The sequence below is a fragment of the Pedobacter sp. PF22-3 genome (genome assembly GCF_026239555.1).
Lineage (GTDB): Bacteria > Bacteroidota > Bacteroidia > Sphingobacteriales > Sphingobacteriaceae > Pedobacter.
In genome coordinates, this window is record NZ_JAPIVP010000005.1 from 230,561 (window position 1) to 288,231 (window position 57,671).

Here is a 57,671-nt window from a genome sequence, read left to right on the forward strand (position 1 = left end):
GCTTTTTCAAAACCTCCCCAATAATCATGTCGAAAACCTAGTAGTTTCATCACAGATGAAAACTCGATAAAATGGATGAAAAATATATCTTTGTAGCGAGCATAGTGCGCGGCGCATTGAGCATGGATTGCACCATGGCTCTAAGCTAATAACTCCCTGCTCTTTGCTTAATCATGGATAAAAAAGTTAGAGTAAGATTTGCCCCAAGCCCAACCGGAGGTTTGCATTTAGGTGGTGTGCGTACTGCGCTGTTCAATTATTTGTTTGCCAAAAAAAATAATGGAACTTTTGTACTTCGTGTAGAAGATACCGATCAAAACCGCTTTGTTGATGGCGCTGAACAATATATTGTAAACTGTTTAGACTGGTGCGGTATTACACCAGATGAAAGCCCGGATAACCCGGGGGTTTATGGGCCATATCGCCAAAGCGAACGCAAACCCAGCTACCGCAAATTTGCCGAACAGTTAATTAGCGATGGTTACGCTTATTATGCTTTCGATACCCCGGAAGATTTAGATGCCAAACGTAAAGAAATTCCAAATTTCCAATACGGGCAGGCCACGCGCATGCAAATGCGTAATTCTTTAACCCTTACCATTAGTGAGGTTGAAGAGTTGTTGGCAGCCAAAACACCACATGTAATCCGCATTAAGGTGCCAGGTGATGAAATTGTACATTTTAATGATTTAATCAGAGGCGATGTAAGTTTCGAAACGGCCTTGGTTGATGATAAAGTATTATTAAAGGCCGACGGAATGCCAACTTACCACTTAGCAGTTGTGGTTGATGATAAAGCAATGGAAATTAGTCATGCTTTTAGAGGGGAAGAATGGTTGCCTTCTGCACCGGTGCATATTTTACTTTGGAAGTATTTGGGTTGGGAAACGGATATGCCAGCTTGGGCACATTTACCTTTAATCTTAAAGCCAGATGGACATGGAAAATTAAGCAAACGCGATGGAGACCGGTTAGGTTTCCCGGTTTATCCCATGAACTGGACCGATCCTAAAACCGGAGATGTAACCAAAGGATTTAAAGAAATGGGCTTTATGCCCGAAGCTTTTATTAATATGCTGGCCCTTTTAGGCTGGAATGATGGTACCGACCAGGAGTTATTTTCTTTAAAAGAGCTGGAAGAAAAATTCTCGATAGAAAGAATCAGTAAAGCAGGCGCTAAATTCGATTTCGAAAAAGCCAAATGGTATAACCACGAGTGGATTAAAGCGGAGAGTGCAGAGCGCTTGGCACCAAGCGTAAAAGCGGAGCTCGAAAAGGCAGGTGTAGAAGTTAATGACGATGCTTTTTTAAATACCGTTATCGATCTGATTAAAGATCGCTGCCCTTTATTGCCTGATTTTGTGGCACAGAGCCGTTACTTTTTTGCCTCACCTGTAGAATATGATGTGAATTCGGTAAAACCAAAATGGACAGTTGAAAAGGCTGATTTCTTTAATAGTTTTGCCGCTGATTTAACATTAAGTGATGCCATTTCTGCTGAAGCAGCCTTTAAAGCCTTAGCTGAAGAAAAAGGCTTTAAACCGGGTGAATTAATGCTGCCATTCCGGATTATGCTGGTAGGCGGTAAATTTGGTCCGGGCGTTTTTGATATTGCGGTATTATTGGGTGCAGAAGAAACTAAAGCAAGAATAGCCAAAGCAATAGCTGTTTTTAACGCATAATATTGTTGAAGTATCTTCAAAGAAGTCAAACTTTTAAAAGTTTGACTTCTTTTTATATGCACAGTACGGTGTAGCTTTCCATTGCGCTATAGGTTAGGTAACGATATTGATGAGATAAAACCAGTATAGTATCTTGAACAGGAAATCTGGCTTCTTTTATAGTCACAACCTAAAAGAATAAATCAATAAAAATAATTTATACTTTAGTCTAACAATTCACGGGTAACTGAGGTTTATTCATAAAACTAAAATATAGATTATGCAATGGTTTGGAAAAGGCAGTAATAATGTGGAAGACGGTAGGAGTGGCGGTGGTGGAAAAACCATCCTTGGCGGAGGTGTGGGTATCATAATTGTGGTGCTCGGCCTAATTTTTGGCAAAGATTTAACTGGCTTGGTTGGTCAGGTTCCAGCTACCACGGGCACTGAAGAAGTTAAACAGGGTGTGCCGGCTAACGACCCACAGGCACAGTTTGTATCGGGTGTGCTAGAATCAACAGAACAGGTATGGGATAAGGAGTTTCAGGCAATGGGCAAGCAGTATGAATATCCTAAACTCAGGTTATTTAGGGAAGCTGTGCAAACAGCGTGTGGAAAAGCCAGCGCTAATGTGGGGCCATTTTATTGCCCGGGAGATCATAAAGTCTATATCGATTTATCATTTTATGATGATTTAAAAAATCGTTTTGGCGCTGCCGGAGATTTTGCACAAGCTTATGTAATTGCACATGAGGTTGGTCATCACGTTCAAAATTTATTGGGAATTTCAGAAAAACTGGATCGGGCACGTGACCAGGTTAGCGAAAAAGAATATAACCGCTTATCGGTGAAATTAGAATTGCAAGCCGATTTTTTTGCCGGACTTTGGGCGCACAATGCTCAAAATCTTAAGGATTTCAAATTGGATGAAGGCGATATAGAAGAAGCATTAACAGCGGCCAATGCCATTGGCGATGATAAATTACAAAAACAGGCTACTGGCGAAGTGCAGCCCGATTCTTTTACCCATGGTACTTCTGCACAGCGGATGTATTGGTTTAAAAAAGGTTTTGAAACAGGAGATATTAAACAGGGCGATACCTTCAATTCAAATAATTTATAAAAAATCAAAACATTTTTAAAACCAGGTTGTTTGTTTACAGTTAAAGAGATTCTATCTCCAAACCAAACATAATTATCCCGGCTTCTTATTTTTTTTAATCAAGATGATTCTTATAGTTGATGACAGGCCAGAAAACCTGATCTCGTTACAGAAAGTACTCCAGGCACACAATTTTGAGGTTGATACCGCATCATCTGGCGAAGAAGCGCTGAAAAAAGTTTTAAAAAATAATTATGTCCTGATTATTCTCGACGTGCAGATGCCGGATATGGATGGTTTTGAAGTAGCTGAAGCCATTTCAGGTTTCAGCAAGGCAAAAGATACAGCCATTATATTTCTCTCTGCTGTAAATACAGAATTAAAATTCATTACCAAAGGATACCTGAGCGGTGGATTGGATTATATCACCAAGCCAGTTGATATTAATGTATTACTGCTTAAAATAAAAACTTTTTATCGCATTTACGAGCAGAATAGAAAACTCAATGAGGTGCAGGAAAAACTGCTCGAAGAAATTGAATTTAGAAAGCAGGCCGAACATAAAAAAGACGAATTCATCAGTATTGCCAGCCATGAACTAAAAACGCCTTTAACCAGTGTAAAGGGGTATATTCAGCTGTTGCAACGGAGCATTAAAAGGGATGATAAAGCCATTGCCCAAAATCACCTCGAAAAGGCCAGTGTCCAACTCGAAAAACTGAACGAATTAATTGTTGATCTGCTTGATATCTCGAAAATTGAAAGCGGAAAGATGAAGTTTAATATGAAAACTTTTTGTGCTGATAACATGGTAAGTAATGCCATTGAGATGTTGCAGCAATCTAATCCCGATTTTAAAATCACGAAACTGGGCAAAACGCAAGAAATGATTTTTGGTGATGAAATGAGACTGGAACAAGTGGTTATCAATTTTATTACCAATGCCATTAAATATGCTCCAGGCACCAATCAGGTTAACGTAACCGTGAATATCAAGGATGAAAAACTTTATCTTGCCGTTAAAGATTTTGGTATCGGTATTTCAAAAGAACAGCAGCATAAAATTTTCGATAAATTTTATCGTGTAGAAGAAAGCAGTAACCGGTTTAACGGCCTGGGGATCGGTTTATACATCTGTTCTGAAATTATTAACCGTCATGGCGGTACCATCGGTGTAAACAGTGTTCCTGATGAAGGATCGGAGTTTTACTTTATCGTTCCTATTACCGAAGAAGAAATCCTTAAAAACCAGATCTAATTACCCTTAATCCATATAATGAAAACAACTCTTAAAAATAATTTACGTTTAGGCCTCGGCTTATCGCTAATTATTCTATTTATCAGTTCACTGGCCTCTTACGTAAGTATTGGTAACCTGATTAAAAGCACTGAACTGGTTAAACATAGCGATGAAGTAATTTTAACCACTGAAGGTGTAATTTCTACCTTGAAAGATGCGGAAACCGGGCAAAGGGGCTACCTGCTAACGGGAAATAAAACATTTCTGCAGCCTTATTATGGCTCTACCGACACGGCAATGGAAGCTTTAAAAAGGATAGAGGCACAAACGAAAGACAATGTTATTCAGCAGAAAAATGTTGCTGAATTAAGAAATATCCTGGCCCGTAGGCTCAATATCATTTCTTCTACAATAGAAATCAAATCGCTGGGTGGGCAGATCGATCCAACAGCACTTTTAGAAGGAAAAATCTATATGGACCAGGCTCGTAATGTTGTTAGCCGCATGGTGAAAGAAGAACGCAGGTTACTCGAAACCCGTACGGTAGAACTGAACAAACTGACTTCTTATACGCCGATTTTGATTTTAATAGCTGCGGTTCTTGCTATACTCATTACCCTGTTCTTTTATCGAAAAGTATCTATCGATTTTGATGAACGTGTTAAACTTCAAAAAGAAATTGAGGATAAAAAATACGAGATGGAGAAACGTATTGCGGCCATTAAAGAAATCGCAGTTCAGATCTCTAATGGTAATTATGGCGTAAAACTCGATAGCCAAAGCCGGGATGATATTGGCGAACTTTCCGAATCGTTAAATACCATGTCGGCATCACTAAAAAAATCTTTTGATATTTTAGAAGAGAATGAATGGTTGCAGACCGGAGTAGCTAACCTGAACGTGAAAATGGTTGGCGAAAAAGACGTTTTCCACCTGGCAGAAGATATTATAGAATTTTTGGCTAATTATACCAAAAGCCAGATCGGTGCCATTTATTTATTTAAAGATGATGGTTACCTGCATTTAAAAGGTCAATATGCTTTAAAAGGTCAGAATTTAACCGAAACGCTGGAAATTGGTCAGGGTTTGATTGGTCAGGTGGTTAAAACAGGTAAACCTATTTTGTTGGAGGATGTGCCTCAAAACGAATTGTCTATTACGCATGCCACCGGGAATATTAAACCAGCACAACTAATTGTGCTACCAATAATTAGAAATGAAATTTCGATAGGTGGATTAGAATTAGGTACGATTGGTAAATACAGCGATCTGCAATTACACTTTTTAAAACTGGTTTTATCTGATGTGGGTACCGCATTGCTGGGTGCGCAGAACAGGCTAAAACTGCAGCAATTGTTAGAAGAAACGCAGGCACAATCAGAAGAATTACAGGTTCAGCATAGCGAATTAGAAGGTTTAAATGCAGAACTTGAAGCGCAGGCACAGAAACTTCAGGCCAGTGAAGAAGAATTAAGGGTGCAACAGGAAGAATTGCTGCAGAGTAACCAGGAACTTGAAGAAAGAAGTAGCTTACTAGAAGAAAAAAACGAACTGATTGAAGAACGGAATATTGAGATTCAACAAAAGGCAGAAGCTTTAGAACTTAGCACAAGGTATAAATCAGAATTTTTGGCCAATATGTCGCACGAGTTAAGAACCCCGCTCAACTCAATATTGCTATTATCAAGATTAATGGCCGAAAATGAAGCCATGGATCCTGAACACCAGGAATACGCAGCGGTTATTCAAAGCTCTGGTCAAGGGCTTTTAAGTTTAATCGACGAAATTTTAGACCTTTCTAAAATTGAAGCAGGCAAAATGGAACTCGACCGGACAAATGTTAAGGTTGACGAGATTGTTTCCAGTATGCGTTCTTTATTTAACCCCTTAGCTAAGGATAAAAATCTAAATTTCACGATTGAAAAATCGGCAGAAGTCCCTGAATTTTTTCATACTGATAAAATGCGGCTGGAGCAGATTATTAAAAACCTGTTATCAAACGCCATTAAATTTACTACGGTAGGTTCCGTAACCCTAAATATCCATACCAATGAAAAATTAGGCGCACTGATATTTAAAGTTACCGATACTGGTGTGGGTATTGCACCAGAAAAACAAGGTATGATATTCGAAGCTTTTCAGCAGGCCGATGGCTCTACGCGCCGCAAGTTCGGTGGTACAGGCCTTGGGCTTTCAATTAGTAGAGAGCTGGCTAAACTATTGGGTGGATACATCGATTTAAAAAGTGCAGACGGTGAAGGAAGTGTTTTTACACTTACCCTGCCCATTGATAAAATTAAAGGCTTTGAAAGTGTAGTACCCCAAACAGAGAAACCTTTAACGGCTTTCGAAACCCCGGTAAAAAGAGTAAGCCACTTAACCGTAGGAAATATTCCGCAAGAGATTGAGGATGATCGTGATCATATTGAGCCTGATGATAAGGTGATTTTAATTGTTGAAGATGATACCCCTTTTGCTAAAACACTTTTAGATTTTACCCGGAAGAGAAACTATAAAGGTTTGGTTGCCGTTCGTGGCGACGTGGGGATTGAAATGGCGAAAACTTTTAAACCGCTTGCCATTTTACTTGATATCCAACTCCCTGTTAAAGATGGCTGGCAGGTAATGGAAGAGCTGAAATCGGATCCCGCTACACGCCCGATACCAGTACACATTATGTCTTCTTTGCAGGTGAAGAAAGAAAGTTTGCTTAAAGGTGCAGTAGATTTTATCAATAAACCCTTTGCCTTTGAGCACATGCAAGAGATCTTTTCAAAATTGGAGCATGCCTTAAGCCGTCATCCTAAAAAAGTACTTATTGTAGAAGAAAATGAGCAGCATGCCAAGGCGTTAAGTTATTTTCTAAGCAATTTTAATATCCAGACAGAAATTGTTAACCAGGTAAACGAAGGCGTTTCTGCCCTGCATAAGCCAGAGGTTAACTGTGTGATTTTGGATATGGGCATCCCGGATAAACATGCTTATGAAACACTTGAAGTGGTGAAGAAAACACCTGGCCTAGAAAATTTACCAATCATCATTTTTACGGGTAAAAACCTATCAAAAGGTGAAGAAAACCGGATTAAACAATATGCTGATTCAATCGTGGTTAAAACAGCGCATTCATATCAGCGTATTCTGGATGAAGCAGGGCTATTTCTTCACCTCGTAGAAGAAAAAAGCAAGGAGAAAACCAAAACACCTAAAAAGTTTTCCGAGCTGCAGGATGTATTGATCGGTAAAACGGTTCTCATTGCAGATGATGATGTGCGCAATATTTTCTCTTTAACCAAAATGTTAGAGCAGCACCAGATGAAAGTGATAGCCGCCATAGATGGGAAGGAAGCCCTTAAGCTACTAAATGAAAACCCCGAAATTGATGTGGTTTTAATGGATATGATGATGCCGGAACTAGATGGCTACGAAACTACAACAGCCATTAGGCAGGATATCAAATACCGCAACCTGCCAATTTTGGCCGTTACGGCCAAGGCGATGATGGGCGATCGTGAAAAATGTATTGCTGCGGGTGCCTCAGATTATATCAGCAAACCCGTAGATATGGATCAGCTGATATCGTTATTAAGGGTTTGGTTATACGAAAATCATCATACATCATAAAACATTTTATTTTATGCCTCAAAAATTAATTCTCATCATTGATGATGATAACCGAAACATTTTTGCTTTAAAAGCTGTTTTAAAGGCCAAAGGTTTTGATTGTTTATCTGCTATAAGTGCACACGATGGTTTTTCTATTTTAGAAAAGCACGATAATGTTGCCGTTGTTTTAATGGATATGATGATGCCGGATATGGACGGTTATCAGGCCATAGCGGCAATGAAAAAATCAGATAAAATGCAGAATATACCTGTATTGGCAGTTACGGCGCAGGCCATGGTTGGTGATAAGGAGCGCTGCCTGAGTGCAGGCGCATCGGGTTATGTTTCAAAACCCATAAATGTTGATGAATTATTAAAGCAAATAGAAAATTTTACAAAATAAAAGGTGATAAGTGATGTGATAGATAACGAACAGGTAGAGATCCTGTTGAATGATGTTTTAGAAAATCATGGTTATGATTTTCTGGAATACTCTCCTGCATCGATAAAAAGAAGAATTATACGCCTTTACGGACTGGATAATTTTGTAAGTTTTGCCGAGTTTCGTTATACGGTTAAGACAGATAAGCAATACTTTAAGCGCTTTTTAGAGGAAATTACGGTTAATGTTACCGAAATGTTCCGAGATCCTTCGTTTTACAAATCATTACGCAATGATGTCCTGCCTGTGCTGGGTACCTATCCATTTATCCGGATATGGGTGGCTGGGTGCTCTACCGGAGAAGAAGCTTATTCCCTTGCCATTGTTTTAAAAGAGCTCAATTTATTGCATAAATCACTCATTTACGCTACAGATATTAATCCATCGGTTTTAGAAAAGGCAAAAAAGGGTATGTTTCCTTTAACTTATTTAAAACAGTATTCTGAAAATTACCTGCAATCAGGTGGGTTAAAGGATTTCTCTGCTTATTATACTGCGAACTACTCTTTGGCAAAATTTGATGAAAGCTTAAACAGTAAGATGATCTTTTCTACGCATAACCTCGTATCAGACCATTCTTTTAACGAGTTTCAACTGATTTTATGTAGAAATGTATTAATTTATTTTGATAAAGGGCTACAGCATAAAGTTTTCAACCTGTTTGATAGTAGCATCGAGAAATTGGGCTATCTTGCACTGGGAAGTAAAGAAAGTTTGGAGTTTTGGCCAAAGGCGAGAGAATATAAAAGGGTTAAAATGGAGAAAATATGGCGCAAACTATAGGTTCTACATCTTGTGAGGCATTAATTATTGGTGGCTCAGCCGGAAGCTTAGATGTTTTGTTAGAAATTTTTCCGGCTTTAAGGAGTGATATCCGTTTTCCTATTGTAATAGTGGTTCACCGGAAGCCCAGTAACGAATCTCTTTTAACCGATTTATTAAAATCGCGCACAACATTGGCCGTTGGCGAAGCAGATGAAAAGGAGTTTTTAATACCGGGTAAAGTTTTTATTGTCCCTGCAGATTACCATATGCTGATAGAGGAAGACCGAAGTATATCTTTAGATTATTCTGAAAAAGTAAATTATTCCCGACCTTCGATCGATGTTACCTTTCAATCTGCAGCTGAAGTTTTTAAAGATAAGTTAGTCTGTATTTTACTTTCAGGCTCTAATTCAGATGGGGTAGAAGGATTAAAATGCGTAAACAGATTAGGGGGAAGGGCAGTTATACAGAATCCAAATACGGCTATAATGCCATATATGCCGCAGCAGGCGGTTATTAATGTTAAGCCGCATGTAATATTGGATAGCCACGATATGGCTCAATATATAAATAAATTAAATGATTAATTGCTTTTCGGAGATTAATATGATAGTTACGAAAAAAGTATTTGTTTTTGATGATAATAGGGATATCCTTGATCTCTGTACATTTATTTTGGAAGATGCCGGGTATGAGATAAAAACATCCGAAAGTGCCAATAACATAGAAGAACAGGTTGCGGCCTATATGCCTGATCTAATTTTTATGGATAACTGGTTACCTGACCTGGGTGGGATACAAGCGACCAGAGCTTTAAAAAGCAACCCTGATTTAAAACATATTCCGGTAATTTATTTCTCGGCCAACAATGATATATCTTCATTGGCTGATGAAGCAGGGGCAGATAGTTACCTATCGAAACCTTTTGATATTGCTGCGCTTGAAGAAATTGTAAAAAAGCATTTGAGTTAGTGCCATCTTATCACATGAACTCGATAATTGTTTAAGCAAACAACTGTTTTAAAAATGCCTACTAGACCATTTCGTCATGCTGAATTCATTTCAGCATCTTTTTAGTCATGAAAGACCCTGAAATAAATTCAGGGTGACGGTCGCTTAAATTAAAAAGCTGATAAAAGGTAATATTGCTATCGAACTTAGAATTATAATATCCAACCCCCAAAAAATGGCTATATAGGTTTTAACACCCCTTAGCGTCCTCTGCATAAAAAACTCAGCGGTCTTTGCGGTTAAACCAAATTTAAGCCTTACCCCAAATCCTTGTATTCAGATCCAGCTCATTAACAATATCATACATAAATTTTATAGTGGTAATATCATCATTCAGGACTTCGGTATTAATTAAAGATTTAAATACCGGGGCTTCAAAATAATTCCGTTTCAAGGGGAAAGCGATATACATCCTCGATTCGATAAAGGATAAACTGATATTATACTTGCTTTGATGATTGAGGTTTAGTATCCGTTCCATCAGAGCGGGTGTAAGGATATACCTGGATTCGACCTGGTCTGAACCATAAGTTACAAAGGTCTTATCAAATTCTACATTCTCCAATTGGATAACGTCATTGTTGCCAAAAGAAAACAGGTTTTTTGAAAACCATGCACCAAAAGCTGCTCCGAAGTCTTTTGGCCTGACGATGGTTACGCCATTAAATTTCTTATTAAAATCGGCTGCGAAGAGGATCCCTCTAAAAATGTCGTGCCACTCTGTTCGGGTTCCGTCTTTTGTTTGGGTTACTGTTTTATATTCAGCATGTACTTCAGCGAAGTAAAACCGGGTTTTACCAGCACATCCCATTACTAAATCTTCTGTTTTGTAACGATCAGGCTCATTGTTAAACAACTGTGTGTACATAAACTCCGAAGTTTCAATTCCCTGATAGGGATTAATCGATAAACTTTCGTCTAAAAATTTAAGGGCAGCACCAATTACATTCGTTTTATAGGCATTTTGGTAAGCTATTAAAGAATCGTTGATTTTGAAAAGCAAAACACCACCATAAATTATAGGTATTAGGCCAGCGATTACAGCAGGAATAGGAAAACCCAAAACGAAGCCTAAAATGCCAAGCAAAATACCTGTAGCAATAAAAATATAGCCTTTAGTTTGAGTACCGGCAATTCTTTTGCGTTCTACCTCCATTGTAGCCAAAACTTGCTGTAAGGCTACATTATTTGCAATATCGAACAACATTAGTTATTGAAAAGTTCTTTTGCGCTGATGTTTTTACGTTCTTCTGCTGCGGTTTCTAAAACGGCTATCGGCTGAAAGTTCAGCATCCCGGCAAATAAACTGCCTGGAAACATCATAATCGAATTGTTGTAATCGGTTACCGAAGCATTGTAGGTTCTTCTGGCAGCGGCAATCTGTTCTTCACTTTCCGTCCAGGTGGTTTGTAGGTTAATAAAATTGGTATTGGCTTTTAAATCTGGGTAATTTTCAATGTTAACCATTAAACCCCTCACATTGCTGCTCAATTGTGCATCTAAATCTGCTTTTTCTGCATTGCTGATATTCGGTAAACCTGCTTTTGACCTCAGTTCAACTATTTTGGTTAAGGTTCCCTGCTCATAAGTAGTGTACTGTTTTACTACTTCAACCAGGTTTGGAATAAGGTCGAACCGTTTTTTAAGCATTACATCAATGGCCGAGAAAGCATTTGTTACCTGGTTTTTCTTCCCGATAAGCGAGTTGTAAAAGAAAATCCCTATAAGAAAGATGAATCCGATAATAACGAGGGCAATAATCATAAATTTTAGTTTAAGGTTTAGATAATAAAGATAAGAAAAGGTTACAACATGTTATCGCTTTTCATTTTGCTCATGTTCCCGTTTTATCCGGCGTTCTAACCGTTTTTGTTTCCTTTTTAAATGATTAGCGCGCATCGACTTAAAATTTGCAATATGTTCACGTACTTCATTCTGCTTTTCTTCGGTAATTCCGATGCTATATTTTATCCCGGTAAAAAGGCCCTTCCAGATCATGTTAAAGAATGATGTGTTTGAAGGCCTACTGTAATTTACATTTACAGGTACCAGCTTACCGTCAGCACCGGGGTTTTCAGATTTGATGATCAATGCATTGGCTAAAAAAGAAAGAAAACCGCGTGTAACCAGGTGATCCTTTTCTGGATCGTTTTTCATCAGCGCAACAGACAGGTCGTAGTAGGAGAATGCAACCGTTCCTTTTGTGCCCAAATCATTTGCTTTGAAATTGAACTTTAATTTATCTACACTGCCGCGGTTAATGCGCACCAGGCCAAGGGGCTTAGTAATTTGGTTTAAAACCCGCGCATTGAAATTTTGTAAAACGCCGTGATAAGAAAATGAACCATCTTTAGCGGTAAGATTGAACATAAAGTTCACATCAAGCTTTCCCTGACCAAATAAGTATGTATTTAAATTAACCTCCATCGTTGGGTTAATGGCCTTAATATTATCAAGATTAGTAGCATTTTTTATTATTCCCGAGGTGTTTTCAAAACTGATCCGCCCTCTTTGATTACTTTCGCTATTAAAAACAGAATAGTTGATGTTTACATCTTTCAGCTGGATTTTCTGCACCAGAATAGGTGCCTGAACAAGTTGCAAAAGCTGATGGGGAAATTTACCGATCTTATTTTCCTGTGGTTTATTGGGGAGCCCGTTTTGGTTAAAAACAGATACAGAACCATTCGCAATGGCCATTTCTTTTGCCCAAAGTTCCTGTTTACTAATATAAAGTGGCAAGTCTATACCGTTGAGCATAATATCGCGCATGCTGATGTCAAAACGTTCTCTGGCATAACCTGCAACCTTGCCGAATTTCATTTCATCATATAATGGAACCAATGCAAAGCTATTTATCCTGAGTTTGCCCGTAGTAGCCCTAAAATCAAGTTGATCCAACTTAATGTCATACATTTTATCAGGCGTGCGGTACACATAGTTATTCAGGTTGATTACGATATCTTTTAGCAGGTAAAACCGGCTCGGGTCATCTGCAGAGGTAGAATCAACCAGCAAATCGGTTAACGTAATGTTAAGGTCGTCAATATTGAATGGGACTGAATGGGGTACATTTTTATTCACATATTTGAAGCTTACATCTTTAAATCGGATGGTTTTGATGCTAAACTCTTTCAGGTTTTTAGAGATGATATCGTAAGGCGATTTAAAGGGCTTGGGCGCACGTCCATCATTAAAAGCAAATTGTTGATTAACCATGGTTACTTCAGGTTTATCAAATATGATTTCCTCTAACTGCAGTTTTTTTTCGCGGTATAAGGTTAACGGATGGAAGCGCTTCACCACCAGTTTTTTTAAAGAAACCGTATATAAATTGTTTGGCGCTCTTTTTAAGGCGATAAGTTGCCTGAACCGATTGGTATCTGGCGTTATTTTTACGTTCTGTAAAGTGGCATTGCCCGTAAACACATTCGTGGATACCTTAGTAAAGCTGATGGTATATAAACTATCTGTTGATTTATAGAGCAGTGTTTTAATCCTATCCGTTAGAATAGGGCGAGACTTTACATTTAACAACCAGGCAATGCCTGCAAGTACGATAAAAACACTGAGTAATGTACACGCAATCCATTTAAAAACTTTATAACGGTATCTTCTGGTATCAGGCATTAAAAAATGAAAGGCTGTGGTTTTATTAGCAATATACGGTTATAAACATATATTTGAAAAATGTAGGTTAGTTTTTTTCTCTCCTGGCTTTTCTTGCTGCCTTTCTATCTGCCCTTTTTTGTTCTCTTATTTTTTTTGCAATTACTTTTTGCTGTTTTACCGGATCCTTTTCAGGTACGATCCCAACGCCTACAATATCTTTGATGCCCACAAAAACGGTTTTCCACATCAGGTTAAAAAAAGAGGCAGAGTTAATCCTGGTATTCGTCATACTTGCCGTTCTCGGTGCTTCGCCTTTTATCGGATTTTCATCTTTAACTAAAATGGTATTGGCCAGAAAAGATAATAAACCTTTTTCCTTTGTTCCCTCGCCATCAATATTGTCTGAGAGGAGTTTTACTTTCAGGTTGGTGTACAGCATATTCATCTTGCCTGTTGCAGATCTTAAATTTCCGTTGGCCTTAAAATCAATATGTTGTATGTTGCCGCTTTCTATTTCAACCAGCCCAAGCGCTTTGGATAATGGATTTAGGTTTTTCATATCAAATTTGCCCAAACTTCCGCTATAGGTAAAAGCACCATTTTTATCGGTCAGGTTAAAATCGATATTTACATTCAGCTTTCCGGTGCCCATTAAAAGTGTGTTTAAATCTGCCAGGGCATGGTTCTTTTTAAGCAATTGTAAGCTATCATTGGTTACATTTAAAATATTTCCTGTTAATGCTTTAAAATCAACCGATCCAGCTTTTTTACTTGCCGGGTTAAACTCTGCATATTTAACATTAACGTTTCTTATTTTTACCGTATCAATCAGGATGGGCATGTTTAACCTTTTCAATGCCATATGGGGATAGTTTTGGCCTTTATCAAAACCCGGCTGAGGTGGCGATTCGCGGCTCATAAAAACATCTACATTTGCCGGACCAATCTTTAATGATTTTGCGTGTAGTTTCTCGTCGGTATTTAAACCAATAAAATCCACGCCATTAAATTCTATTTTATCAAAGCTTAAATTGTACCTGTCTTTCTGGATCTTGTATTTTCTTGTAAAAGTAAGTTCATCGTACAATGGCGTAAGTTTAAAGCCCTTAACCGTTATCTTTTTTGATGAGGTGGAACCTTTAATCGTATCCACTTTCATGGTGTACATTTTGTCTTTCGTTACCGATTTATAACCTGCAATCTGAAATGTTACGTCTTTTGTATAATAAAACCGAGTGGTATCACTGCCTGAAAGCGAATCCAGTAAAAAATCATTAATGTTGATATCGAGGTGTTTGATTGAGTTTTTGATTTTTTTGGCTGCGGTTTTATTGATGTAATCGAAATCTGCATCCACAATTTTGATGCTTTTAACATGTACCGATTTAAAGGTTTTGGAAATCTGCTCATAAAGCGATTTTTCATCTTTTATGCTATCGGTTTTCTTGGTTACTTTGTTAAAATACATGTTAATAGATGGCTTTTGTAAGAGGATTTCATTTACCTCTATCTGCTTTTTAAAGTAGGCCGTTAATATTCCAACACGGCTAATCTGCAGTTTCTTTAATTTTAGTTCGAAAATATGGGCGGGTGCCAGTTGTTTTTTCTTCAAGCTATCAAAAACAGCCGTATCGGGAGTCAAGGTAACATCACGCAAGGCCATGCTGCCTGTAATTACATTTAAGTTAATGCTTTTAAAATCTATCCGATATAAATGATGCGATCCATTATAAACACCAGCTTTGATTTTTTCGGTCAATATGGGCTTCCATCGGGCACTTAAGAACATCGCACCAAATGCTAAAATTAAAATCAATATGCCGAATATGCTTCCTATCCAGACCCAAATTTTGTTTTTATTCTGCGGTGTCATTTATTATGGCTTATCCTTACGTAACAGATGGGAGCAAGAAAGGTTTTTTAGGGGCAAGGCAAAAGACTAAAGGAGCAATACCAAAGCAGAAAGAACAAAGTAGAAAGACTAAAGCGGAAAGACCAAAGCGTTACTATTGGGGTTGATTGTTAAAATTATTTTCAGGAGCGCAAGGACAGGGTAGGTAACATCGTTTGTTCCTTTGCTTCGCTTGTACGCTTCGGCCGTCGTGCCTCCTGGCCTGCAGGGTACCACTTTGCCAAGCGCTAGGTGTTTACGGCAGTGGCATGGAAACCCCTCATAATAGCAAGAACAGATGTAATCTAAACCCGACCTTAGCGGGATGCCACAATTTTTTCAATTGGGGCAGAAGTGGGGGCGGGGCTGCATCGCCCTATTGGCACCGAAGCCTACGTTTCCAAAAACATCTGACTCATTTTATAATTAGCAACTATTAATTTGGACCGCAAGTGCAATACAAGTAACAGTGTTTGATCCTTTGCTTCGCTTGTACGCTTCGGCCGTCGTACCTCCTGCCTGCAGGGTACCGCTTCGCCAAGGGCTAAGTTGGTTAGGCCTGTAGCATGGACCCCCCCCCTCATAGTAGCAGGAACAGATGTAATCTAAACCCGACCTTAGCGGGATGCCACAATTTTTTCAATTGGGGCAGAAGTGGGGGCGGGGCTGCATCGCCCTATTGGCACCGAAGCCTACGTTTCCAAAAACATCTGACTCATTTTATAATTAGCAACTATTAATTTAGAGCGCAAGTGCAGTACAAGCAACAGTGTTTGATCCTTTGCTTCGCTTGTACGCTTCGGCCGTCGTACCTCTGGGCCTGCAGGGTACCGCTTCGCCAAGGGCTAATTGGTTAGGGCAGTGGCATGGAAAACCCCTCATATTAGCAAGAACAGATGTAATCTAAACCCGACCTAAGCGGGATGCCACAATTTTTTCAATTGGGGCAGAAGCGGTGGCGGGGCTGCATCGCCCCATTGGCACCGAAGCCTACGTTTCCAAAAACATCTGACTCATTTTATAATTAGCAACTATTAATTTGGAGCGCAAATGCAGTACAAGTAACCGTTTTTGTTCCTTTGCTTCGCTTGTACGCTTCGGCCGTCGTACCTCCTGCCTGTAGGGTACCGCTTCGCCAAGGGCTAGGTGGTTAGGGCAGTGGCATGGAAACCCCTCATACTAGGAGGAACACATTCCGCCACAGGCACCGAACTATACATTTTCAAAAATTTTTATTCAATTATATAAAATATGGATTAATTGGGGTTGCTAACTGTCTTATCATAATCTTACTGTAAACCTTTAAACAAAATCTGTCAAATTGTCACTTTTAATTTTATTTATGTATTTTTGCAATCCCAAAAATGTTTTTAAATAATGATTGATTTACAAGTACAGGATAAGACACACGATGAAGCCAGGCAAGGTGAAGCTTTAATTTTAGATACACCAGTTAAAGCCGATGCCCGTAAATTATATATCGAAAGTTACGGTTGTGCCATGAATTTTGCTGATAGTGAAATTGTTGCCTCTATTTTATCTGAAACTGGATTTGAAACGACAGGGGATTATCACCAGGCTGATGTCATCTTCATTAATACCTGCTCCATCCGCGAAAATGCGGAAACCAGGGTTAGAAACCGACTATCACAATTCGGTGTTGAAAAACGCCGTAACCCAAAATTAATTGTTGGGGTTTTGGGCTGTATGGCAGAACGTTTAAAGTCTAAATTTTTGGAAGAAGAACGTTTAGTTGATGTAGTGGTTGGGCCAGATGCTTATCGCGATCTGCCTAACTTAATTGAGCAGGTAGAAAGTGGACATAAAGCCGTAAATGTTTTATTATCTCGCGAAGAAACCTATGCTGATATTAGTCCGGTTCGTTTAAACAGCAATGGAATAACCGCTTTTATCTCCATTACCCGTGGTTGTAATAACATGTGTTCTTTCTGTGTGGTTCCTTTTACCCGTGGCCGCGAAAGAAGCCGCGATGCACATTCCATTATAGAAGAAGCAAAAGCCTTGTTTGAAGCGGGTTACCGCGAAGTTACACTTTTAGGCCAAAACGTAGATTCATACACCTGGACATCGGAAGATGGTACAGAAACGGTTAATTTTGCGCAGCTTTTGGAGCAAACAGCACTGGTTAGTTCAGATTTAAGGGTACGTTTCTCTACTTCGCATCCAAAAGATATTACCGATGAGGTTTTACGTACCATTGCTAAATACGATAATATCTGTAATTATATCCACTTACCTGTCCAATCGGGAAATACCCGCATATTGGAGTTAATGAACAGGACTTATACCCGCGAATGGTATATCAATCGTATTGACGCCATCCGTAACATTATTCCGGGGTGTGCAATTTCTACCGATATCATTGCTGGTTTCTGTACAGAAACAGAAGAAGAACACGAAGAAACCCTGAGCATGATGGATTATGTGCAATATGATTTTGCTTATAATTTCACTTACTCTGAAAGACCAGGGACATTAGCCGCCCGTAAACTGGAAGATGATATTCCGGAAGAAGTGAAAAAACGCCGTCTGGCTGAAATTTTAGCCAAACAACAGGCACATTCATTAATGCGTTTGCAAGAATGGGTAGGGAAAACTGTTCGGGTTCTGATTGAAGGCACTTCTAAAAAGTCTGATCTTGATTATTGCGGAAGAGGCGACAGCGGAGCAATGGCCATTTTCCCTGCTATTGAAGGCGTAAAACCAGGTCAGTATGCAAATGTGTATATCGAGAAATGTACATCCGCTACGTTAATCGGTAAAATAGTATCATAAAATCCCGTCATGCTGAACCTGTTTCAGCATCTTAACCAGAAAGACGCTGAAATAAATTCAGCGTGACGAACTTTAGAAAGAATAAATGGATACACAAAATATTAAACAACGTTTCGGTATTATTGGCAATTCGCCTTTACTTAACCGTGCCATAGATATTGCCAGCCAGGTAGCACCAACAGATATGTCGGTATTGATTACAGGCGAAAGTGGCAGTGGTAAAGAAGTGTTCTCGCAGATTATCCATCAAATGAGTGCCCGTAAACACGGTGCTTTTATTGCGGTAAACTGTGGTGCCATCCCCGAAGGAACCATAGATTCTGAGCTTTTTGGTCACGAAAAAGGATCATTTACTGGTGCGCATGAGGCCCGTAAGGGATATTTTGAGGTGGCAAATGGCGGTACCATCTTTTTAGATGAGGTTGCTGAGTTACCTTTAGGCACACAGGCTCGTTTACTGCGTATTTTGGAAAGTGGCGAATATTTACGCGTAGGGTCTTCTAAAGTACAAAAAACAGATGTCCGTATTATTGCAGCCACTAACGTAGATGTATATAACCGTGTTAAAAACGGAAAATTCCGCGAAGATTTATATTATAGGTTAAATACTGTTCCATTGCGCATACCTGCTTTGAAAGAACGTAAAGAAGATATTTATTTATTATTCAGAAAATTTGCGGCTGATTTTAGCGATAAATACCGTAGTCCGGCATTACATCTGGAGCCGGATGCCATTCAGGTCTTAACCAATTACAGCTGGCCAGGTAATGTTCGTCAGTTAAAAAACATAGCTGAGCAGATCTGTGTATTAGAAAAAGATCGAAATGTGAGCGGTCAGGCCATTTTAAATTATATCCCGAACGAAGCTGGAAGTAACTTGCCAATGGCGATCAACGCTCAATCGAAAGAAGATTTTACAGAAAGAGATATTTTGTATAAGGTTCTTTTTGATATGAAAAAGGATATGGTTGAGCTTAAAAAACTAGTGGCTGAAATTATTCAGCACGGTGGAAATACCGCTACAGTATTGGCAGATAACCCGCAGTATATCAATCAGCTATACCGTGATGTAGAGTTGCCTGCCGGACAGGAACATGCCTTTACCATTCAGCATCCTGCACCAGGCAATAATAACATTAACAATAATAATAATGCTGATTATTTTGCGCACGAGGCTGAAGAAGTAGAAGAGTCATTGTCGTTGGTGGATAAAGAATCAGACCTGATTAAAAAGGCATTAAAAAAACACAAGGGTAAACGTAAGTTTGCAGCACAGGAATTGGGTATTTCAGAACGGACCTTGTATAGGAAGATTAAGGAATTAAACCTATAAATTTAATTGCTTATATTAAATTCCCTGTAAAGCACGTTTCTCAAAAATTAGACTACATTTTCGATAATGATGAAAATTAAAATATTTGCCTTAATTCTGCTTACTTCGGTATTTAGCGCTTGCTCTTATAAATTCAGTGGAGCATCAACAACGGGATTAAAAACGGTGGTTGTTCGGGTATTTGAAAATAATGCGCCTCTAGTGGTGCCAACATTAAGTAACCAGATTACTGAATCGTTAAAAAGCCGTATCCGTAACCAAACTAAATTGATTATTTCTCCAACAGGCGAGGGAGATGCATCATTTGAGGGTAGAATAACAGGTTATGATATTAAACCGGTTGCGCTTCAGAATAGTGCTACACCAACCGCAGGAGCAAACAGATTAACCATTACGGTTTCGGTAAAATATAAGAATAATATAAAAGAGCACGAAAAAGAAAGTTTTGAAGAGAGCTTTACCAAATATTTTGATTTTCCGATTAATGGGGCGCCCATTCAAACGTTATTGCCTGGAGCTATAGAAAATATCAACAAACAGTTATCGGAAGATATTTTTAACCGTGCATTTGCACAGTGGTAAATAAAACAGTACGCTAAAAAGACAAAATTTTCAAAACCCGTTTACATTTTTTTAACTTAGCGGCAAACCTCGATAATGGATAACAAAAAGCTACTGGCAGATTTACTTGCGCAACCTGGAAAGGTTAGGCCAGAGCATGCATTCATGTTGCAGGAAATGGTTAAGCAATTTCCATACGCACAGCCCATCCATTTACTTTTGGCCAAAGCCAATGCCTCATTTATTCCAAAAGCTGCATTATATGGTCAGGGGCATGTATTGTTCCATGTACTCAATATGGTTCCGGTTGAGGTGGCAGAGCAGGAAGAGGAAGCTGATATTAATGAAGTTGTTGCAGAAAATATACAGCATGAGCCAGAAGTTTTAGCGCAAACAAGTGAATTTACTGATGATAGTCCATCTTTTACGGATCAGGTGTTAGATGCAGAAATAACTAACCACCTGCCCGGCAGCAATAACCATTTTATGGACTTGCCTGTAGATGATGATTCTTTTATCGAAAGTGTAGCCGCTACAGACTTCTTTGCCTTTGAGCAGAAATTAAGTACCGATGTGGTTAACGCTGCACCAGAAATCGAAACTGTTGTGCCAGACGAGCCAGAAAGGAATTTTGTTTCGCAATATAACGATGATAAGCTTCCATACACATTTTTATGGTGGTTAGCTAAAACACGTAAAGAGCATGAGCAGATTTTTCAGCCTTATGCGCATCCTAATGCTAATAGTAATAAACCACAGCCACAAAATAAGCAACAGCAGGAAAGCGCTGAGTTTCAGCAACAGTACGTTGAGCATATTTTTCACATACAAACCCCTTTTGAGGTAGCCGATCACTTAGCCGAATATCCTGCTGCCGAAATTAAAGATGCCAAGGGTGCAGAAATTATCGAGAAATTCTTAAAAGAAGATCCAACAATTAAGCCGCCTAAACCAGAACAGATCGATAATGAAAATAAGGCCAAGAAAAGTGCGGAAGACAATTACGACCTGGTTTCGGAGACTTTAGCTAAAATTTATATCGAGCAAATGCTTTATCACAAAGCCATAGATACTTATAAAAAATTAAGTTTGAAATATCCGGAAAAAAGCCGTTACTTTGCCGACCTTATCCAATCTATAGAAAAGAAATTTTAAAATATAATATTACCATGGTAACCTTTTTAATCATTTTATTAATTATTGCGTGTGTAGCCTTAGGCTTGTTTGTTTTAATACAAAACCCTAAAGGCGGTGGTTTAGCTACAGGCGGTGGCACTAGTAACATGTTTGGTGTACAACGTACCGGCGATGTTTTAGAAAAAGGATCTTGGGTATTGCTAACACTAATAGTGGTGTTAACGCTTGCCGTTACTACAATTGCTAAAACAAGCGGTGGTAGCGCTGCAGTTGGAAACTCAGCTATTCAGGAGCGTTTAAACAAAACACCGTCACCATCTCCAATCGGTGGCAATTTAAACAGCACTAAACCGGCAACCTCAACTCCGGCCAAAACCGATTCAACAAAGAAATAAGTAATACTTACCCATATTTATAAAGCTTTCCTCAAAAGGGAAAGCTTTTTTGTTTTTAGCATTTATTCGCATGAATGAATAGCCATTATCTCTTAACACACATTTAACATAAAAAGCTTTAAATTGCAGCATGAAATTAAGTGTGCTGGTTTTATTTACTGCTCTCGCCGTTGGTATTTCCATCGGGATGGTTAATTTTTATTTTCAGCATAGTCTGTATTACATGGCCATTTCTTTTGGCGTATCGTTTCTATGCAGTTTTTTGGTTTTTTATTACCTGCTGGAGAAATATATCTACACCAAAATCAAACTCATCTACAAGCTGATCCATAACCTTAAATTGGGTAAGGATTTAAAAGATGCGCTTGGTGAGTATGTGAGTTCCGATCCGATTAATGATGTAGAGCAAGAAGTAAAGGAATGGGCAGGCGCAAAAAAAAAGGAAATCGATTTATTAAAAAAACAGGAACAGTTTAGGAGAGAGTTTCTTTCAAATGTTTCGCATGAATTTAAAACCCCGCTTTTTGCCATTCAAGGTTATATCGAGACTTTACAGGATTGCCTGGTAGATGACCCCGATCAAGCCGTTCTATTTCTAAAGAAAGCAGAAAACAATGTAGAGCGGTTGAGTTATTTGATTAAGGATTTAGACGTTATTTCAAAATTAGAAACAGGAGAATCGCCAATTAACTATCAAAAATTCGATTTTGTACAACTGGCAAAAGAGGTAATGGAAAACCTCGAAGACCGCGCCAAAGCAAAAAACATTAAACTCTTTTTTAAAGATAAGTACACTGCCATGACCCTGGTTTCTGCCGATCGCGAAAAGATTAGGCAGGTGCTAATCAACTTGATGGTAAACAGCATTAAGTACGGTATTGATGGAGGCGAAACCGCCATTAAAATTTTCGAACTGCATGATCAGGTTTTGATCGAAGTTACCGACAACGGTATTGGTATAGAAGAAAAACATCTCGCACGGCTGTTCGAGCGTTTTTACCGCATTGATACCCACAGGGCAAGAGAAGTTGGAGGCACGGGTTTAGGTTTAGCTATTGTAAAACACATTTTAGAAGCACACCAGCAAACTATTTCGGTAAGGAGCACACCTGGTATAGGAACTACCTTTGCCTTTACCCTACAAAAAGGTGGGTAATTTATATCTTATTAAGTACATCAGCTTATCGTCTTTTGCAGCCCACAGGCACGTAAATCATACACAAAGTAGTTGTGCCCGCACCTATGCCATTTTATTATTCATGGTTTGCTGCCTAAAGCTATAGAAATAAGGCACAACCAAGGTTTTAGAAAAAATAAATTAGTTAATATAATTCATAAATTAACATTAACTTAACATTGGGCTTGTAGCTTTGCAACATATTAAAAATTAACATGAACAATATTTTTAAGTTCTTTACACCTCAAGACAAAAAGTTTCATCCGCTTTTCGAACAAGCTGGTAGCAATGCATTAAAAATTGCTGAAACCCTTTTAGAAATGGTGAGTACGGGTGATGCTGAAAGCAGAAAAACAATTTTTAAAGAAATTGAGCGCTTAGAGCATGTAGGTGATGATATTACCCATTCGATATTTCTTGAACTGAGCAGGAACTTTATTACACCATTTGATAGAGAAGACATTCATGCATTGGCTACGGCTGTTGATGATGTTGCCGATTATATTTATGGTACTGCAAACCGCATGCAGATGTATAACATGAACACCATTAACGAGCCGATTGTTAAAATTGCCGAACTTTTGGTAGAAATGTGTACCGATATTGATAAAGCAATTAAAGAGTTGCGCAGCTTTAAAAACATCCGGGTAATTGCTGATGCGTGTATTCGTATTAACAGTGGCGAAAACCAGGCTGATTATGTATTTACGTTAGCGGTAGCCCGTTTATTTGAATATGAAACCAATGCGATTGAATTAATTAAACAAAAAGAGGTTTTACAAACGATAGAAAAAGCAACCGATAAGTGTGAGGATGTGGCAAATGTGCTTGAAACTATCTTGGTTAAAAACGCTTAATAAAAAACAAACATGGTAACTACCTTATTGGTTGTTGTTGTAATTCTGGCTATTGCTTTCGATTACATTAACGGCTTTCACGATGCCGCTAACTCGATTGCAACAGTTGTTTCTACAAAAGTTCTTACGCCTTTTCAGGCGGTTTTATGGGCTGCGTTATTCAATTTCGCTGCCTACTTTTATTTTACCGACCACAAAGTGGCCAATACTGTTGCTAAAACGGTAATCGAAAATTATATCACTTTAGAAGTTATTCTGGCAGGTTTAGTTGCTGCAATTATCTGGAACCTTTTAACCTGGTGGTATGGTATTCCTTCAAGTTCATCACACACTTTAATCGGTGGTTTTGCTGGTGCAGGTATGACACATGCTTTACTTACTGGCGCTAGTCCGCTTGATGCTGTAAACATGGGTTATGTAATAAAAATTGTTTCTTTCATTGTATTGGCACCAATAATCGGTATGGTGATATCAGTTGTATTAACACTAATTATTATCAATATCTGTCGTTATGCGAAGCCGGCAACTGCTGAGAAATGGTTTAAACGCCTGCAATTGCTTTCTTCTGCTGCATTAAGTTTCTTCCACGGAGGTAATGATGCTCAAAAGGTAATGGGTATTATTGCAACGGCATTAATTGCATCGAAAGTAATTCCAAACTTCGAATCGATGCCCGCTTGGGTGCCTATCTGCTGTTATTCAGCAATCTCTTTAGGTACGATGAGTGGCGGTTGGAAAATTGTTAAAACAATGGGGTCTAAAATCACCAAGGTAACCGCACTTGAAGGTGTTGCTGCTGAAGGTGCTGGAGCGATAACATTGGGTATTACGGAGCATTTCGGTATTCCGGTTTCTACTACACACACCATTACAGGTTCTATTGTAGGTGTAGGTGTGGTAAAAAGTGTTTCGGCTGTACGTTGGGGGGTAACCATCAACTTAATTTGGGCATGGATTTTAACCATTCCGGTTTCGGCCACATTGGCTGCCATTATTTATGCCGTGATTTATTACTTAAAATAAAAACAAAATCCTTTAATATTTTCAGAAGACCAAGGCATTAGCTTTGGTCTTTTTTTTGGGTCTTTTTTTACCGCAAAGAACGCTAAATTTTCGCAAAGCGATGTTTTGTTTTACCACAGAGGGAATTGAGTTTGCACGGAGCAACACGGAGAAAAGCTATCATATAGGCTACTATTAACATGATACCAACAAAACGGTCGTGCTCGATTGAAGCGTGCAACGGAGATATTTTCTTTCTGTGAAAGACCCTGAAACAAGTTCAGGGTGACGATTTGCCGGAGAGATTTACTTGCATAGATTTTCCACTGTGCTATACCTCGCTTTTTCTGTGTTTTTTCTTGGTAAAACCGGTGGTTAAAGCATGCGTATGCCTACAAATTTTTCTTCATTTCCTTCGCTACTTCTTTTGCAAGCGGATCTTCACTTTTTTCCAGGTTCGCTATAATACTTTCCTGATTTTTTGTTGAATGGTTCTGGCTCATTTTAAAAACATGGTCGATCTGCTGGACCATAACTTCGAATCCTGTAATTGCTTTTAAATGCTTCTGGATATATGCTTCATCCATTTTATTAAATGCAGCAGGACTTGTTTCAGGGCGCTCATACTGATCTGTCAGTTCTTTGATCACCTGGTAAGTTTCTTCCGAATCCATAAGTCGGATCGTGCCTTTTGCCTGAACCGTTTTATAATTCCAGGTAGATACTGAAGCTGGTTTTTCGTAAACTGAAGCACTGATATAAGCATGCGCACCAGTAAAAAGAGCCATTACGTTTGGATTTTGCTCAAAGGCCCTACAATGATCGGTTTTCGTCATAATGTGGCCGGTAAGTTTGATCAAATCACCATTGGTGATGGTTTGAACCGGTACCTGCGTAACAACCGGATACTCGCCATCAAAACCAATTAATGTGATAAAGTTATTTTGTTGCATAAATTCAAGAATTTCATCTTGATTGCCTGCTTTAGAATAGGATGTTTTGTACATGAGTTGTGCTCTCTACCACAGAGGCTATTGAGTTCAATATATATAAAATGAGGGTTTTAACAGTACTTTTACTCCTATCTACATGACCTCCGTGTATTTTTTGTGTACCCGGTGGTTGAAGGGACTTAAAATTTAACGCTGATTTCTACCGAATCTGTTCCGTTTTTAGGTAATACCCAATCCGGACCTTCTTGAATCAACCGCTTTGCTTCTGCATCTGCTTTTTTGTTCAGCGATTTGATAACGGCGATGTTGGTAGGCCGCCCGTTGCTTTTAACTTTGAAACTTAAAATTACAAATTGTTCTGGTCCTTTAGGGTTATAAAGCCTATTGTTATGCGCTAAGTACTGGCTATAATTAATGGTAGAAACCGGAATAGGCTTCGTAATTTCAGTAACTGATTTGCCATCAAGGTTTTGCTCTGCACGCAGCGTAATTTTTGGTGCAGCAATATTTTCCTTTTTTTGCCCGTTTGAACCTGTAATTAAAGCAATTTCGTTTATTGATTTATTGCCGCTTAATGCATTTTTAATCGCATTAGGGTCTTGCAAACCAGCTACAGGTAATTCTTTAAAGCCAATCGCATTAATTAATAAGTCTTTATCTTTTGCATTACTATCGGCAGGTAAATAGAAATAACCCTTGGCATCGGTCGCGGTTACATTTTTAGAACCAGCTAACTTTACCACTGCTCCCTGAACGGGCTGACCATTACTTTGATCTACCACATTGCCACTAAATGCAATTTTACTTGAGCCTATTGCAGGTTCTGCTGTATCAACAGCCTCACTTAATGTAGCTTGGCTTGATTTATAATCGTTAAGGCCTACACGGCTCATTGCTTTTGCTCGATTATTATCCGATGCAATTTTTGCCGCTTTTACTTCAGCCATTTGCTGTTTGGCAGGTGCAACAATAGTGCTTGTTTTAGTGTTTTTTGCCAGATCTCCTGTTTTTGAGGCCGTTATTGCGTTATCAATCAGGGTTGCTCGAGTCGAGTTTTGCGTAACGATTTCTTCCTTAGCTTTTGTCTGTGCTGAAGCGATACTCGTTGAACTGTCTAATCGAACCAATACACCTTCCTTTTTGTGTGCAGCAATTTCTGCATTCCTGCGGTTGGTTTCGCGCATAAAGAATAAAATGCTTACCGCAATAAAAGCCACAGTTGCGGTTGCTGCAATACTTAATCTTTGGGTGGTAATGCCCCATAGTTTGCGCTTTACAGGCTTTTCTGATACACGATCATACAGTTGTTTTTGTAAAATAGATAGCGTTTGCTTGCGTTTGGGCGATTGCTTCAGTCCTTCCAAAGCTTCGGCAACGAAAGGATCTTCCAAAGCTTGTCTTTCTACAAAATGCATAGCCTTAGCATCAAGTTTACCATCCAGGTAATCTTCCAGTACATCAATATCTAACCAATCGTTATTCACTACTGTTTTTCTCTATACAAATCTTTAAATTCCGCTTACCATTTTGGATGTAACTCTTCACTTTAAGCATATCGTAACCCGTAATATCGGCTACTTCTTTATAGCATTTTTCTTGTAAATAAAATAAATCTACGCTTTTTCGCTGTTCTTCAGGCAAAGTTTCCATACACTTTTCCATAATGGTAAGCTGCGTTTCTTTTGTGTTGTCTATATCCAGATGCACAAACTCGCTGTTTTCCACAAAAGTATCGTCTATAGAGACATTATTTTGCTTCGCCGATTTCCGTAATGCCATTAAACAATGGTTCCGCGTTAAAACATGAAGCCAGCTCTTAAAGTTCTGTACCTCATGTATTTTTAACTTCGTCACCAGTTCTTCAAAAATCTGCATCACCGCATCCTTGCTTTGCTCTTCATCTTTGAAGTAGTTTAAGCAAACCCCGAATACTAAATGCATGTATTTGTTGTAAAGCGTACCCAACGCGTCTAAATCGCCCGTATTTTTATACCCGGCAATTAATTTGGCGTCGTCTTGCTGGGTGTTTCCAGCTGTGTTTTTTATAAACCTCAAAAAATGGTCGCTATTTCGAATTATCTTTCAAGTATAAAAAATATTTCTCACTGATGTGACATAAACTAATTTTTTAGGAAGAAAGGTTCAAAATATTTACGTTAATGACGATCTTTTTGAGTCATTTATATTGCTGTCCTATACAAAGACTTATCTTTGAATATAAAATATGGCCGTTGTTTTGCTAAGCATGATTAAACACACAATATGAAAAAGATTAATATTTTATTGGTATCACTAACCATGATGGTATTTTCCAACCTAAATGTTAGTGCCCAGATTAAACTGAGCGATATATTTAAAAAGGTAACCGAGAAGCAGGGTTCTACCACAGCCATTGCAGGCACACCTTCCACTTTTGAAATAGGACAGGGAATTAAAGAAGCGCTACAAATCGGTGTTTCTGCTGGTGCAGACAGGCTTTCGGTTAAAGACGGCTTTTTAGGCAATTTAGCTGTTAAAATCCTGATGCCCCCTGAAGCACAAAAAGTTGAAAAAACATTACGTAGTATAGGTTTGAACAAGCTTTGTGATAATGTAATTGTTAGTTTAAACCGCGCCGCTGAGGATGCTGCCACCGAAGCAAAGCCTATTTTTATATCGGCCATTAAACAGATGACCTTAACCGATGCGACCAATATCCTGATGGGAAGCAAAGATGCAGCTACAGCATATTTTAAAAGGGTAACCACGGCACAATTGATGCAGAAATTTAGCCCAATTGTAACCACAAGCTTAAATAAAGTTAATGCCACCAAATATTACAGCGATTTAACTACACAGTACAACCGTTTGCCTTTGGTAAGGCCTGTAAACACCAATTTAACCGAATACGTTACTCAAAAAGCAATTGATGGTTTATTTGTTGAAATAGCAAAAGAAGAGCTTAAAATTAGGGGTAACTTGAGTTCAAGAAGCACAACGCTACTTCAAAAAGTATTTGGTTACGCGGATAGAAAAAAGATTTAAATCTGGTGTGATTCGTGGAGACACGAACCACGGCGGAAGAGATTTAATCTGTTTTAATTTGATTGCCTCGGTCTTTGTCCTCACAGACCGAAATTAGATTAACTGTAGGTGTTGATTGCTGCTCGTGAGGAGACGAACCACGGCAAATTGACCAACATAAAGTATGTTTTAAGTAAAATAGAGCTTCCTGATCCCACTCAGCAACGGCATACACAAAAACTATTTGTAAAATTGTACATGACGAAAATCAGCACCACGATACTTTCTATTTTAATTCCCTCTGTAGCACTAATTGCTTCCTGCAGCAACAATAAATCTGAGGCAGAAAATACAAAAGCCATTTTAGATACGGTTTCTTTAAGCAGTAAAAACTTCGCATTAGCCTATCAGGATGGAGATAAAATTGTAGCTACGAGTATCGATACCATGAAGCAGATTTCGTTTGGTGGTGCAACTGATCCGGCTATTTCTCCTGACGGGAATAAATTGGCATATACGCTTAGCGATTCTGCCGGGAACCGATCAATATGGGTTGCCGATATGGAAAACAAAAGCCAGGGTAAATTACAGGTAAATAGTAATAATTATTATCAAGCCATGTGGTCTGCTGATGGAAGTACGATTGCATTTAATATTTTTAACAGCAAACACCTGTGGAAAATAGGTGTTATTAAAACCGATAATTCGGGATATGTGATGCTTGATAGCGCATCTAAAATAAATATTTATGCCCCAACCTGGAAAAATGAAAAGAAAATCATCGGGCACGATCTTACCAGGCTTTATACCTTTGATCTTACCGGAAAGTTAATCGATACCAAACTGATATCCGATTTGATCGGGAAAGAATTTTCCATTGCAAGCAGTAACCGTTTCTTTTTTACAAAAGACGGTACGAAATTAATTTTTAATGCAGGGAATGCCGATGCTTTAGATGGATTGAATGGTCCAAACGAAGCGGTTTATATTTTAGATTTGGCCAGTAAGAAAATACAGCGGATTTCGCCAAAAGGTGTACATGTTGCTTATGTTTTTCTTACGGCTGATGACCGGATTTTTTACAGCGGAGCTGAAAAGCCTTTTACGCACAGCAAATTTATGTGGCAGATTTAAATGGAAATATTAAAACTGTAGTGGATAAAGGCACTAACCCAACTGGTGCGCTAAAGTAGGAGAAACTTATTGAGTTACAAGAAGCTAAGTTGGTTCCTGTGTTCCGCTTATACGCTGCCCCCTATACTCGGGATGCAGGGTATCGCTTCACCCGCCCGCCTGAAACGGGCAGGGGGGTTGGTTGCCAAAGCTTCAGTTCATTTTAGCGGTTGTAATGTGCACCTACTTTGTGCCTAAACCCGATTGTAATGTAAAGCCCGTAAGCGAAGAATGAGTGCGGACTTGAAATGAAAAGCGGGACTGCAGCCTGCCAAGAACATTCACTTTTCATTTCTAAAAAACAATTAAAATCTAATCTATGCTGCGCATGTTGGTCTAAATCTTAAGGTTAAAAAAAAATAACGAAATTTAAAGTAATATTGATTCTCATCCGTTTACTGGGTTATTAAGCAAAATTTAGTGCCAACAAACGAACCACAAAATATCATTTCAACGGTTGCCAATTATGGTAAACGCTTATTTAGTTTCATCCGCGGCCGGGTGAATACGGATGAGGATGCAGAAGATATCTTGCAGGATGTTTGGTTTCAACTCAGCAATCAACCAGAAGCAGGTGCCATTGAGCAGATTAGCGGCTGGCTATATCGGGTAGCGAGAAACAAGATTACCGATAAATACCGCAAGCAAAAGGAAGAATCGTTAGAAGATTTCACTTTTGAAGGCGAAGAAGGTGAAATCAATTTTAAAGAAATTTTACTTGCAGAAGCCTACTCGCCAGAAGAAGAAAGTTTAAAGAAACTATTCTGGGATCAACTGTTTTTGGCGCTGGAAGAATTGCCAGAAAATCAACGTTATGTATTTGTTCAGAACGAATTGGAAGAACGTACTTTTCAGGAACTGGCCGATGAAAGCGGAGAAAATATTAAAACATTAATATCAAGAAAGGGTTATGCGGTAAAACACCTGCGTAACCGTTTACAAAATTTATATCAGGAATTTATTAACTATTAAATTTGCAGACATGATGAATAGAAATTTTAATCGGCGCAAGAAATTTATTTTCTTTTTACCCGTAGCGGTGCTTATTGCAGCGGTATTGGGTTATGTGGTTATGTTTTTATGGAATTGGATTTTACCTGAGGTGGCACATGCAGGCAAACTTAATTATTGGCAAGCGCTCGGTTTACTTGTGCTGTGCAGGTTGCTTTTTGGGAACTTTAATAAAGGTGGGGGGCATAATGGTTTTCGTGAACGTGCCCGCGGAATGCGTGCCAAATGGGATTCGATGAACGAGGAGGAGCGTGCAAAATTTAAGGAAGAATACAAGCGGAGATGTGGCGGATGGGGCCACCACCGCAATAAGGAATAATTTGGAAGCCTCGATTAATTCGGGGCTTTTTTGTTTTACTATCATTCTGAATGAGGTATCGTCATCTCGACCACAGCAACGCGGAGAGATCTATCAAGACAGATTTCTCCATTTCGCTGCACTTCAGGAAATGACGGTCGATTTTTTAAACCGTCATGCTAATAACGACTTTTCTACTTATTCTACCCGTTGATGTCTCACCGACCGAATGGTAACTACTAAAAGATCCTTCGACTCCGCTCAGGATGACATAACTAGGGATAACTCTTAGTAAATAAAAAAATCAAAATAATTTAAAGTAAAAATAAACTTGCTGCGTCTTCCTATATAAATAACAAAAACAACAGGTGTGCTCGCAAATTACTAACAGTGAGTCGCTTACCGTCAATTAAAATATATAGAAGATGAAAAAAATATTAAAAACAATAGGATTCGGGATGTTGCTTGGAGCAGTTGCTTTCTTCATACCATTTGTATTCAAATTTATATTGGCCATTATGCTGATCGGTTTAATGTTCAGGGTTTTTACCGGTAGGCGCCGCCATTACTTCCATAATCGCTTTAACGGTTTCGAGAATCATTACAGTCCGATTGTACCAATCGATAACCAATGGTATAGGCCAAATGTACAAGACAACGGAACAGTTAACCTTATTAACGTAAATGATTAACCGCCATGAGAACATTTAGAATATTATTGGCATTAGCCGTTGCTGCAGGAACTTTTTACAGCTTAAATGTACTGGCCGTTCAGCACGGATACCCTGATCGGTTGGATTTTAAAAACAGGCATTATCATGATGATTGTGATCACGAGCAATATAAAAACCATGGTTTCAGTCATCATCGTACGCAGCAGGCCGATACCATTATCCCAACAGACAGTATGAACAAAGTAAATAGATAGCCTTATGTCAAAAGTACTTTTTTTAAGCGATCCATATCAGGCCGATGTTAGTCCGATTTTGAGTATGGCAAATGAAATGATTACCCGGGGAGAGCAAGTTACTTTCTTTAGCTCGGATGAATTTAAGGCTCCGATAGAACAAATTGGCGCAGACTTTAAAGCCTATAACCAGGAGTTGAATATTTTTCAAGGAGAAAAGGCTGTTGAAGAAGAAGAAAAGCCTAAATCGGGATTGATCAGCGCATTGCTGGAGCCCATGAAATTTATTGATGATATTTTGGTTCAGTTAAGGGGTTTGAAATTTGATTATGCCGTTTTATCACCGTCATATCCCTATGCAAATATCATTACACAGCTGTTAGATATCCCTAAAACGGAACAAGCGGTTTACCATTGATATTGGCTTGGCCTTTGAATTAACAACATAAAATAACAATTAAAATTAAATAAAATGTATAATGAACATAGATGCCATTCGGGCAAGATGCATGGCCACTTCGGCACAGGAGCAGGAAAATTTAGCAGGCACTTTGGCGGTCCGTTTGCTCATCACAAACACGCCATGTTTAACCATGGCTTTAGAAAGGTGCCTGCTAATATAGAAGAAACTGAAAGTAACTTTGTTATTGAGCTTTTTGCGCCAGCTTTGCTTAAAGAAAACTTAAAGGTAGTGACCAAAGATGACGTATTAACCATTTCTTACCAACCAAAAGAAGAAGCCGATGCAGGTAAAAAGTATAGCCGTAGAGAATACAGCAACGGCACTTTCGAAAGAGCTTTTAATTTAAACGGAAAAGTTTTAGTCGAAAATATTTCGGCCAGATACGCCGATGGAATTTTGAAGGTTACACTCCCTAAAAACCCTGAAACGAATACACCAGAGAAGGATATTCTGGTAGACTAAGTTTCGTCTATTATAATTTCCAAGCCCTAATTGTTTAAAGCAGTTGGGGCTATTTTGTTTGTTTTGAGAGAAAAATAATCACCTGATAATGCTTTACGGTAATTAAGAAAGCAGAAATTAAATGTGGGTTTGTTATTCGCGGTATTTTAAGGTACTTTTGCTAAAAGACATAAACACAATAGCTTGAATTTTAACGACTTTAATTTTAACCCCGATTTATACGAAGGTTTAATGGCCATGGGGTATAAAAGCGCTACTCCAATACAAGAACAAGCCATCCCGGTAATTTTAGCTCATCATGATCTGATTGCCTGCGCTCAAACTGGTACAGGAAAAACGGCCAGCTACCTTTTACCCGTAATGGATAAAATTAGCAAAGCTGCCAATAGGCACAACAATACCTTAATTTTGGCGCCAACACGAGAGCTTGCGCAACAGATTGATTTACAGGTAGAAGCTTTGGCTTATTTTACCAATATCAGTTCATTAGCGGTTTACGGTGGGGGAGATGGTATTGCTTACGAACAGCAAAAACGCTCCATGCGCGATGGTGTAGATATCATTATTGCTACTCCGGGCAGGTTGATGGCGCATTTATCTTCAGGTGTATTAAAACTGGAACATTTACAGCATTTGATTTTAGATGAAGCAGATAGAATGTTGGATATGGGCTTTTACGACGACATTATCCGCATTATTAGCTATCTGCCAAAGAAAAGGCAAACGCTTTTGTTCTCCGCTACGATGGCGCCGAAAATAAGAACCATGGCGGGCAAGATCTTACACGAACCGAAACAGATTACCATTTCAATTGCTAAACCTGCTGAAGGAATTGATCAACAAGCTTATAACATTCACGATCAGCAAAAACAAGCTTTGTTAACGGAAATTTTCAAAAGCGACCAATATAAAAGCAGTATCATTTTTGCCTCTACAAAAGAAAAGGTAAAGGCATTATATAAAGCTTTTAAAGGTTTGGGCATTAAAGCCGAAGCTTTCCACTCTGATTTGGGGCAAAAAGAACGCGAGGATATTTTATTGGCCTTCAAAAACCGAAGGTTACCAATTTTAATCGGAACGGATGTATTATCTCGTGGAATTGATGTAGAGGGAATCGATTTGGTAATCAATTATGATGTTCCTGGCGATCCGGCCGATTATGTGCACCGCATTGGGCGTACGGCAAGGGCTGCAACTAAGGGTACAGCCATTACCCTGGTTAACGGAAGGGATAAACGCAAGTTTGATAACATCGAAAAGTTAATTGAGAAACCGGTTCCGCGTATGCCACTCCCAGAAACCATAGCTGCAATGGAAATTACGCATGTAGAAGAAAAGAAAGCACCGCATAAAGGAAATAAAAAGGTTTGGCATAAAAAGAAAAAACCAAAACCTTCAGCTTAAAAAAATCTGAAACGCCATAAGAATGTGCTTATTGGCGTTTTTCTTTTATAGATTATCTTTGCGCTATTTGATGGCAAATTTCATTCTTATCGGTTTATGCATTTTGGCTGGCATTCTTTTCAGAAAGAGTAAGTCGTTGCCCAAAGATGCACATAAGGGCATTAATGCATGGATTATCTATATTGCACTGCCTGCTGTGTCGTTTAAGTATCTGCCACATATTACCTGGAGTAAAGATTTATTGTTTCCGGCATTTGCGCCAATTGGTGTCTGGCTATTGGGTTGGCTATTTATTGCCCTCTATAGCCGTACCCAGAATATCAGCAAAGCTACTGCTGGCGGATTAAAACTAACCAGTTCGCTAAGTAATACTTCATTTGTGGGTTTCCCGCTAATTCTGGCTTATTTTAGCGAAAAGGAACTGGCAATTGCTATTATCTGTGATCAGGTAACTTTTATGCTGCTGTCTACCATTGGTGTTATTGTGGCCATCCGTTCTTCGCAGGATCAAAAGTTAAGCCCAAAATTAGTGCTGAAAAAAGTATTGACCTTTCCACCGCTTATTGGTTGTGTTTTAGCACTGATTCTGCCACATTTTATTAATCTTTCTTCACTTGATCCACTATTCGAAAAGCTGGCGGGCACAGTTGGTCCATTGGCGCTATTTTCGATAGGTTTACAACTAAAATTTGGGGGATGGTTTAGCGAATTGAAACACATCGGGTTTGCTTTATTGTACAAACTGATCCTGGCGCCATTTGCTGTGTTGATTGTGGCAATTCTCTTAAATGCAAATGGAATGATTATCAAAATCAGCATTTTCGAAATGGCTATGCCTACATTAGTAAGCGCTGGTGTAGTAGCCGATCAATATAACCTTAACCCTAAGCTTTCTAATCTGGTGGTGGGGATTGGGATATTGCTTTCATTTATTACTACGGGTTTATGGTGGTTGGTGCTGAATTATTCAGGGGTGGTTTAATTTTACTTTTTTACCACAGAGACTGAAGAGAAAAGGCACGAAGATCACAGAGATTTGTATATTTTAACAACAGATAGAAAGGATGGGCACAGATAGAAACTCTAATTTATTATAAACGTCAAAGTGAGAGAAGTAGGCTAGTTCACAGGGTTTCTCAGTGTTCCTCTGTGTAAAACTCGGTGAGCTCTGTGGTTAACAAAAAAAGCCGCAAAATTTCTTCTGCGGCTCCTTAAATGATTTTGATTGAATTACAAAGCTAATTTCTTAGCAATTGCAGATGGGATACCTGCTTTGTTTAATAAAATTGCAGTTGTTTTATATTTTACATAGTTTTTAGTTACGTATAAATATCCTTTGTAATCGTTGCTTGCTCCCCAGGAGTTTTTAACGATATAATATTCTTTACCGTTCTGATCTTTGGCTAAACCAACAATGTGCATACCATGATCATCAGTGGTTTGATAGTTGTCGAAAGCAAGCTGACGGTTTTCCTGTGTAATTTCCATCTCTGGCTGTGGACCGTTAAACATTTCTGCTTTTTGTTTCGCAGTCATATCAGCGAAAGGCGTTTGCGGCACAAAGGCTACACCATTTTTCCAGCTGAAGTTTTTTTCGCTAACATCTGTAGCCCATGCCACTGTATAACCACCTTTTAAGGCATTATCAATAATATCTGTTAGCTCGTTCACTTTTACATTATAAACCTGATCGAAAGACCAGTTATCTGGTACCAATAAAGTAAATTTGCTATAGAAAGGGTGATCGTTGAATGAAGAAAGTTCCACATAGTTATCTGGATTTAAACCTACCACTTCCTGAGCGAAAGTTTTAGGGGTATATTTTTTACCATTATAGGTGAAGTTTTCTGGTACGGCACCCAAATAAGCGTCGATTACACTTGTATAAGCTTTTAACCAGTTAGGTGTTAACTCGCCATTTGCATTTTTTACAACAGCTTCTAAAACACCTTTTTCAATATCGCCAAGTTCTGCAGTTTTATTGATTTTAGTGCCGTAGTTTAGTCCGGTGTATACCTCTTGTGGAACTGCGCCATATTTTCTGTACATGTTGATTACGTCGTGCAAAGCGCCACCATCGCCTAATGAAACTGCCCCATGCATGCGCACGTAATTTTTACCTTTTTCTACATAAGCATTACGGGCTGAGAAAAGCGGAGATAAAGCTACAGGCTGTTTGCCAGCTTTAATCATTTCTGATTCTAAAAATGAGTTGGTAGAATAGCTCCAGCAGGTACCTGAAGATCCCTGGTTCTGAACCGGGGTATTGGCAAGATTAATTACTTCCGTAAATTTAAAAGAAGCTGCACTGTTTTCGCTTTGGTTGTTTTTTAAAGAATTAACGAGATTGTCTTGTGCATAAGTCGCTGATATAGATAACGACAATGCCAAACCAATCACACTGATTTTGGTGTAGTTGATCATTTTATGAATAATTAATAAAGTCAGCGAATGTAAAAATACTTGTTGATTTGACCTCAAAAATTTTGTAATAAATCAATAACATCGGTCATTTTATTGCAACAATGTTGAATTAACATTCTGGTAAACTGATCGGAATGTTGGTTGCTAATCCGCCGTCAGATGTTTCTTTGTATTTGGCATTCATGTCGAGTGCAGTTTCCCACATGGTATTTACCACCGCATCTAAACTTACTTTTGCCTTATCAGGATTACTTTGTAATGCCAATTGGCTCGCGGTAATGGCTTTAATGGCACCCATGGTGTTTCTTTCGATGCAAGGAATCTGTACCAGGCCGCCAATCGGATCGCAGGTTAAACCCAGGTGATGTTCCATGGCAATTTCTGCTGCCATTAAAACCTGCCGCTGCGAACCACCTAAACACTCGGTTAAGGCTGCTGCAGCCATGGCCGAGGAAACGCCGATTTCGGCCTGACATCCACCCATAGCGGCTGAAATTGTTGCTCCTTTTTTGAAAATACTGCCAATTTCTGATGCACAGGCAACAAACTGGATGATTTTTTCTTCGCTATAACCATCACAAAAGGTGATAAAATATTGCAATACGGCAGGGATTACGCCTGCGGCACCATTGGTAGGGGCGGTTACCACACGACCAAACGATGCATTTTCTTCATTAACAGCTAATGCAAAACAGCTTACCCAGTCTAAAATATAGTTAAAGCCGTTTCCGCCTTTTCTGATCGCTGTTACCCAGCCAGTATAATCTGAATATTCGGTTTTGCCAATTAATCGTTTATTTAATGGAAATGCTCTCCGCGCTACATTTAAGCCTCCAGGTAAAAAACCTGTGGTATGGCAGCCACGATAAATACAATCGCGCATCACGGCGAAATGCTGCAAAATCCCTTTTTTGGTCTCTGCTTCAGTACGCCAGGCCAGTTCATTCTCCATTACGATTTCGCTTACCTTTAAACCGGTAGATAAACACCAGTGTAAAAGATCTTTGGCTTTCTCTACAGGAAAGGGAAGGTCTACCTGGGCTTTTTTGCTATTGTCTTCGCCCTCTTTTACCACAAAACCGCCACCAATGGAATAGTAGGTTTCTGAAAAAGCTTTTCCATCTTTTAAAAATGCCTGAAAGGTAACAGCATTGGGGTGGAATGGTAAACTTTCAGCGAAAAGGAAAAGCAGGTCGTTATCATAATCAAAATCAATAATTAATTGATCGGCAAGATTTAATTTTTTATCTCTTTGGATGCTTTCGAATGTAGGGGTAACTGCATCTACATCAAAAGTTACCGGATCTGCACCTGTTAAGCCCAGCAGAATGGCTACATCAGTTCCATGTCCTTTGCCTGTTTTGGCAAGAGAGCCATACAGTAATATCTTGATACCTTCAACATTGTTAATCAGGTTATGCTGTGTAAGGGAAGCCGTAAATTGCTGGGCAGCCCGCCACGGACCTAATGTATGCGAACTGGATGGGCCAATACCTATTTTAAAAATATCGAAAACCGAAATTTGTTCCTTAATCATTATGAAAGTTAGTTATACAAAGCTATAATTGTTTTATGATTTTGGATAAATTAATTTTGTGTGAATACCGAAATATTTTATTTTAGAAAAATCTAATCCAAACGCTCCAAAAATGGACTTTAACAATCATTATCAAGAAATTGACTTAAGCTACTGCCGTGCCAGCTCGGGCAAAAGACTTGCAAATTATATCATCGACTTAATTGTTTTTTACGTCATTCTTTTTGGCGTTTACATTTGTGTCGGCATTTTATTTTCTGGACTTTTAGACGGCATCACTGACCTTGTAGACCGGTTAATCGCTATGGTTTGTTATGGCTTTATCATGTGTTTAATAGAAGCTGTTTCACGTGGAAAATCAATCGGAAAACTGATCACCGGAACGAAAGCTGTAAACCTGGATGGTAGTGAGATCAATTTCGCAAAAGCATTTACTCGGAATATGATCCGTGTAATTCCTTTTAATGCCATTAGCGGCCTCAGCAGTCCCTGTGATCCCTGGCATGATCGCTTGTCGGACACGATGGTAGTTGACGAGAAAAAACTGTCCTTACAAACGCAAAGAGTTGATCTGTTTGATGCGGTTAAAAATCAAACTCAATAATATCTTCATCTTTCAGCATCCGCTCTACAAACTTCTGGTGATTTTGTGGCGTACCGGTAGCCGTCCAGTTTCCGGTAATGATATTGTTTACCAGCTGATGCTTGCCACGTTGGGGTTTCAGTTTACTTTCCCTGAAAACTTCTTCGTAACTTTCTAAATCGCCATGTGTATGTTGTTTTTTAACAATGCGATAGATGCGCTTGGTAAAACGGCGGTCGCCGATTTCTTCTAAAAATGGGAAGATGATTAAAGCCAACATCACCACAATGGTAACGCCAACGGCCTGTTCGTAATAGCCAGAACCTACTGCCATGCCAATGGCTGCCACAATCCAGATGATGCAAGCTGTGGTTAACCCTTTAACGCGGTTTTCTTCTTTGAAAATTACTCCAGCCCCTAAAAAGCCAATGCCGGTAACAATGTTAGACGCAATCCGATCCTGACTGGTGGGGCCTATATTAATCGATAGGATGGTAAATAAGGTAGCGCCCAGACCAATCATCATCATGGTTTTTAATCCGGCAGATTTACTTCTGTACTCGCGTTCGGCTCCGATTATACCGCAAAGTAGTGTAGCCAATAAAAATTTATTGATTTCGCTTTGTGTTATAAAATGGTTTTGCTCTATAATTTCGTTCATCGCCTTTAATTGTCAACGGCAAATTAATAAAAATCATAACATCTTAGTCCATTTGCACGGCCACCATTTGAACTATTTGGAAAATATTTTTCATAACCTAGGCCAATTTCGGATGTTCCGCCTGTATTGCTGTAGTTAATTTTAGAAGTTGTAGCATCGTGACTAATTCCCAATCTGAATTTTTCACCATTGGTTTTGCGGTTAAAAATATCGAAGATTACTGAAAATACAATCGCATCATTTCCATTCGAATTGCCATCGTTACGATACCATATCCCGGCATTTATGCTTGCATACTTATACTGCAGGCCTGCGCTGAATGATTTTACATTGCCTTGTTTGTAGGCAACTATGGATGGGATGAGGTAATTTCCGTCACGATCGTACTCATCTGGCACCAAAGTTAACTTATAACTTAAATTACCCGAGATGCGCATTGGTAATTTGGCCTGAAAACCTGATAAGGATTCATTCGGACGGTTAAGGTGATGTGCTGCCAAGCCCATCATGAATTTTCCTACTACGAGGTTGGCGCCAGCATTTGAGTCAAAATAATATCGGCTATCTACACTTGGTCTCTCGGCACCCGAAATACTTCCCGGGATATAACCTACGATATCGATCTGATCGCCAAACACTAGTTTATCCCAATTTAGCTTTTGGTTAGTAATGCCTCCTTGTAAACCAAATGATAAAGCAAAATTATCTCCACCAATGATATAAGAATAGCTTAAGGCAATGTTGTTCTTGAGCAGATAGGCAGTACCCTCACTGCTGCGGTTAAAAATAATTCCAACGCCGCTGTTTATTCTGGATAGATTAAGATCTCCTGAAGCCATCATGTACGAGTAATCGCTGGCCAAACCTGTCCATTGATTACGGTAGAGTGCGTTAAACCTGATGTCGCCTTCAAATTGCCCGGTAAGTGCGGGATTTAAATAAATTGGTGCATTGTAAAACTGTGAGTAAATGTGGTCTTGCGCCAAAGCAACCATTGGCAGCAAGCAAAACAAAAATATGATTACCCTTCTACCCATTATCTATCTGATTAAATATATTACGCCGGTTTTTCGGGCAGGGGATGAATCGTAAGTCATTCCTTTCCACTCGCTTCCATTAATAAACTTGACGTCTACTTTCCAGTAATAAACACCCTGTGGCTGTTCCTGGCCTTTATAAGTACCATCCCAACCTTCTAAAGGTGCGCCATCATCCAATTTGGTTGTTTCCCAAAGTAACTCTCCCCATTTGTTGAAAACAGACATGTTCCATTCTTTTATACCCCGACCTTTTGCTTTAAAGATTTTAATTTCATTTTTCGCGCTTGCTGGCATAAAGGAGTTGGGAATGTTTAAATTGCCCGGTACACTAATAATTTTCACGAATTGGAAGGTAGTAGAAGAACAACCTTCTTTGTTCAATACTTTCAGGGTTACATTATAAGTGCCTTCGTTGGCATATGTATGGTTAGGATTTTGTAAAGTCGATTTCGCACCATCGCCAAAAGACCACTCCCAGCTAACCGAGCCTGCGCTTATATCTGTAAAGCCAAAAGTATAATTTGGAACAGATATTTCGTTCCCGGGGCTAACCGTGAATGTGGCCACTGGTGGTGCAACAATACGGATAAAATCTGTTTTTGTTACGGCTTGGGAACAATCCAATGCATTGATTGCGGTTAAGGTTACGGAGTAATTTATATCCGATCCAGTGTAGGTATGCTGTGGTTCAAATTCATTTGAGATCGGGGAACCATCACCAAAATCCCATGTATAACCGATAGCGCCAACACTTGTGTTTTTAAATTTAACAACCAGGTTAGTACAACCAATAGTTTTATCGGCACTGAAACTTACTGTAGGTTGGGCAAGTACGGTTACTGTTTCAGTAGCTGAATTTTTTGAACAATCATTTTCAGCATCTAACCTGATGGTGTATTGGCCTGCTTTAAGAAAAGTATATGGAAAAACGCCCGTATTGGTGGTCGGGATGACAACTGGTGCCTCTCCAGAATCCTCATTGGTAATGGTGTAAACGTAGCGACTGGCTCCGCTGGTGTTATTTAAAAAGTTTACAGTCCAGGGTGCGCAACCTTTTTTCTCGTTACCATTTACTACTAAGGCAGGCGTAATATCATTTGGCGAAACCCTGATCACAACTGGGGTAGCATTTGTTTCACCACAGCTATTCTTAGCCGTCATGTTAACAATAAAGTCTCTTACTACAAGCGTTTTAAAGGTATGGCTTATTGTGTTTCTATCCGTAATAGGCCCTGATGAAGTGCCGTCGCCAAAATCGTAAGTGTAGGTTGTACCCGCACTTTCCGGACTCGTGTTGATGAAGTTCACAAGAAGATCAGCACATCCTGTTGTTTTATCAGGCGAAAATATGGCAACAGGTTTGGCATGTACAATAACCGTTGCAGTTGTTATAACGGGAACGCCACAGGGTAAGGTTGTTGTTAGCGTAATGTTATAGGTTTTATCTTTCCCGGTTGGATCAGCCTGAAAAGTTATTGCTGCAGGCTGTGCGAGGGTGGAAGTTTGACCATTGCCGAAATCCCATACATAAGTTGCGCTGTTAAGCGGATTAGTAGTGTTGGTGAAAGTAACACTAAGCGGGCCACAACCCTCTGTTGCACTTTGTGTAAACGATGGTGTAACACTAGGGAAAGTACTAAATACTTCACTTTTTTCGTCCTGATTACAACCCAGGCTACTGGTAACAACAAGTTTTATGGTTACGCTTTCGTTGCCATTCGTGATGGTATAGCCAGGAAAGGTTGCTCCTACTCCAATTTGTACATTATTGGCAAACCAGGTATAAACACTATTTCTATCGGGGTATAATGTTGCGGCAATATTGGAAGCATCGAGTTTAAAAGGGGCACATCCGGTGTTGGTGTTGTAAGTTATTTCGGCTTTTGCATTCGGGTTTACTGTTATCTTAATCTGGTTGCTTAAACTATTATCGCAAACCCCACTGGCAACTGATCGGCGGTAATAAATGCTTGCAGTTGGTGTTGGCGGTGTAAAGTTTAAACTGTTTGCCCCCAACACATCGCTCCAATCCGTCCCATTTAAGCTTGATTGCCATTGATAGGTGTATGATCCGCTACCGCCACTAGGTGTAGTGCCTGTTAAAGCTGCAGCAGCTGTGCCGATACATATGTTTTGATCGGCAGAAATGGTGTTGTTGGTTAGCGCTGGTAAAACAGTAATTTGTACCGAATTACTGAACGAGGGACAAGAGGTACTGTTTACTACCCGCCTGAAATAACTAGAAGCAGTAGCTGTTATAGTTAAATCTCTATTAATGGCCGAAGGAATATTTGCCCATGTATTGCCATCGGCACTGCTTTGCCACTGGTAGGCATAAGTGCCTGTTCCTCCTGTAGGTACATCACCGTTAATGGTAATATTCTGTCCTGAGCAAGTGGGTGCAGCCGATGCGCTAATGTTATTGGTAACTAGTGGATAATAAGTAATGGTTATATCATCAGTAGAAGGGGGGCAAGCGCCAAAACCGGTAATAGTCCACTTGAAAGTGTAAGTTTCCCCTGGTACTAAACCGGTAACCGTAGTATTGTATAGGTTAGGATCGGTAATAACAACGCCTGTTTGAGCCGATACGATGGTCCAGGCACCACTGTTCGGTGCTGGATTGTTTCCATTGAGGTTAATGCTGCTCCCGGTGCATAAATTTTGGTCTGGTCCTGCGTTTGCTACAACAGTTCCGGGGTTTACCGTGATGGTGGTTACGGTAGAAAAAGCTTCTGCACAACTACCGCTTTGCACTACTGCACGGTATTGTGTGGTAATGGTGAGGTTAGTAAATACATATGGATTTGCAGTTGAAGTGATGGTAGACCAGTTAATCCCATTATCAATAGATCTTTCCCAACGGACAATATTGCCAACCTGCCCTGCTAAATTGATGTTCCCTCCATTTGAACCTGCACAAACACTCGCATCCCCAGTTGTGGTACCACCAATACTGAGCGGGTTAACCGTGATTTGAACATCATCACTGGATGTAGAACAGTTAGTGTCGCTTATTGTCCATCTAAAGGTATAAGTATTTCCTGCCTGTAAACCTGTGATGGTTGTATTGCCCTGCGTGTCATCAGCAAACGTTACAGCTGTTGGCGCAGTAACAGTTGTCCATTTGCCGGTACCAACTATTGGATCATTTCCTTTTAAAGTGTAAGTGCCGGTATTGCAGATCGCTTCATCTATGCCAGCACTTGCTGGTGTTGCGCTGGGTAAAACTGTAATGGTAATATTGATAGGAGTACCTGGACAGCCATTCGTAGATACGGGTGTAATGGTATAGGTTACACTGCCGCTGGTGGTGCCTGAATTGGTTAAGATATCGCTTATCTGTGTTTCTGCTGATGCAACACTTCGATTGCTATTTCCGGTGATGCTTCCGGTTACTGCGCTACTATAAGTGTAATTTACTCCTGCAAAATTGCCCGATAGGTTAATGGCCGATGATGTTTTATTACAGATGGTTGAACTGGCCGATGTAGCAGCAACGATAGGATTAGGCTTTACCGTAACCAACAAATTAAAAGGCGTTCCATTGCAGCCATCGAAATTGGGCGTGATGGTATATGTTACGCTGGCATCTGCATTAATATCGGTATTGGTAAGTACATCGTTAATATCTCCAGTCCCATTAACTGTATATCCGGCTACAGACGGTGTACCGGTAGCTGTCCAGGTATAGGTTACGCCTGCTACGGCTGATGTTGGAGTATATGCTACACTATTGCCCGTACAAATGGTTTTGGTAGCTGCGCTTGTTAAGCTGATGTCTGGTTTAATTTTTAAGATAATTTCATCATCAATCTGGTTACATGGAGCAGCCAATGAGGTAGTAACCCTTAATGTTAATGTAACTATACCGGCTCTCTTTTCAGTTAATGTTGGGGTATAAACGGCATTTAAATCATTTCGGTTAGGTGTAAATGTACCTTGCCCCCCAACCCAGGTTTGTGTGGTTGTGGTTCCGGTTACCATGCCATTTAAAGTAAAACTCTGATCGTTAAAGCAGATGCTTTGATCGGGGCCTGCGTTAACCACAGGAGCAGTACTGAAAGTAATTACCTGTGTATCTTCTGCTGTGCCACAATTATTTTTATGAACAACCTTTATGGTATAAGTATCGTAGCTATCAAATTTTATAGATGGATATTTAGAATTTGCCGTTGTGCCGTTAGTAAAGCTATAAGTTCCTGTTCCCGATGGAACAACAGTCCAGGTATAAGTGTCTGGTAAATCTTTTATGGTACCTGTTATTAATGTTTTGGTCGGTCCTGTTGTGGTATTGTTAAAATCGTAGACCGCAAGGTTACACAATATAATATCAGGTGAAAGTGTAGCTTTTGGACTTTCATTTACCACAACAGTTTGTGGTTGGCTGGTAATTAGGCCGCATGACGGTGTGCTAATGCTTAAGGTGATGGTGTATGTACCCGCAGTAGGGAAACTGAATACGGGCTCTTTGCTTGCTGCATTGGTGCCTCCTACAAAACTGACTGTTGGACTAACTGACCATGAATAGTTATTCGCTGCACCGCAGATATTATCTAAAACAGAAAGATCAGTTGCTTTTAGTGTTGATCCGGCACAGATTGTACTTGATGGTAAACTAAAATCTGGCTTCGGTGGATCCTGGATGCAGATTTTCATTTCTACCGGATCAGCGTTACATGCGCCGGAAGTGTTTGATTCTAACCGGATAACATGCTCACCACGTGTTGTAAATTTATGTACCAGATTATATGATCTGGGTTGATTTGCTTTTACTGGCACACCATCTACATACCAGTTATAAGTTACTTCATTTGGCGCACAGCCTATGGTATTGGTGTTTGGATTTTCGCCAAGTGTAGAAGTGTTTACAAAAGTAATGTCGGCATTGGTACAGCCAGGGCTATTGAAAGCAAAAGAATTTTCCGGTTTAACCACTACTTTGGCCGAAGAAGAAACCGGTGTGCCAATGATGCCGCAAAACGTGTTCGATACATTGATGGATACATCAAATGCATTAAAAATGGTGCCTGCACTAGAGGTTGAAACACTTCCGCAAGATGATTTAATGTAGGAGTGGGTTACAGTACCACCATTATTGATAATATCGCAGAGTGTATAAGTGGTTGTAGATTGGTCGCCCCAATTAATGGTGTAAATATTGCCTGGGAAGTTATTTTGAATCCCCGAAGCTGAAGTAACATCAACACTAAATGTTAAGGCTCCTAATGGTAAACATACCACAGTGTTGCCCGTATTGGCAAAGGCAGTAATGGTTTTATTATTAATCAACAGATAGGCTTTGGTGGCAACAGAGCCATCAGGCATTACTGCCTTGGCGTAAATAGTGTAATGCGATTGTTGGGCCGTAAAACTTTGTATTGGTGTAGGGAAAGATAATGTGGTGGTGCTTCCGCCGCTGCCCTGGTCGGTAACTGTTGCTGTAACATTACTATTTGCTGTAGATTCGTTACTGATCAGAAAAGAATTGTTTGGCTTGCTCATGCAGGTGCCAAAAGTTTCTCTATTGTTATTGTTTAAATAGGTTGAGGTGAGCTTGGCTTCAACAGCAGCACCGGCTTTAACCTCGAAAGGAGTGGAGGCGGCACTGACCGAAGTTGGCAAGGTTGTTTTAACCCGAACGCGATAGCCCGTTCCTGGTGTAAGGTTTGTAGGGAGCAATCCGTTTACGTAAGTACTATAAAAGCCAGTATAAGAGCCAATAAGTGATTCTGCTGCAAAACTTCCGTTCTGATCTGATAAATAGAGTTGAAATTGATTTCCCTGAGTGGTGCAACTTGAGGGTACTTGAAAAGGAACTGCAATGGTACTGCCGGGAGTATATGGTCCGGGATCTACTATACCAATGTTTACCTGTGCGAAAACATTCGACGCAAGCAGAAATGCCCCAAAAAATAGCACAAAAGAAAACCTTACGCTTTTACAACAAATCTCCATAAAAGTCTAATAGCAGGGAATGATTTTATTGTGTTCCGGAAGCTTTGTCAGTTTAACTCGCTTTAGTCCAATATCAAAAATGAATATTCGACTTGAGACACATCAATAAATATACAATATAAATAACGTAGTTTTTATGTTAAGCCTGCAAAATTTTACACCAAAACGAACTAAATGAGTAGGTTGTAAGCGTGGTAAAGCTTCATTTATGGTATGATAAAGGCATAAAAAAACCCTCGAGGTGTTGTACCTTGAGGGTTTTTTTACACGAAAACGTTTCGTTATGGGTGAATGTTACATCATACCGCCCATACCGCCACCGCCCATTGGCGGCATTGGAGCACCACCTTCTTCAGGCTCGTCTGCTAAAACAACTTCTGTAGTTAATAACATGGCTGCAATAGATGCTGCGTTTTCTAAGGCTACACGGCTCACTTTAGTTGGGTCGATAACACCTGCACCAATTAAGTTTTCGTAAACATCAGTACGTGCATTATAACCGAAATCGGCTGTACCTTCTTTAACTTTTTGAACTACGATAGAACCTTCAATACCTGCGTTTTCGCAAATTTGACGTAATGGCTCTTCAATAGCGCGACGGATGATCTGGATACCAGTGTTTTCATCTTCATTAGCACCTTTTAAGTTTGCTAAAGCTTCAACAGCACGGATAAAAGCAACACCACCACCTGCAACAATACCTTCTTCTACAGCCGCACGGGTTGCATGTAAAGCATCATCAACACGGTCTTTTTTCTCTTTCATTTCAACTTCACTAGCTGCACCTACATAAAGAACTGCAACACCGCCAGCCAATTTAGCCAAACGCTCTTGTAATTTTTCTTTATCGTAATCAGATGTAGTCGTTTCGATCTGAGATTTGATTTGGCTAACACGAGATTTAATATCTTCTGAGTTACCGGCACCATTGATTACAGTTGTATTGTCTTTGTCAACAACAACTTTCTCCGCAGAACCTAAATAAGTTAAATCAGCATTTTCTAATTTATAACCTCTTTCTTCTGATACTACAATACCGCCTGTTAAGATTGCGATGTCTTCTAACATTGCTTTTCTTCTGTCACCAAATCCTGGAGCTTTAACAGCAACAACCTTTAATGAACCACGGATTTTGTTAACTACTAAAGTAGCTAAAGCTTCGCCATCTAAATCTTCAGAAATGATTACCAATGGTTTACCCGTTTGAACTGTTTTTTCTAAAACCGGCAACAATTCTTTCATGTTGCTGATTTTTTTGTCGTAGATTAAAATGTAAGGGCTGTCTAATTCAGCTTCCATTTTATCTGCATTCGTAACAAAATATGGAGATAAGTAACCTCTGTCAAATTGCATACCTTCAACTGTTTTAACTTCAGTTTCAGTACCTTTTGCTTCTTCAACAGTAATTACACCATCTTTTCCAACTTTACCCATTGCCTCAGCAATTAAAGCACCGATTACCTCATCGTTGTTAGCAGAGATAGACGCAACTTGCTTAATTTTATTGTTGTCTTCACCTACAGTTTGCGATTGTGTTTTTAAATTTTCCACAACAGCAGCAACAGCTTTATCGATACCACGTTTTAAATCCATTGGGTTTGCACCAGCTGCAACGTTTTTAATACCGGTAGTGATAATTGCCTGAGCCAATACAGTAGCAGTAGTAGTACCGTCACCGGCAATATCAGCTGTTTTTGAAGCTACTTCTTTAACCATTTGAGCACCCATGTTCTCAACTGCATCTTTCAATTCGATTTCTTTTGCTACCGTAACACCATCTTTGGTAATTGCTGGTGATCCGAATTTTTTATCGATAATTACGTTACGTCCTTTTGGACCTAATGTTACTTTTACTGCATTTGCAAGAATATCAACCCCTCTTTTCAGGGCGTCGCGTGCTTCTACGTTATATTTTACTTGTTTAGACATTTTAAGTTTTGTTTTAAAGTTTTATGTTGGAAGGTTGAAATGTTTCAAGCCATCCGATTTATACAACATTGTAACATTTAACGTTACAACATTTCAATTGATCTACCCAACAACAGCGTAAATATCAGTTTCACGCATAATTAGGTAATCTTTACCTTCATAAGGAAACTCAGTACCGCCGTATTTACCATAAATTACAACATCGCCAACTTTTACGCTCGCTTTTTTACCTTCAGAATCTTCTTCAGAAACAGAGACTACAGTTCCTTTAGATGGTTTTTCTTTTGCAGTATCAGGGATATACAAACCTGATGCAGTTTTTTCTTCAGCTGCAGCCGGTTCAACGATTACTCTGTTCGAACTGCCAGCAATTGGTTTAAGGTTTAACGCCATAACTTTTATTATTTTTTTATTTTGATTTGAGTTTTTTTACTAAACATATAATTAACACTTTTTATGCCAAGTGATTTTGAGGGACAAATTTTCACCAAACTGTCAATCTTTTCATGCTAATGGTTTACAGGCGTGTCAGCATGGCAGTAAGTTTCATTTTTTTAGTCAAATTTATTGTTTATTAAGCTGGTCGTCATTATAAGCGAAGAGTAACATTGCCATGAAATTCGCCGTGATAGATTTCTCCATTCTACTGCGTTTCGGTCGAGATGACGGCTTTATTGTGATTTATATCAATGTTTACAGCCATTTTATATCTCTTTTTCTGTCAAATATTTCCAGTATCTTTTGGGTACATGCTGCACATGCAATTTGGTGTTTTTGCGGGCTACGATATTTGCGCTTTTAAAATAATCTTTCCAGAGCGTTGCATATAAAGCTTCGCTTTCATCCATTAATATTGATGCCGGGCTTTGTTTATTTATACCATTTGTAAAACTGATCGTAATTTCTTCAACTGAGGTTAAGTTATAATGCAGGCCATACTTGCGTTTTAAATCATAAATAACCCATTGTTGGTCGGCATATCGGTTTTTAAAATGGTTAGATATTAAGGGGAGCACATTAAAATCAGGATCAATACCAGCATAAAATATTCCATCGCCGGTTTTCTGAAAGCGGATAAATGCTTCCATTCGGTGTTTTTCACGTTCTACACTTTTGGCATATTTAGAAAGGGCAATTACATGCTCATTGCCATAATTACCTTCTGCGCCGACAGGATGTTTAAAAATGTAAAGCGAAAATTGAAAAAGATGATGGTAAGCTTCTGGAATTTCTGATAAATAACTGCAATAAAATTTGCGGAGCCACTCTTTCTTCAGCTTTTTCTGAAGTCCTACCCACACTCGGTCGGCCTTTGTTGCATCGGTGATAACCGTAAAACTTTCTGCAAAAGCTTCTGGCTGAAACATTTCGGTTGATTTGAGCATTACTTTGCCAGGTTTACGCTCAAACCATTCAAAAACGGCTGTTAAAAGGCCTTGAAGAGAACCATCGAAAATGTAGGTCATTGGTTGGGAGTAGTTTAATTGTCATTCTGAACGCAATGGAACCGTCAGGCATGAAAGCAGAACCCACGAGCTGCCTCAGGATCAAAAGATCCTTCACTCCGTTCAGGATCACAGCAGGTTTAAAACAAAATCATCTGATTGCTATCCGTTTTTAAATATTTGCTCTTGCTTTCAGCCAGAATAAAAGCTTTGATCTGCGTGCCCTGATAATCTTTCAGTTGATAAGGACTGTCCAGACAAACAATAAAATGTTTCGCCCGATTGTAAGCCACGCCTATTTTTTTTAACTGATCAATCCTGAGTTTGCCAAATTTACGGGCCTGCACAATTTTCTTTGCCGACATTACACCGATTCCCGGTATCCGAAGGATCATTTTATAATCAGCGGTGTTAATATCAACTGGGAAATGCTGCATATTTCTGATTGCCCAGCTTAATTTTGGATCGATATCAATATCCAGGTTTGGGTTGGCATCATTTAAAATTTCCTGAACCTTAAAGCCATAAAACCGCATCAACCAATCAGTTTGGTATAAACGGTTTTCTCTTAATAGAGGAGGTTGTGTGCCCAATATAGGCATCCTGGTATCGTTACTAATAGGGACATAACCAGAATAGTATACTCTTTTTAAGGAGAAGTTATTATAAAAGGCATTAGCAGTGTACATAATATCTTTATCGCTTTCGGGGGTAGCACCAATAACCATTTGAGTGCTTTGCCCTGCCGGTACAAATTTCGGGACGTGTTTGATTAACTTTTTATCTGCTGAGAACTGGGTGATCTGCTTCTGCACAAAGTCGAGCGGCTTAATTACGTCAGCATGGCTCTTTTCAGGGGCCAAAAGTTTTAACCCCGCCTCGGTAGGCATTTCCAGATTGATACTCATCCTATCTGCATACAAACCAGCTTCTTTTATTAAGTCATCACTGGCGCCAGGAATGGTTTTTAAATGGATGTAGCCATTGTAATTTTGCTCTAAACGCAATTTTTTTACCACGAGCAGTAGCCTTTCCATGGTAAAATCGGCATTTTTAAAAATTCCTGAACTTAAAAATAAGCCCTCTATATAGTTACGGCGATAAAAATTCATGGTCAGTTCTACTACCTCATCTACCGTAAAGGCCGCACGTTTTATGTCGTTACTTTTACGCGAAACGCAGAATAAGCAATCATAAATACAATGATTGGTCAGAAGGATTTTTAATAAAGAGACACATCTGCCATCTTCTGTATAGGTATGGCAAATACCAGAGGTGTGGCTATTGCCAAGTCCTTTGTTATCATTCTTTCTTGTGCCACCGCTTGATGAACAAGAAACATCATATTTAGCAGCGTCAGCAAGAATATTTAATTTTTCACGAATTCGATCAAACATAGGAGGTATTTTACTAACAAAGATAGTTTAATAACTAAAAATATTAGCAAATAAATCCGTTTAATCTATTCGAATTTGGAATAATCGTATGAAGTTGAAAGTTATTTGCCTTCCCATTCTTTATAAAAGTGTTCCAGGTAAAGCAACATAAAATTATGTCTTTCTGTTGCCATTGCTTTTCCTGCTTTTGTATTCATCATATCCTTTAATAGCAGCAGTTTTTCATAAAAATGGTTAATAGTTGGCGCAGTGGTATTTTTATAGCTTTCTTTGTTAAGGTGTTCTTCTGGTAAAATTGCCGGATCGTAAAGTACCCTGTTTTTAAATCCTCCGTAGGTAAATGCCCTGGCAATACCAATGGCTCCTATCGCATCTAAACGGTCTGCATCCTGTACAATCTGCATTTCTTTCGAGGTAAAACCTGCACCATCAAAACTGTTTTTGAACGACATGTTCTGGATAATCAGTTTAACATGAGCAATCACCTCAGCATCAACAGCAATTGATGAGAGGAAAGATGCAGCCATATTTGGTCCAAGTTCTTCATCGCCATTATTAAATTTGGGATCAGCAATATCATGCAATAATGCGGCGAAAGCCACTACAAGTTCATTACCATTTTCTTGTTGGTTAATGGTTTGAGCGGTTTTGAAAACGCGTTCTATATGAAACCAATCATGCCCGGCTTCGGCATTAGCTAGTGTTTTTTTTACAAAATTGATGGTTTTTTGAATGGAAGCCTGCATAATTTTGAATTTATCCCAAAGGTATAGGAATTATTTGCAGGGCACAAGAAATGATATCAACAGCAACGGTTTAGCTTGCCGTTGCTGTTCTTTTTTCATCATCAGCAATGATTTTGATCAAATCGCTGTGATTTAAGGTTAATAAATGTGGAACTTCAACCTCTAAAATTGCAGCAATCTGAAACAAGCGGTCAATAGTTAATTTGCTATAACCAAGCTCAATTTTGCTGTACGCATTTTGGGATATTTTTAATTTCGCTGCCAGATAATCCTGAGTGTAATCTCTGTATTCTCTAATTTTTCTAATATTCCCTGCGACATTCTTCGTCTTTAAAGTCAATACATCTTCCATAAAACGGATAATTTTTTTAATATTTTTTTATTACATACGAAACTTTCATTCCTACAGATTTTAAGAATGTAAATTTTAATACATCTAAAATTACACGAAACGGGATGATTAACTATATATCATAACATGGCAATAACCTAAAATGTTTAGGTATTTTATTTTACCTATAGTTTGATTTTTCTCGAGATAGCGGAGGGATGGTTAGAACCGATATATAAATATGAGGTAGATGGTTAGAAACAATAAAAGAGGGATAAGGAAATGTATTAATTAACGATCAAGGATTAATATAAACCCCAGTCATCTTCAAATTCATCTTTTTCGAAATGTTTAACCCATTCGATAAAGAGTAGGCGAAATTTTTCGATTTCGCCTAAAACAATGTCTTTATATTCTGGGGCACATATTTCGAACATATCCGCTGCCCTTACCTGGGTTTCTAGTTCGCGGCAGTTGGTTCTGATGATAGAAGCGTTTTCCATTCTTAAAATATACATATCTGCGCCTTCTGCACCAACTATCTTAGGGCACAACATCAGGGCATTCTGCATAATTAAGTTAGCGGTCATTTCGGCCATTTCTCCTTCCAGTGTTTCGCAGAATAGGGCAGCATATTTGTACACGGCTCTTGCCTGGTTGTAAAGACTTTTGGCTCTGGTCACCTTCAGCCTAACCTTTTCGGCATCAACGTTTGAGAGATTCTCTTCAGCCTCATCATCCCGGCCAAATCGGCTAAAATGCTCCCATTCGGGCATATGATCCATGTCATCAAATTCCATATTTTTCAATTTTCTACGTTATGGTACGTAATAGAGCGTAATATATTAATTTCCAGTGAAAAAGACTATGCATCAACTAATGGTGCCCTGCGAGAGCCCTCATATAATTCATATTCTAATAAGCGACAGTCTAATTTACCATTATAAAATTCAACTTTTTTGGCTGCTTTTAAACCAATTTTCTTTGCAAGATCAGGATTTCCGGTGAAAATATAACCAGCATAGCCTTTACACTTCGTTTTCATAAAATCACCCATACGTTTATAGGTCAGTTCCAATTTACTGTGTACGCCTAAACGTTCTCCGTATTCGGGATTAAAAACCACCACACCTCTGCCATCTTCAGGCACCGTTGTTAATTCAAAATCACATGCTTCAAATTCGATTAAAGTATCAACACCTGCCGTTTTAGCATTTCTACGGGTTACTTCAACTGCATCTTCCGACAGATCGGAAGCTACAATTTTAAAATCAATATTTTTAATTACCTGATCTTTTAAAATTCTGCGCTCAGCGAAAAAAACTTCTTCGTTATAACCCAATATATGCATAAAACCATAATTCATGCGATATAAACCAGGAGCACGGTTGGTGGCCATCAGTGCGGCTTCAATAGCCAAGGTTCCTGATCCGCACATGGGATTGATAAATGCCGATTTCCTATCCCATTTGGTTGCTAAAATAACCCCGGTAGCCAAAGCCTCTAACATAGGGGCTTTTCCTGGGATTTTACGGTAACCATGTTTGGCAAGAGTTTCGCCAGAAGTATCCATAAAAACATCGGCATCAGCATCTTTCCAATATAAATGCACTACCGTTTTATTTGCATCCGATCCAGAATTAGGTCGGATGCCTTTTTTCTCTTTCATGCGGTCTACAATCGCATCCTTTACCTTTAAGTTTGCAAAAAGCGGTGTGGTAATATTGGGGTTATCAACATTTGAGGTTACAGAGAAATAACCCGAAAAATCAATCAGTTCTTCCCATTCAATGGCTGCAATTTCTTTATACAGATCATCTGGTGTAACGGCTTTGAAACTTTTTATGGCATATAGAATCTGACTGGCACAGCGTAGGTTAAGGTTTAGCTTAATGCACTCTGTAAGGGTAATGTTGAGTTCAACGCCCGTAGCAAAAGACCGCTCAATGGTATAGCCTAAAGCCGTAACTTCTTCTTGTAAGTAGGGCGAAAGGCGCTTATTGCAGGTAATAATTACCTTGCTTTTATTGTGGAAAACTTGCATCATAATATATGCGAAGTTATCAATAAAATTATAGAGATTTGATGTTTATAGTACATTAAGTAGTATTAGTTATGGAAATTAAAGGAAAAGTACACGAAGTAGGTGCCACGCAACAAGTAAGTGAAACGTTTAAAAAACGTGATTTAATAGTAGAATACGCAGAAAATCCAACATACCCAGAATATATCCGTTTTGAGGCTTTACAAGATAAAACTGCATTATTAGATACATTTAAAGCAGGCGATGAGGTTGAGGTTTTCTTTAATTTACGTGGTCGTCCATGGACAGATAAATCAGGTAAAACATCATATTTTAACAGCTTGGTTATTTGGCGTATCAATGCCGTTGCGGCAGGTGCTCCAGCAGCTACGCCAGCTTATGCAGCTCCGGTTGATGTAAGTAGTGCACCAGGTGAAGATGATGATTTGCCTTTCTAAATAAAGAGTCTTTTTTAAGCAAACAATTTTGAACCATGCCGAGGCTTAGCCTCGGCATTTTTTTTGACCCGCCAGGCTTCCGAAGTTTCTATGCCCCGGGCAGGATAAACTTCGGAAGTCTTCCCGCTGTTAAAATATGTTAAAAACAACTACTTCACTTAGCTAATCAGTATTTTTGATATCTATTTAGATTTAAGAAGATTATGCCCGGTTTTTTTAGTTTTAAAAACTAATCTAATTCATGAAGAAAAGAAGTTTTTGGTTAATTACGGTTTTAATGACGGTTGCGCTACTTGGCGTATTTGTAATGCAATTATATTACATAAGGGAATCGTATAAACTAAAATCCCAGCTTTTTGATGAACAGGTAAATCAAACGCTAACATCGGTAGTAAATAAGCTACAACGTAGAAATGTTGCCGATCACTTAAACCGAAAAGATGCTGAAAATAAGTTAAAGCAGTTACAGGACTCCAGGCAGCGCGCATTGGATATTAAGGATTTGCGGCAACAATATGTGCAGGAAGCAGAGCTGCGGCAGGCCGAGCGCGAAAATCAGATTGAGAGTTACCTAAACCAACAGGATAGTATTATCCGTGTATCTTACCGGGCGCCGAATGTAATTTCTGAACGGGAATATACTTCGCTAAGTTCGGAAAACGGCGATAAACTGGATTTGCAGATGGATGCAATTATCGATGTTAAAAGCCTTATTTTAAAAGGTTATAGCATGCGCACAAAACCTTTTACCGCACCACCAAAAACATTCGAATTTAAAAGCCTGCAGAGTTTGCCAGATACATTAAGATACCTGGTTTTTGATCCACGGGATGGTAGTCCGGGTTTTGCAAACGTGCCGAAGATTCCGAATGATTTACAGAAAAAATTTCAACGGGAGGATGAAATTGAGCGGAAAAAATTGGCCCTTAAAATTGCTGCGCTGGGTAAAGATACTTTTTCGTATACCCGATCAAGTGTGGTTGAGGATGTATCTAAAGAACTGCAGGAGACCAATGTACCCATTTATAAACGCATTAATTTTAGCGCTTTGGGGCGCTTACTGGAACAAGAACTCCTGGCCAATAATATTTCATTAGTGCCCTCTTACCGGATTTCGTTAGCCCGAAAAGATTCGACCATTTTCATGATGGCATCTAATGTTAAAGGAGCGTTTTTACCAGAAAATACCTATAAAACACCTTTATTCGGAAATGATATTTTTCGCGATCCTGGAATGCTCTTCGTCAGTTTCCCAAATAAAAATTCAGCCATTATAGCTAATCTAAGTGCTACACTTGCGTCGTCAATTGGATTATTATTGGTGCTTGTTTTCATCTTTTCTTACACGCTTTATGCAATTTTGAAGCAGAAAAAACTGTCGGAAATGAAAACCGATTTCATCAATAACATGACACACGAGTTTAAAACGCCTGTAGCTACAATTATGATTGCAAGCGAAGCTTTGAAAGATCCGGAGGTGACAGCAGATAAAGCCCGGTTAAAACGTTTGGCTGGAATCATTTATGATGAAAATGTTCGCCTGGGTAGCCATATTGAGCGTGTTTTAAGTATTGCGCGTTTAGAGAAGGGAGAACTTAAAATGGAGAACGCAGCGGTAGATGTGAACGATTTGATTGTGATTGTGCTAGATAGCATGGAATTGCAGCTGCAAAAAAGGAATGCCATAATCAATGTGCATACCGATGCAGAAAATGCAGTTGTATACGGCGATGAACTTCACCTCTCTAATGTAATTTATAACCTGATTGATAATGCGAATAAATACAGTAGTGATACGCCTGAGATTACCATTACTACCCGAAATGCCGGCAAGAATTTAATTATCGAAATAGCGGATAAGGGTATTGGAATGACCAAAGAACAGTCTAAAAGGATTTTCGACCAGTTTTACAGAGTGCCCACCGGTAATTTACACGATGTTAAAGGCTTTGGTCTGGGTTTAAATTATGTTCAGGATATTATTAAAAAACTGAACGGAACGATTAAGGTAAGTAGCGAAAAGGATAAAGGAACAACGTTCGAAATATCTTTACCTTTATAAACTGAAACATTGGTATGAAAGCTTGCTGTATCGATGTATTAAAATAAAAAAGGCCTAAAATAGTAGCTTATTAATTTATTCAAATTAAACAGTTACTCATATTCATCATCAAAAGCTAATGTGGCTAATGTCACGTATTGAATAAAAACAAGAAAATGAAAAAAATACTCCTGGTAGAAGACGACCCAAATTTAGGTTTATTGTTACAAGACTATCTGCAGCTGAAAGGCAAGTTTGATGTAGTACTTTGTACTGATGGGGAGGATGGTTTGAAGGCATTTAATAAGCAAAACTTCGATTTATGTATTTTAGATGTGATGATGCCCAAAAAAGATGGCTTTACCTTAGGTAAAGATATTAGAAAGGTAAACACCCAGGTGCCTATTATTTTTGCAACGGCTAAAACCATGTTAGAAGATAAATCTGCTGCATATGATTTAGGCGGCGATGATTACATCACTAAACCATTTCGTATAGAAGAGCTTTTACTGCGTATTAATGCCATGTTTAAGCGGATAGCGAATAAAACAGATAAGAACGACGAGGTTGCCGAAACCCAGTTTACTATTGGTCGGTATCATTTCGATTATACTACCCAGATTATTACCGATAACGATCATCAACAAAAACTTTCTACCAAAGAAGCTGAGCTTTTAAGGTTATTGTGTTTGAAAAAGAATACCGTTTTAACCCGTGAGGAAGCATTGTTAAGCATCTGGCATGATGATAATTACTTTAACGGAAGAAGTATGGATGTGTTTTTAAGCAAACTGCGTAAGTATCTTAAGGCCGATCCGGCAGTTGAAATTATTAATGTG

At 39.0% G+C, this 57,671-nt stretch carries 50 protein-coding genes (1 of these 50 cut by a window edge); 30 read left to right on the forward strand and 20 right to left on the reverse strand.

What is annotated here, in order from left to right:
• Positions 1 to 173: 173 nt before the first annotated feature.
• From gltX to OQX63_RS09300, 8 genes are all read left to right on the forward strand, one after another.
• A complete protein-coding gene (gltX, locus tag OQX63_RS09265) occupies positions 174 to 1,682 on the forward strand; it encodes a glutamate--tRNA ligase (RefSeq protein ID WP_265850593.1) in 1,509 nt (502 codons plus the stop codon).
• Between the two features lie 259 nt (positions 1,683 to 1,941).
• The gene (locus OQX63_RS09270; protein WP_265850594.1) at positions 1,942 to 2,784 is read left to right on the forward strand and encodes a neutral zinc metallopeptidase; all 843 of its coding nucleotides are present in this window, start codon (positions 1,942 to 1,944) and stop codon (positions 2,782 to 2,784) included.
• A gap of 103 nt (positions 2,785 to 2,887) precedes the next feature.
• The gene (locus OQX63_RS09275; RefSeq protein WP_265850595.1) at positions 2,888 to 4,021 is read left to right on the forward strand and encodes a sensor histidine kinase; all 1,134 of its coding nucleotides are present in this window, start codon (positions 2,888 to 2,890) and stop codon (positions 4,019 to 4,021) included.
• Positions 4,022 to 4,039: 18 nt separating this feature from the next.
• Complete coding sequence (locus tag OQX63_RS09280) at positions 4,040 to 7,624, forward strand: response regulator (protein WP_265850596.1); 3,585 nt, start codon at positions 4,040 to 4,042, stop codon at positions 7,622 to 7,624.
• A gap of 13 nt (positions 7,625 to 7,637) precedes the next feature.
• Positions 7,638 to 8,009: a response regulator gene (locus OQX63_RS09285; RefSeq protein ID WP_265850597.1), complete on the forward strand. Its 372-nt coding sequence runs from the start codon at positions 7,638 to 7,640 to the stop codon at positions 8,007 to 8,009.
• 6 nt (positions 8,010 to 8,015) lie between these two features.
• Complete coding sequence (locus OQX63_RS09290; RefSeq protein ID WP_265850661.1) at positions 8,016 to 8,831, forward strand: CheR family methyltransferase; 816 nt, start codon at positions 8,016 to 8,018, stop codon at positions 8,829 to 8,831.
• Positions 8,816 to 9,400, forward strand: coding sequence for a chemotaxis protein CheB (locus OQX63_RS09295; RefSeq protein WP_265850598.1), 585 nt, complete (start codon positions 8,816 to 8,818; stop codon positions 9,398 to 9,400). Before OQX63_RS09290 ends, OQX63_RS09295 begins: the two co-directional genes overlap by 16 nt.
• Before the next feature lie 19 nt (positions 9,401 to 9,419).
• On the forward strand, positions 9,420 to 9,785 hold the full coding sequence (locus OQX63_RS09300) for a response regulator (protein ID WP_265850599.1): 366 nt from the start codon (positions 9,420 to 9,422) through the stop codon (positions 9,783 to 9,785).
• Positions 9,786 to 10,074: 289 nt separating this feature from the next.
• Here OQX63_RS09300 and OQX63_RS09305 read toward each other — a convergent pair whose 3' ends face one another.
• The 4 genes from OQX63_RS09305 to OQX63_RS09320 all read right to left on the reverse strand — a co-directional run bounded on the left by OQX63_RS09305 (position 10,075) and on the right by OQX63_RS09320 (position 15,309).
• Positions 10,075 to 11,031, reverse strand: a complete 957-nt coding sequence (locus OQX63_RS09305; RefSeq protein ID WP_265850600.1) for a DUF3137 domain-containing protein — start codon at positions 11,029 to 11,031, stop codon at positions 10,075 to 10,077.
• Complete coding sequence (locus OQX63_RS09310) at positions 11,031 to 11,588, reverse strand: LemA family protein (protein WP_265850601.1); 558 nt, start codon at positions 11,586 to 11,588, stop codon at positions 11,031 to 11,033. Before OQX63_RS09310 ends, OQX63_RS09305 begins: the two co-directional genes overlap by 1 nt.
• A gap of 51 nt (positions 11,589 to 11,639) precedes the next feature.
• Complete coding sequence (locus OQX63_RS09315) at positions 11,640 to 13,454, reverse strand: hypothetical protein (protein ID WP_265850602.1); 1,815 nt, start codon at positions 13,452 to 13,454, stop codon at positions 11,640 to 11,642.
• Between the two features lie 67 nt (positions 13,455 to 13,521).
• A complete protein-coding gene (locus OQX63_RS09320; protein WP_265850603.1) occupies positions 13,522 to 15,309 on the reverse strand; it encodes a hypothetical protein in 1,788 nt (595 codons plus the stop codon).
• A gap of 1,395 nt (positions 15,310 to 16,704) precedes the next feature.
• On the opposite strand from OQX63_RS09320, the gene miaB reads away from it, so the two are divergent.
• The 8 genes from miaB to OQX63_RS09360 all read left to right on the forward strand — a co-directional run bounded on the left by miaB (position 16,705) and on the right by OQX63_RS09360 (position 24,606).
• Positions 16,705 to 18,123 carry a tRNA (N6-isopentenyl adenosine(37)-C2)-methylthiotransferase MiaB gene (gene miaB / locus OQX63_RS09325; protein WP_265850604.1) on the forward strand — a complete coding sequence of 473 codons (1,419 nt, stop codon included), beginning with the start codon at positions 16,705 to 16,707 and terminating at the stop codon, positions 18,121 to 18,123.
• A gap of 85 nt (positions 18,124 to 18,208) precedes the next feature.
• Positions 18,209 to 19,456 (forward strand): sigma 54-interacting transcriptional regulator, encoded by a 1,248-nt coding sequence (locus OQX63_RS09330; RefSeq protein ID WP_265850605.1) that lies wholly within the window; start codon positions 18,209 to 18,211, stop codon positions 19,454 to 19,456.
• A gap of 66 nt (positions 19,457 to 19,522) precedes the next feature.
• A complete protein-coding gene (locus OQX63_RS09335) occupies positions 19,523 to 20,038 on the forward strand; it encodes an LptE family protein (protein ID WP_322974344.1) in 516 nt (171 codons plus the stop codon).
• Between the two features lie 75 nt (positions 20,039 to 20,113).
• Positions 20,114 to 21,172, forward strand: a complete 1,059-nt coding sequence (locus tag OQX63_RS09340; protein WP_265850606.1) for a hypothetical protein — start codon at positions 20,114 to 20,116, stop codon at positions 21,170 to 21,172.
• A gap of 14 nt (positions 21,173 to 21,186) precedes the next feature.
• Entirely contained in the window at positions 21,187 to 21,549 is a 363-nt protein-coding gene (gene secG, locus OQX63_RS09345) for a preprotein translocase subunit SecG (protein ID WP_265850607.1), read from the forward strand.
• A 130-nt stretch (positions 21,550 to 21,679) separates the two neighbouring features.
• Positions 21,680 to 22,705: a sensor histidine kinase gene (locus OQX63_RS09350; protein WP_265850608.1), complete on the forward strand. Its 1,026-nt coding sequence runs from the start codon at positions 21,680 to 21,682 to the stop codon at positions 22,703 to 22,705.
• A 236-nt stretch (positions 22,706 to 22,941) separates the two neighbouring features.
• Complete coding sequence (locus OQX63_RS09355) at positions 22,942 to 23,583, forward strand: DUF47 domain-containing protein (RefSeq protein WP_029274248.1); 642 nt, start codon at positions 22,942 to 22,944, stop codon at positions 23,581 to 23,583.
• A 12-nt stretch (positions 23,584 to 23,595) separates the two neighbouring features.
• Positions 23,596 to 24,606 carry an inorganic phosphate transporter gene (locus OQX63_RS09360; RefSeq protein WP_138819357.1) on the forward strand — a complete coding sequence of 337 codons (1,011 nt, stop codon included), beginning with the start codon at positions 23,596 to 23,598 and terminating at the stop codon, positions 24,604 to 24,606.
• A 371-nt stretch (positions 24,607 to 24,977) separates the two neighbouring features.
• Here OQX63_RS09360 and OQX63_RS09365 read toward each other — a convergent pair whose 3' ends face one another.
• The 3 genes from OQX63_RS09365 to OQX63_RS09375 form a co-directional block, all read right to left on the reverse strand.
• The gene (locus tag OQX63_RS09365; RefSeq protein ID WP_265850609.1) at positions 24,978 to 25,592 is read right to left on the reverse strand and encodes an FMN-binding negative transcriptional regulator; all 615 of its coding nucleotides are present in this window, start codon (positions 25,590 to 25,592) and stop codon (positions 24,978 to 24,980) included.
• Between the two features lie 125 nt (positions 25,593 to 25,717).
• Positions 25,718 to 27,022, reverse strand: a complete 1,305-nt coding sequence (locus tag OQX63_RS09370) for a carboxypeptidase-like regulatory domain-containing protein (protein ID WP_265850610.1) — start codon at positions 27,020 to 27,022, stop codon at positions 25,718 to 25,720.
• Positions 27,015 to 27,593, reverse strand: a complete 579-nt coding sequence (locus OQX63_RS09375; protein WP_265850611.1) for an RNA polymerase sigma factor — start codon at positions 27,591 to 27,593, stop codon at positions 27,015 to 27,017. The genes OQX63_RS09370 and OQX63_RS09375 overlap by 8 nt, the downstream gene beginning before the upstream one ends.
• 207 nt (positions 27,594 to 27,800) lie before the next feature.
• Here OQX63_RS09375 and OQX63_RS09380 point away from each other — a divergent pair, with 207 nt between their 5' ends.
• The 10 genes from OQX63_RS09380 (at position 27,801) to OQX63_RS09425 (ending at position 35,241) form a co-directional block, all read left to right on the forward strand.
• Positions 27,801 to 28,562 carry a DUF4197 domain-containing protein gene (locus OQX63_RS09380; protein ID WP_265850612.1) on the forward strand — a complete coding sequence of 254 codons (762 nt, stop codon included), beginning with the start codon at positions 27,801 to 27,803 and terminating at the stop codon, positions 28,560 to 28,562.
• A gap of 237 nt (positions 28,563 to 28,799) precedes the next feature.
• Positions 28,800 to 29,675, forward strand: a complete 876-nt coding sequence (locus OQX63_RS09385; protein WP_265850613.1) for a TolB family protein — start codon at positions 28,800 to 28,802, stop codon at positions 29,673 to 29,675.
• Positions 29,676 to 30,134: 459 nt separating this feature from the next.
• Positions 30,135 to 30,686: an RNA polymerase sigma factor gene (locus OQX63_RS09390; protein ID WP_265850614.1), complete on the forward strand. Its 552-nt coding sequence runs from the start codon at positions 30,135 to 30,137 to the stop codon at positions 30,684 to 30,686.
• 10 nt (positions 30,687 to 30,696) lie between these two features.
• Positions 30,697 to 31,044 carry a hypothetical protein gene (locus OQX63_RS09395; RefSeq protein ID WP_265850615.1) on the forward strand — a complete coding sequence of 116 codons (348 nt, stop codon included), beginning with the start codon at positions 30,697 to 30,699 and terminating at the stop codon, positions 31,042 to 31,044.
• 404 nt (positions 31,045 to 31,448) lie between these two features.
• Positions 31,449 to 31,715 (forward strand): hypothetical protein, encoded by a 267-nt coding sequence (locus tag OQX63_RS09400; protein ID WP_265850616.1) that lies wholly within the window; start codon positions 31,449 to 31,451, stop codon positions 31,713 to 31,715.
• Positions 31,716 to 31,720: 5 nt separating this feature from the next.
• The gene (locus OQX63_RS09405; protein WP_265850617.1) at positions 31,721 to 31,951 is read left to right on the forward strand and encodes a hypothetical protein; all 231 of its coding nucleotides are present in this window, start codon (positions 31,721 to 31,723) and stop codon (positions 31,949 to 31,951) included.
• Positions 31,952 to 31,955: 4 nt separating this feature from the next.
• Positions 31,956 to 32,348: a hypothetical protein gene (locus tag OQX63_RS09410; RefSeq protein ID WP_265850618.1), complete on the forward strand. Its 393-nt coding sequence runs from the start codon at positions 31,956 to 31,958 to the stop codon at positions 32,346 to 32,348.
• Positions 32,349 to 32,402: 54 nt separating this feature from the next.
• Positions 32,403 to 32,855, forward strand: coding sequence for an Hsp20/alpha crystallin family protein (locus tag OQX63_RS09415; protein ID WP_265850619.1), 453 nt, complete (start codon positions 32,403 to 32,405; stop codon positions 32,853 to 32,855).
• A gap of 183 nt (positions 32,856 to 33,038) precedes the next feature.
• The gene (locus OQX63_RS09420) at positions 33,039 to 34,259 is read left to right on the forward strand and encodes a DEAD/DEAH box helicase (RefSeq protein ID WP_265850620.1); all 1,221 of its coding nucleotides are present in this window, start codon (positions 33,039 to 33,041) and stop codon (positions 34,257 to 34,259) included.
• Between the two features lie 70 nt (positions 34,260 to 34,329).
• The gene (locus OQX63_RS09425; protein ID WP_265850621.1) at positions 34,330 to 35,241 is read left to right on the forward strand and encodes an AEC family transporter; all 912 of its coding nucleotides are present in this window, start codon (positions 34,330 to 34,332) and stop codon (positions 35,239 to 35,241) included.
• 248 nt (positions 35,242 to 35,489) lie between these two features.
• On the opposite strand, the gene OQX63_RS09430 is transcribed toward OQX63_RS09425, so the two are convergent.
• Positions 35,490 to 36,683, reverse strand: coding sequence for an aminopeptidase C (locus OQX63_RS09430; protein WP_265850622.1), 1,194 nt, complete (start codon positions 36,681 to 36,683; stop codon positions 35,490 to 35,492).
• A gap of 109 nt (positions 36,684 to 36,792) precedes the next feature.
• A complete protein-coding gene (locus OQX63_RS09435; RefSeq protein WP_265850623.1) occupies positions 36,793 to 38,220 on the reverse strand; it encodes an L-serine ammonia-lyase in 1,428 nt (475 codons plus the stop codon).
• Between the two features lie 112 nt (positions 38,221 to 38,332).
• On the opposite strand from OQX63_RS09435, the gene OQX63_RS09440 reads away from it, so the two are divergent.
• The gene (locus tag OQX63_RS09440) at positions 38,333 to 38,824 is read left to right on the forward strand and encodes an RDD family protein (protein ID WP_265850624.1); all 492 of its coding nucleotides are present in this window, start codon (positions 38,333 to 38,335) and stop codon (positions 38,822 to 38,824) included.
• On the opposite strand, the gene OQX63_RS09445 is transcribed toward OQX63_RS09440, so the two are convergent.
• The 11 genes from OQX63_RS09445 to OQX63_RS09495 all read right to left on the reverse strand — a co-directional run bounded on the left by OQX63_RS09445 (position 38,805) and on the right by OQX63_RS09495 (position 54,354).
• Positions 38,805 to 39,464 (reverse strand): MgtC/SapB family protein, encoded by a 660-nt coding sequence (locus OQX63_RS09445; RefSeq protein ID WP_265850625.1) that lies wholly within the window; start codon positions 39,462 to 39,464, stop codon positions 38,805 to 38,807. The two genes, OQX63_RS09440 and OQX63_RS09445, sit on opposite strands and share 20 nt — an antisense overlap.
• Positions 39,465 to 39,487: 23 nt before the next feature.
• On the reverse strand, positions 39,488 to 40,501 hold the full coding sequence (locus OQX63_RS09450; protein WP_265850626.1) for a PorP/SprF family type IX secretion system membrane protein: 1,014 nt from the start codon (positions 40,499 to 40,501) through the stop codon (positions 39,488 to 39,490).
• 3 nt (positions 40,502 to 40,504) lie between these two features.
• Complete coding sequence (locus OQX63_RS09455) at positions 40,505 to 46,462, reverse strand: PKD domain-containing protein (RefSeq protein ID WP_265850627.1); 5,958 nt, start codon at positions 46,460 to 46,462, stop codon at positions 40,505 to 40,507.
• A 294-nt stretch (positions 46,463 to 46,756) separates the two neighbouring features.
• A complete protein-coding gene (groL, locus tag OQX63_RS09460) occupies positions 46,757 to 48,391 on the reverse strand; it encodes a chaperonin GroEL (RefSeq protein WP_265850628.1) in 1,635 nt (544 codons plus the stop codon).
• Between the two features lie 102 nt (positions 48,392 to 48,493).
• Complete coding sequence (locus OQX63_RS09465; protein WP_025141798.1) at positions 48,494 to 48,784, reverse strand: co-chaperone GroES; 291 nt, start codon at positions 48,782 to 48,784, stop codon at positions 48,494 to 48,496.
• A 311-nt stretch (positions 48,785 to 49,095) separates the two neighbouring features.
• A complete protein-coding gene (locus tag OQX63_RS09470) occupies positions 49,096 to 49,857 on the reverse strand; it encodes a TIGR03915 family putative DNA repair protein (RefSeq protein ID WP_265850629.1) in 762 nt (253 codons plus the stop codon).
• Positions 49,858 to 49,976: 119 nt separating this feature from the next.
• Positions 49,977 to 51,233 (reverse strand): putative DNA modification/repair radical SAM protein, encoded by a 1,257-nt coding sequence (locus tag OQX63_RS09475; protein ID WP_265850630.1) that lies wholly within the window; start codon positions 51,231 to 51,233, stop codon positions 49,977 to 49,979.
• Positions 51,234 to 51,334: 101 nt separating this feature from the next.
• Positions 51,335 to 51,979 (reverse strand): HD domain-containing protein, encoded by a 645-nt coding sequence (locus tag OQX63_RS09480; RefSeq protein ID WP_265850631.1) that lies wholly within the window; start codon positions 51,977 to 51,979, stop codon positions 51,335 to 51,337.
• 70 nt (positions 51,980 to 52,049) lie between these two features.
• Complete coding sequence (locus OQX63_RS09485; protein ID WP_265850632.1) at positions 52,050 to 52,331, reverse strand: helix-turn-helix domain-containing protein; 282 nt, start codon at positions 52,329 to 52,331, stop codon at positions 52,050 to 52,052.
• Between the two features lie 284 nt (positions 52,332 to 52,615).
• A complete protein-coding gene (locus tag OQX63_RS09490; RefSeq protein ID WP_143009098.1) occupies positions 52,616 to 53,110 on the reverse strand; it encodes a hypothetical protein in 495 nt (164 codons plus the stop codon).
• A 65-nt stretch (positions 53,111 to 53,175) separates the two neighbouring features.
• Positions 53,176 to 54,354 (reverse strand): THUMP domain-containing class I SAM-dependent RNA methyltransferase, encoded by a 1,179-nt coding sequence (locus OQX63_RS09495; RefSeq protein ID WP_265850663.1) that lies wholly within the window; start codon positions 54,352 to 54,354, stop codon positions 53,176 to 53,178.
• 71 nt (positions 54,355 to 54,425) lie between these two features.
• On the opposite strand from OQX63_RS09495, the gene OQX63_RS09500 reads away from it, so the two are divergent.
• From OQX63_RS09500 to OQX63_RS09510, 3 genes are all read left to right on the forward strand, one after another.
• Positions 54,426 to 54,791, forward strand: a complete 366-nt coding sequence (locus tag OQX63_RS09500; protein WP_265850633.1) for a DUF3127 domain-containing protein — start codon at positions 54,426 to 54,428, stop codon at positions 54,789 to 54,791.
• A 241-nt stretch (positions 54,792 to 55,032) separates the two neighbouring features.
• Positions 55,033 to 56,853, forward strand: coding sequence for a sensor histidine kinase (locus OQX63_RS09505; protein WP_265850634.1), 1,821 nt, complete (start codon positions 55,033 to 55,035; stop codon positions 56,851 to 56,853).
• 155 nt (positions 56,854 to 57,008) lie between these two features.
• Positions 57,009 to 57,671: the 5' portion of a response regulator transcription factor gene (locus OQX63_RS09510; protein WP_265850635.1), read on the forward strand. Its footprint extends 33 nt past the window's final position; 663 of the gene's 696 nt are visible here — the first part of the coding sequence; the start codon lies at positions 57,009 to 57,011; its stop codon lies beyond the right edge, outside the window.

Coding starts and splice junctions, on each gene's coding strand:
- OQX63_RS09285 (WP_265850597.1), top strand. CDS start 7,638: ATGCCTCAAAAATTAATTCTCATCATTGATGATGATAACCGAAACATT.
- OQX63_RS09450 (WP_265850626.1), bottom strand. CDS start 40,501: ATGGGTAGAAGGGTAATCATATTTTTGTTTTGCTTGCTGCCAATGGTT.
- OQX63_RS09365 (WP_265850609.1), bottom strand. CDS start 25,592: ATGTACAAAACATCCTATTCTAAAGCAGGCAATCAAGATGAAATTCTT.
- OQX63_RS09415 (WP_265850619.1), top strand. CDS start 32,403: ATGTATAATGAACATAGATGCCATTCGGGCAAGATGCATGGCCACTTC.
- OQX63_RS09495 (WP_265850663.1), bottom strand. CDS start 54,354: ATGCAAGTTTTCCACAATAAAAGCAAGGTAATTATTACCTGCAATAAG.
- OQX63_RS09270 (WP_265850594.1), top strand. CDS start 1,942: ATGCAATGGTTTGGAAAAGGCAGTAATAATGTGGAAGACGGTAGGAGT.
- OQX63_RS09380 (WP_265850612.1), top strand. CDS start 27,801: ATGAAAAAGATTAATATTTTATTGGTATCACTAACCATGATGGTATTT.
- OQX63_RS09340 (WP_265850606.1), top strand. CDS start 20,114: ATGGATAACAAAAAGCTACTGGCAGATTTACTTGCGCAACCTGGAAAG.
- OQX63_RS09330 (WP_265850605.1), top strand. CDS start 18,209: ATGGATACACAAAATATTAAACAACGTTTCGGTATTATTGGCAATTCG.
- OQX63_RS09280 (WP_265850596.1), top strand. CDS start 4,040: ATGAAAACAACTCTTAAAAATAATTTACGTTTAGGCCTCGGCTTATCG.
- OQX63_RS09475 (WP_265850630.1), bottom strand. CDS start 51,233: ATGTTTGATCGAATTCGTGAAAAATTAAATATTCTTGCTGACGCTGCT.
- OQX63_RS09430 (WP_265850622.1), bottom strand. CDS start 36,683: ATGATCAACTACACCAAAATCAGTGTGATTGGTTTGGCATTGTCGTTA.
- OQX63_RS09315 (WP_265850602.1), bottom strand. CDS start 13,454: ATGCCTGATACCAGAAGATACCGTTATAAAGTTTTTAAATGGATTGCG.
- OQX63_RS09360 (WP_138819357.1), top strand. CDS start 23,596: ATGGTAACTACCTTATTGGTTGTTGTTGTAATTCTGGCTATTGCTTTC.
- OQX63_RS09490 (WP_143009098.1), bottom strand. CDS start 53,110: ATGGAATTTGATGACATGGATCATATGCCCGAATGGGAGCATTTTAGC.
- OQX63_RS09445 (WP_265850625.1), bottom strand. CDS start 39,464: ATGAACGAAATTATAGAGCAAAACCATTTTATAACACAAAGCGAAATC.
- OQX63_RS09305 (WP_265850600.1), bottom strand. CDS start 11,031: ATGTTGTTCGATATTGCAAATAATGTAGCCTTACAGCAAGTTTTGGCT.
- OQX63_RS09425 (WP_265850621.1), top strand. CDS start 34,330: ATGGCAAATTTCATTCTTATCGGTTTATGCATTTTGGCTGGCATTCTT.
- OQX63_RS09275 (WP_265850595.1), top strand. CDS start 2,888: ATGATTCTTATAGTTGATGACAGGCCAGAAAACCTGATCTCGTTACAG.
- OQX63_RS09395 (WP_265850615.1), top strand. CDS start 30,697: ATGATGAATAGAAATTTTAATCGGCGCAAGAAATTTATTTTCTTTTTA.
- OQX63_RS09335 (WP_322974344.1), top strand. CDS start 19,523: ATGATGAAAATTAAAATATTTGCCTTAATTCTGCTTACTTCGGTATTT.
- OQX63_RS09320 (WP_265850603.1), bottom strand. CDS start 15,309: ATGACACCGCAGAATAAAAACAAAATTTGGGTCTGGATAGGAAGCATA.
- OQX63_RS09480 (WP_265850631.1), bottom strand. CDS start 51,979: ATGCAGGCTTCCATTCAAAAAACCATCAATTTTGTAAAAAAAACACTA.
- OQX63_RS09440 (WP_265850624.1), top strand. CDS start 38,333: ATGGACTTTAACAATCATTATCAAGAAATTGACTTAAGCTACTGCCGT.
- OQX63_RS09455 (WP_265850627.1), bottom strand. CDS start 46,462: ATGGAGATTTGTTGTAAAAGCGTAAGGTTTTCTTTTGTGCTATTTTTT.
- OQX63_RS09465 (WP_025141798.1), bottom strand. CDS start 48,784: ATGGCGTTAAACCTTAAACCAATTGCTGGCAGTTCGAACAGAGTAATC.
- OQX63_RS09385 (WP_265850613.1), top strand. CDS start 28,800: ATGACGAAAATCAGCACCACGATACTTTCTATTTTAATTCCCTCTGTA.
- OQX63_RS09410 (WP_265850618.1), top strand. CDS start 31,956: ATGTCAAAAGTACTTTTTTTAAGCGATCCATATCAGGCCGATGTTAGT.
- OQX63_RS09435 (WP_265850623.1), bottom strand. CDS start 38,220: ATGATTAAGGAACAAATTTCGGTTTTCGATATTTTTAAAATAGGTATT.
- OQX63_RS09505 (WP_265850634.1), top strand. CDS start 55,033: ATGAAGAAAAGAAGTTTTTGGTTAATTACGGTTTTAATGACGGTTGCG.
- OQX63_RS09470 (WP_265850629.1), bottom strand. CDS start 49,857: ATGACCTACATTTTCGATGGTTCTCTTCAAGGCCTTTTAACAGCCGTT.
- OQX63_RS09350 (WP_265850608.1), top strand. CDS start 21,680: ATGAAATTAAGTGTGCTGGTTTTATTTACTGCTCTCGCCGTTGGTATT.
- OQX63_RS09295 (WP_265850598.1), top strand. CDS start 8,816: ATGGCGCAAACTATAGGTTCTACATCTTGTGAGGCATTAATTATTGGT.
- OQX63_RS09400 (WP_265850616.1), top strand. CDS start 31,449: ATGAAAAAAATATTAAAAACAATAGGATTCGGGATGTTGCTTGGAGCA.
- OQX63_RS09405 (WP_265850617.1), top strand. CDS start 31,721: ATGAGAACATTTAGAATATTATTGGCATTAGCCGTTGCTGCAGGAACT.
- OQX63_RS09485 (WP_265850632.1), bottom strand. CDS start 52,331: ATGGAAGATGTATTGACTTTAAAGACGAAGAATGTCGCAGGGAATATT.
- gltX (WP_265850593.1), top strand. CDS start 174: ATGGATAAAAAAGTTAGAGTAAGATTTGCCCCAAGCCCAACCGGAGGT.
- OQX63_RS09310 (WP_265850601.1), bottom strand. CDS start 11,588: ATGATTATTGCCCTCGTTATTATCGGATTCATCTTTCTTATAGGGATT.
- OQX63_RS09355 (WP_029274248.1), top strand. CDS start 22,942: ATGAACAATATTTTTAAGTTCTTTACACCTCAAGACAAAAAGTTTCAT.
- OQX63_RS09500 (WP_265850633.1), top strand. CDS start 54,426: ATGGAAATTAAAGGAAAAGTACACGAAGTAGGTGCCACGCAACAAGTA.
- OQX63_RS09300 (WP_265850599.1), top strand. CDS start 9,420: ATGATAGTTACGAAAAAAGTATTTGTTTTTGATGATAATAGGGATATC.
- groL (WP_265850628.1), bottom strand. CDS start 48,391: ATGTCTAAACAAGTAAAATATAACGTAGAAGCACGCGACGCCCTGAAA.
- miaB (WP_265850604.1), top strand. CDS start 16,705: ATGATTGATTTACAAGTACAGGATAAGACACACGATGAAGCCAGGCAA.
- secG (WP_265850607.1), top strand. CDS start 21,187: ATGGTAACCTTTTTAATCATTTTATTAATTATTGCGTGTGTAGCCTTA.